This window comes from Streptomyces sp. IBSBF 3136, from assembly GCF_036815105.1.
Classification (GTDB): domain Bacteria; phylum Actinomycetota; class Actinomycetes; order Streptomycetales; family Streptomycetaceae; genus Streptomyces.
Map to the genome: position 1 here is coordinate 21,780 of NZ_JAJSZC010000004.1, position 55,580 is coordinate 77,359.

Sequence of the window (55,580 nt, forward strand, 5' to 3'; positions counted from 1 at the left end):
GCCGTGGCCGGCCACGGCCTCACCCGCGCCTGGCAGGAGGTGATGGTGCCCTCCCTGCACGCCGTGGGCCGCAAGTGGGCCTCGGCCGGCGACCGCTACGTGGAGGTGGAGCACCTGCTGTCCTGGCACGTGTCCACCCTCCTGCGCCGGCACACCCTGCCCCCCGTGGCACCACTGGACCCCGCTGCCCCGGGACCGGTGCTGCTGGCCTGCGTGCCGGGCGAACAGCACACCCTGCCGCTGGAGGCACTGAACGCGGGGCTCAGTCAACTCGGCATAGCCACACGGATGTTCGGTGGCGCCGTCCCCGCCGAGGCACTCGCGGTCGCGGTACGGCGCCTGGGCCCGGCCGCCGTGGTGCTGTGGGCCCAGGCCCGCTCCACCGCGAACCTGGCGCTGGCCCAGCACGTGGCCGCCACCGAGTGGGGGGTGAGGGGGGCCAGGTCACAGCCGCTGGTCCTGCTCGGCGGCCCCGGCTGGGCGGGCCGCCCCGGCCGCGGGATGCTGCGCCCGACCGGCCTCGCGGAAGCCCTCGACGCCCTCACGGTGGCCCATCGGCACCGGTCCTAGACCGGGGGCCGCTCACTCCTTGCCGCGCGCCTGGCGGAAGCGGGCCAGGCCGTCGGCCAGGGTGATGAGCGGGTCGGGGTAGTCGCCGGCGGTCGCCCGCTCCAGTCCCTCGAGCTTCCACGGCTCGTGGATCGCGCCGCCCGGGACGTCCCGGAGTTCGGGCACCCAACGCCGCACGTAGGCGCCGTCGGGGTCGTACCGCTTGGCCTGGGTGACCGGATTGAGCACGCGGTTGGGGCGGGTGTCCGTGCCCGTCCCCGCCACCCACTGCCAGTTGAGCTGGTTGTTGGCCACGTCCCCGTCGACCAGCAGGTCCAGGAAATGCCGGGCGCCCACCCGCCAGTCCACGTACAGCGTCTTGGTCAGGAAGCTCGCCGTCAGCAGGCGGCCGCGGTTGTGCATCCAGCCCTCGTGCCGCAGCTGGCGCATCGCCGCGTCCACCACCGGATAGCCGGTACGGCCCTCCCGCCACGCCTCGATGTCCGCGCGGGCCGTCCGCTCCGAGCGCCAGCGGTCGCGTTTGGTGCGGTAGTCGGCGGTGGACGCCCCGGGCCGCGCCGCCAGCAACTGGCGGTGGAAGTCCCGCCAGGCCAGTTGCCGTACGAACGCCCGCGCTCCGGGGTTGTCGGCCGCGCCCGCCCGCTGGACCACCTCGACGGGGGAGAGCGTGCCGAAGTGAAGGTGCGGGGAGAGCCGGGAGGTCGCGTCGTCGCCCAGGTCGTCGCGCCCCTCGTCGTAGGCCTCCGCGCCCGAGCGCAGCCAGGCGGTGAGCCGCCGCCTCGCCTCCCGCTCGCCGCCCTCCGCCAGCCCCGGGGACACCCCCGGCACGGCCGCGCGGGACGGCAGTTCCTCGGAGCCGATGCCCTCGGGCACGCGGATCGTCCGGGGCACGCCGAGTGCGTCCCGCAGCCGCTGCGTGGACCAGTGCCGGAAGTACGGCGTGAACACGGCGAAGTGGTCCGAGGACGTCGGGGTGACCGCGCCGGGCGCCACCGCCGTGGTCACCGTGTCGTGGAAGTGCACCCGCCGCCCCTCCGCCTCCAGGGCGCGCCGCAGCCGCCGTTCGCGCCGCTGCGCGAAGGCGCTGACGTCCGCCGCCAGGTGCACCTCGTCGGCGTCGGCCTCCGCGGCCACCTTGCACACCTCCTCGACCACGTCGCCGGAGCGCACCACGAGCCGCCCGCCGCGCTCGCGCAGCCCGTCGTCCAGGTCACGCAGGCAGTCGGCGAGGAACGCCCGCCGGTTCGGCACCGCGAACCCCGCGTCCGTCACCCCCCGGTCGCGTACGAAGAGCGGGACCACCTGCCGGCCGCCCTGCAGTGCGGCCCGCAGCGGGGGATGGTCGTGCAGGCGCAGATCGGCGGTGAACAGGACGACCGAGACGTACATGGTGCGGCTCCGTGGGGAGGGGTGCGGACGCAGACCTCTTCCGGCCCGCGGGACCGGGCGGATGCGCGCGGGGCCACCCGGCCCGCGGCAGCAGCCGCCCGAGGCGCGTCACCGGGCGGGCGAGCGGAGGCCGGCCGGGGCGGTCCGGGCCGCCGCCCGTGCGATGTTGCGGGCCATGCCGCCGAACACGAGGGCGTGGAAGGGCGAGATGCCCCACCAGTAGGCCTGGCCCAGCAGCCCGCGCGGATGGAACAGCGCGCGCTGGCGGTAGCGGCTGCGACCCGGCCCGGCCGGCTCGGCACGCATCTCCAGCCAGGCGAGGCCCGGCAGCCGCATCTCGGCCCGCAGCCGCAGCAGGTGCCCGGGCTCGATCTCCTCCACCCGCCAGAAGTCCAGCGAGTCGCCGACCCGCAGCCGCTGCGCGTCCCGGCGGCCCCGGCGCAGCCCGACCCCGCCGGCCAGCCGGTCCAGCAGACCGCGCAGGCTCCAGGCGAGCGGGAAGGAGTACCAGCCGTTCTCGCCGCCCACGCCCTCGATCACCCGCCACAGCTCCCGCAGCGACGCGTCCACCATCGCCTCGCGGTGGTCGGTGCACAGGCTGCCGCCCGCCCAGTCGGGGTCGGTCGGCAGCGGATCGCTCGGGGCGCCGGGCACCGAGGCGGACGACCAGCGCGTGTCCACCTTCGCGTCCCGGACCCGGCGCAGGGCCAGCCGGACCGCGGCGTCGAAGCCCAGCGGATGCCCCGGCGGATCGGGGACGTAGCGGGTGATGTCGTGCTCCCGGCAGACGACCTCGTGCCGCAGCGACTCGGTCAGCGGCCGGGCGATGGACCCGGGCACGGGCGTGACGAGGCCGACCCAGAGACTGGAGAGCCTGGGGGTCAGGACCGGCACGGGCACGATGACGCGCCGGGGCAGTTCCGCCACGCGCGCGTACCGCATCATCATGTCCCGGTACGTCAGCACGTCCGGACCGCCGATGTCGAAGGCCCGGTCGACGTCGTCCGGCAGGCGGGCGCAGCCGGTCAGCAGGCGCAGGACGTCCCGGACGGCGATGGGCTGGATCCGGGTCCGCACCCAGCTCGGGGTGATCATCACCGGCAGCCGTTCGGTGAGGTAACGCAGCATCTCGAAGGAGGCCGAGCCCGAGCCGATGATGACGGCGGCGCGCAGCACGGCGGTGGGCACCCCGGACGCCAGCAGGATCCGGCCCACCTCCGACCGGGACCTCAGGTGCGGGGAGAGGGCCTGGTCGGGCACGCCGGCGGGGGTGAGACCGCCCAGGTAGACGATGCGGCGCACCCCGGCCGCCTTCGCCCGCTCCCCGAAGACCCGGGCCGCGCGGCGGTCGGTCTCCTCGAAGTCGCCCCCGCTGCCGAGCGCGTGCACCAGGTAGTAGGCCACGTCGACGTCCCGCATCGCCTCGCCCACCGACGCGGCGTCGGTGACGTCGCCCCGCGCCACCTCGACCTCGCCCGACCAGGGCACGTCGCGCAGCTTGCCGGGGGAACGGGCCAGACAGCGCACGCGGTACCCGGCGGCGAGCAGCTCGGGCACGAGCCGCCCGCCGATGTAGCCCGTGGCGCCCGTCACCAGGCAGCGCGGCCCCGCCGCCCGCTCGTCGTCGTCCATGACTGAGGTCCTCCGCGTCGCCGGTCCCCCTCCCCGGTCACTTCCCGGGCCGGGCGGCCGGCGGATGCGGCTCGCCCCGTCCGTACCCGGTCGGGTGACATGTCCGCAGCGATACGGGGCAGCCGCTCCGGTACAGGACGTACATTCCGTGCGACCGTCCGCGTTGGAGGTGACCGGCCGTCATGAGTGCGAAGGTGTTGGAGCGGTTCCCCGCCGGGGCCCCGCGAGGCTCGTGGCCCGCTGAGGAGTTCGCGGCCGCGCGCCGCGCCGAGGGGGAGGCGGCGACCGTGGTGATGGATCTGCAGTCGGACGCGTTCCTCGTCGTGGTCGAGGGCCCGGAGGACGGCAGTCGCGCCTGACCTGCCCGCGCGTCGCTCAACTTTGCTTGGCAGACTGCGGGTTCATGAAGAGAGAAGCAGCGGTGGACGCGTCGGTCACCTTCGGTCTGTTGGCCGCCTGGGCCGTGCACGACACCGAGGAACTGGCCACGGTGCCCGGCTGGGTACGCACGCGGCTCCCGGAGCTGCGCGAGAGGTTCCCCCGGGTGCCGGAGGCCGTGTGGCGCCAGGTGGGGTCGGTGGACGCCCGCGAGTTCACGACGGCCGTAGCCGCGATGGCCGTCGTGGTCGCGGCGGCCGCGGCCGAAGGGCACCGCACCGGCGGACGCTCCGCCGTCTACCAGACCGCGCTCGACGCCTTCGGCCTGCACGGTGTGGTCCATCTGGCGCAGGCGGCCGTGCTCCGCGGCTACACACCCGGCTCGGTGACCAGCCCGCTCGTGGTCATCCCCTTCACCTTGTGGGCCCGCACCCGCCTGCGCCGCGCCGGCGTACTGCGCCCCACCCGCCCGCGCGACGTGGCCCTGGCCCTGGTCTTCGCGACAGCCGCGACGACAGGCACCCACGCGTTGGCCCGCGGCCTCACCCGGCCCCGCTGACCCCGGCGGCCGCTTCACGTCGGCCGGGCCCGTGCCCTGGACTCCGTGTCCGGGCCCGTCCGTGGTGTCGGGCCGACCGCCTCCACCGGGCGGCGGCACCGCCCGGCGCCGCGACTCGGCCGGTTCGGCAGTCCCGCTGCCTCTGGCGGCCGCACTCGGCGCGCCCGCCTCACGGCTCCGCCGCGTCCGGGCTCGGGGCCGGTCCGTGACTCACGGCCCCTTCGTGGTCCTGGTCACGGCCCACCGCGGTCCTGGGCCCGTCCGCCGTCCTCGTCCCCTCCGCCGTCCCTGTTTCCTCCTCGCCCGCGGAGCGGTTCCGCCCGGGGCCGGTCAGGGCCCGCAGGTGGGCCCGCCGGGTTTCCGCCGTCTGGCCCTGCACCAGCAGGAACAGGCCCTCGCGGGCCAGGCGCTGGGCGCGGCTGGTCAGGGACATCGCGCGCCCGCCGCCCGCCGTCACCGCCGCCGTGGTGGCGGCGCCCAGCACCTCGTAAGCCTCCGCACGCACCGCCAACCGCTCCCCGGCCCGCTCGAGCGGCGCCGGGTGGTCGGCCAGGGCGTAGGCCCGCCGCCGGACATCGGTGAGGCGGGCGTCCAGCGGCCCGGCGAACTCCTCGTCCAGCAGGGAGAGCGCCGCGCGCGCCACACCGAAGACCGCCGGGTTGACGTTGAGGGTGCGGGCCCGGTCCCCTGGCGCCCATCGCTCGTACGGCGTCCGCAGGGCCACCGCCTCCTCCGGCACCCGCAGACCGTCCAGTTCGAGCGACACCGTGGAAGCGGCGGTGAGCGCCGCGAGGCGCATGGGCCGGGACGCCCGCAGCCCCGGCTGCTCGCGTGCCTCGACGAAGGCGAACACCGCCTCTCCCGCCTCGCTCATCCCCGCGAGCAGCATCACGTCGTTGAGCCCCCATCCGGTGTACCAGGGGACGGTTCCGTCGAACCGCAGGCCGTCGGCCTCGCGCCGGACCCGCACCGGGACGCGGGGATACGCCCGCAGGTGCGCGTAGGCCACCCCGGACAGCAGCTCGCCCCGCGACAACGGCCCCAGCAGGCGTTCGCGCACCGGCCCTTCGCTCAGCGCCAGGGTCTGCACGGGTGTGTGGTGCTGGGTCTGCACGAACCAGGTCGAGCAGCAGGCCCCGGCCAGGATCTCCGCGGTCTCCCGCAGTACGGCGGGCGGCGCGCCCGAGCCGCCGTACGCGACCGGCGCGACCACCCCGAGCAGCCCCGACCGCTTCACCGCCTCGATGTGGCTCACGGGAACGCCCTCCTGGTCCACCCGCTCGGCCTCGGGCAGCAGCAGACCGGTGGCGAGCCGGCGGGCGGTGCGGACGAGCGGGTGCGCGGTGTCGGTCATGAAGGGGATTCTTCCGAAGAACCCCGCCGGGGACTTTTTCGCGCGTCCGCGCGGCCCGGTGTCGATCCGGGCCCCCGCCGTTCGTGTAGGAGGTGAGAGTCACCGCCGGAACGACGCCCGGCAGGACGCCAAGGAGGACGTCATGAAGCACTACCTGCTCAGCGTGGTCCAGGCCGCCGACGGCCGGCCGCCGGCCCCCGACGTGCTCGCCGGGATCATGCGGGACGTCGAGGCCTTCAACGACGAGCTGCGCGCGGCCGGGGCCTGGGTCTTCGCCGGCGGACTGCACGGCCCGGAGACCGCCACGATGCTCCGGCCCGAGGACGGCGATGTCCTGATCACCGACGGCCCCTACGCCGAGGGCAAGGAGTACCTGGGCGGACTTTGCCTGATCCGGGCCGCGGACCTGGACGAGGCCCTGGAGTGGGGCCGCAAGGCCGCCCTCGCGACCACCCTGCCCATCGAGGTACGGCCGTTCGTGGACCAGCACTGATGGGCGGGGTGCAGCCGTTCGTGGGCCGGCACTGATGGCCGGGGCGCAGCCGTTCGTGGGCCGGCACTGATGGCCGGGACGCCCGGCGTCGAGGCCGTCTTCCGGACCGAGTACGGGCGCGCCGTGTCCGTCCTCGTCCGCTTCCTCGGCGACATCGACCTCGCCGAGGAGGCGGTGCAGGACGCCTTCGCCATCGCCGTGCGCACCTGGCCGGAGGCGGGCGTGCCGCCGAGCCCGGCCGGCTGGATCATCACCACCGCCCGCAACCGGGCCGTCGACCGGCTGCGCCGCGAGTCCTCCCGTCCGGCCCGGCACGCCGAGGCCGCCCTGCTGTACGCGCCCGACGCACCGGCCGAGGAGGGCCCCGTGCGCGACGACCGGCTCCGGCTGATCTTCACCTGCTGCCACCCGGCACTCGCGCCGGCGGCCCGGGTCGCCCTCACCCTGCGCCTGGTCGGCGGTCTGAGCACCGCCGACATCGCCCGCGCCTTCCTGGTGCCCGAACCGACCCTGGCCCAGCGGCTGGTGCGGGCCAAGGCGAAGATCCGTGACGCGGGCATCCCGTACCGCGTGCCGCGCGACGCCGACCTGCCCGACCGGCTCGGCGGCGTCCTCGCCGTCGTCTACCTCGTCTTCAACGAGGGCTACACCGGCGATCCCGCGCTGTGCGCCGAGGCGCTACGGCTCGGCCGGCTGCTGGCCGAGCTGATGCCGGACGAACCCGAGGTCACCGGTCTGCTGGCCCTGATGCTGCTGGTCGACGCGCGCCGCCCGGCCCGGCGGGACGCGGACGGCGCCCTGGTGCCGCTGCCCGAGCAGGACCGCGGCCTGTGGGACCGGGAGCTGATCGCCGAGGGCCAGGACCTGGTCCGCCGCTGCCTGCGTCGCGGCCGCCCGGGGCCGTACCAGATCCAGGCCGCCGTCAACGCGGTGCACAGCGACGCGGGAACCGCGGGCGTCACCGACTGGGGGCAGATCCTGTGCCTGTACGACCAGCTGACGGCCGTGGCGCCCTCACCGGTCGTCGCGCTCAACCGGGCGGTCGCCGTGGCCGAGGTCGAGGGCCCGGCCGAGGCGCTGGAACTGGTCGACTCCCTGACCCCCGGCACCCTCGGCCGCTACCACGTCCTGCACGCCGTCCGGGCCGATCTGCTGCGCCGGCTCGACCGGCCCGCCGAGGCTGCGCGGGAGTACGCGGCGGCGATCGAACTCGCCGGGAGCGAGGCGGAGCGGGCGTACCTGCGCCGCCGGCTCGGGGAACTCGACATCGAGGAGACGTGACCCCGTCCGGTCGCCGCACGGTGGACCCCGGCGGCGGGAGGAACCGAACTCCTCTGCCCCGCAAGGAATATGCCAGACTCCGCCGATGACCACTGAGACGATCGACGCGGCCGCCTCCGGCACCTTCGTACTCGGCGACCTGCCCGTCCACCGCATCGGCTTCGGCGCCATGCGGCTGACCGGCGACGCCGCCTTCCATCTGGGCACCCCCAGCGATCGTGAGCGCTCGATCGCCGTCCTGCGCAGGGCCGTGGAACTCGGCGTGAACCACATCGACACCGCCGCCTTCTACTTCTCCTCCCTGCGCTCCGCCAACGAACTGATCAACACCGCGCTCGCCCCGTACCCCGACGACCTGGTCATCGCCACCAAGGTCGGCCCCTTCCGGGACCACCACGGCGAGTGGGGCCCCTCCGCCCGCCCCGACCAGCTGCGCGGGCACGTCGAGGAGAACCTGCGCCAGCTGGGCCGGGACCACCTGGACGTGGTCAACTTCCGCCGCCAGCGGCAGGACTCCATCGCCGAGCACTTCGGCGCACTCGCGGAGCTGCGGGAGGCCGGACTGATCCGGCACCTCGGCGTCTCCGGCGTGCAGCCCCGCCACCTCGCCGAGGCGCTGGAGATAGCCCCGGTGGTGTGCGTGCAGAACCGGTACGCCATCGACCGTGCCGACCCGGTCGACGACGAGGTGCTGCGCGTCTGCGGGGAGCGGGGCATCGCGTTCGTGCCCTTCTACGCCGTCGCCGGCGAGGCCGGACCGCGCCGGGCGGCCACCGCCCACGACGACGAGGTGCTGTCCGTCGCCCGCGCGCACGGGGCGAGCCCCACCCAGGTCCGCGTCGCCTGGACCCTGCACCAGGGCCCGCACGTGCTTGCCATCCCCGGCACCGGCAACCCCGACCACCTCGCCGAGAACATCGCAGCCGGCGCCCTGCGGCTCACCCGGCAGGAACTGGACCGGCTCGACGCGCTGCACACCCCGGCCGGCTGACGGCCGCCCCGGGCCGCGCTCGGTCGCACCGGGCGGCACCGGGTCGCACGGTCGCACCCGGCCACACGGTTGCCCCGGGCCGCGCCCGGTCGCTCGGCCGTACCGGGCCGCACACCCGGCCGCACCCGGGCGCTCGGCTGCCGGGGCACCGCCCGCGTCCCGGACATGCGTTCCCTCCCATAATGGACGGGGGCGCACGCCGGTACGACGGGCGCTCGGTTGACTACACTCATGTAGACGGCCGACTGTGAGCACGCGGAGGGCCCTTCCGGGGCGCGCGCGAGGACGGGTGAGGAACGTTCCCATGACCGACGCCAAGGACGAACGCCGGCCGGCCGGCGAGCTCGAAGCGAGTGTCATGGCCGCGCTCTGGGCCGCCGGTGCCCCTCAGACGCCCGGCCAGGTGCAGCTCACCCTGGGCGCGGACCTCGCCCGGACGACGGTGACCACGATCCTCACCCGCCTGCACGACAAGGGCACGGTCGAGCGGCGCCGCCAGGGCCGCGGCTACGCCTACTTCCCGCTCCAGGACGCCCACGGCCTCACCGCCCGCCGCATGCACAGCGAACTGAACCGGGACAGCGACCGCGAGACGGTCCTCGCCCGCTTCGTCGCCCAGCTCAGCCCGGACGACGAGCGCATCCTGCGCGACCTGCTCGAATCCGACGACGACCGATGACCGCGCTGCTCCTGCTGCCCCTGCTGCTGCCGTTCGCCCTCCCGGCACTCGCCCGGCGGGCCATGGACCGGCTCGCCCCCGTCGCCGCGCTGTGGGCGGTCACCGGGTGCGCGGTCGTCCTCGCCGGCTGCTCGCTGGCCGCGCTCGGCGCCTTCGTGCTGACCGGCCTGCTCAAGCTGCCGGTGTTCGCCTCCCTCGGCGAACTGGTCCACCCGCTGCGCACCGCCTCGGACCTCGTCGTCCTCCCGGCCGCCGCCACCTCCGTGGGCGTCCTGGCCGTGTGCTGCTGGACCCTCGTCCGCTCGGTGCTGCGGCAGACCCGTGCCTTCCGGGCCGCCCGCTCGGAGGCCGGGCGCGGACCGCGCGCCGGTGACCTGTGCGTCGTCGACTCGTCCCGCCCGGACGCCTACGCGCTGCCCGGCCGTCCGCACCGCATCGTCGTCACCACCGCGATGCTGCGCAGCCTCGACGGCGCCGAGCGCGAGGCGCTGTTCGCGCACGAGCGGGCGCACAACGACGGCGGGCACCACTACTTCCTCGCCGCCGCCGAGGTCGCGGCGCATTGCCACCCCGCCCTGCGACCGGTCCGCGAGACCATCCGGCTCGCCGCCGAACGCGCCGCGGACGAGGCCGCGGCGGCCTCTGTCGGCGACCGCCGGCTGACCGCCCGCGCCATCGCCCGCGCCGCCCTGGCCGCCCAGGCCGTCCACTCCGAGCGCCCCGGCTTCGCCGCCGCCGCGACCACGGGCCCGGTCCCGCGCCGGGTCCAGGCCCTGCTGTCCGCCCCCCGGCCGCGGGGCCGCACCGGCCGCCGGGCCGCCGCCCTCCTGCTCGCCTGCGCCGCCGTCTCCTGCGTCGCCTCGGTGGCCGGCATGGCCGACTTCCACCACCGGGTCGAGGTCGCCCAGGGCGAGCGCCCCTGACCTCCCCGGCCGTGAGGAGAGCCCACCGCGACAGCGACTGGCGCCCCCCAGGTTTTACGTATAACCTCTCCGGCTAACCACCCCCACCGGAAGGTCCCGATGCGACGCGTTGCCCTGGTCACCCTCGTCGTGGACGACTACGACGAGGCCATCCGCTTCTACACCGACGCGCTCGGATTCCGGCTGGCCGAGGACGCGCCCCGCCCGGACGGCTCCCGCTGGGTCGTCGTCGAACCCGGGACGGAGGGGACCGGCACCGGCCTGCTGCTCGCCCGGGCGAAGAACGAGGAGCAGCGCGCCCGGGTCGGCGACCAGACCGGCGGCCGGGTCGGCTTCTTCCTGCACACCGACGACTTCGCCCGTGACCACGCCCGGATGACCGCCGCCGGTGTGACCTTCCTGGAGGAGCCGCGGCACGAGCCGTACGGCAGTGTCGCCGTCTTCCAGGACCTCTACGGCAACCGCTGGGACCTGCTCCAGCCCGCCGGCTGAGGCCCCGTACCACCCCCGTACCACCTGACGTACCACCGGCGCCCGCCGGCCCGCACCGCCCCCCGCGCCGCACGCTGCGCCCCCGGCCCGCGTGCACCCCGCACCGCTCGGACACACCCGCACCGCTCAGAACCGCTCGCCAAGGAAAGACGCACCATGACCGCTACGCGCGTAGACATCGATGTGATCCGCCGCCTGCCCAAGGCCGTCCTGCACGACCACCTCGACGGCGGCCTGCGCCCCGCCACCGTGGTGGAGCTGGCCGCTGCGGTCGGCCACACCCTGCCGACCACGGACCCCGACGAGCTGGCCGCCTGGTACTACGAGGCCGCCAACTCCGGCGACCTGGTCCGCTACATAGCCACCTTCGAGCACACCCTCGCCGTGATGCAGAACCGCGAGGGGCTGCTGCGGGTCGCCGAGGAGTACGTCCTCGACCTGGCCGCGGACGGCGTGGTCTACGCCGAGGTGCGCTACGCCCCCGAGCTGAACACCAAGGGTGGGCTGTCGCTGAGCGAGGTCGTGGAGACCGTCCAGGAGGGCCTCGCCGCCGGCATGGCCAAGGCGGCCGCCGCCGGGACCCCCGTCCGCGTGGGCACCCTGCTCTGCGGAATGCGGATGTTCGACCGGGTCCGCGAGGCCGCCGACCTGGCCGTCGCCTACCGTGACGCCGGGGTCGTCGGCTTCGACATCGCCGGTGCCGAGGACGGCTTCCCGCCCGCCGACCACCTGGCCGCCTTCGAGCACCTGCGCCGCGAGAACGTTCCCTTCACCATCCACGCCGGCGAGGCGCACGGCCTGCCCAGCATCCACCAGGCCCTCCAGGTGTGCGGGGCCCAGCGCATCGGCCACGGCGTGCGCATCACCGAGGACATCCCCGACCTCGCGGCCGGCAAGCTCGGCCGGCTGGCCGGGTGGGTGCGCGACCGCCGCATCGCCCTGGAGATGTGCCCGACGTCCAACCTCCAGACGGGCTGCGCCACCTCGATCGCCGAGCACCCCATCACCGCGCTGAAGGACCTCGGCTTCCGGGTCACCCTCAACACCGACAACCGTCTGGTCTCCGGCACGACGATGACCCGGGAGATGTCCCTGCTGGTCGAGGAGGCGGGCTGGGGGATCGAGGACCTGCGCACGGTCACGGTGAACGCCCTCAAGAGCGCGTTCATCCCGTTCGACGAGCGCAACGCCCTCATCGAGGACGTGGTCCTGCCGGCCTACGCGGCCGCGCTCTGAACCAGCCCCCGCAGGTAGGCGGCCTGTCCGACGTGCTGAAGGTCGTCGGACAGGACGCTCACCAGGCGCACGCCCAGGGTGACCGGCGGGTCCCAGCGCTCGTCGACGACCCGTTCGAGATCCTTGGCGGCGAGGGCGCGCAGGGCGCCCAGGGTCTGCTCGTGCACGGCGTCGTAGTAGCCGGTGAGCAGGTCGGCGGAGTCGACCCGCACCTTCGCGACCTCGGCGGGACCGTGCCCGTACCCGGTGTCGTGCCGCGGCAGGTCGAGGCCGAAACGCTTGTCCCAGCCCTGGTCGAGCCACACCTGGCCGAGGCCGAAGGCACCGGCGACGTGGTCGTCCTGCACCCGGGTGAGGTGCCAGACGAGCCAGGCCACGGAGTTGGCGTCGGGCGCCGGGCGGGAGTGCAGCTCGTCCGGTCCGAGGCCGTCGAGGGCGGCATGGACTTCTTCCTGGATGCGGCCGAAGCCGTCGATGAGGATGTCCTTCGCTTGCATGCGTCCACCATGGCGCATCGCACGCGTTCGTGCGTCCGCGATCAGCAGGCCCGGGACCCCTCGCAGGGCGTTTCCGCGTCGCCCGTCTCCAGGAGGGTGACCAGGGCGCGGGCCGCGGGGCTGGTGGCGCCGTCCGGCGGCAGCAGGGCCACCGTCTCGTACTCCGGCTCGCCCGCGCCCTTCAGCGGGAGCGCGGTGAGCGAGGGCCTCTTGTGCCGGAAGTGCCGGGGCACGACGGCGATGCCGAGGTTCTCGTCGACCAGGTCCAGCAGGCTGTGCACGTCGTTGACCTCCAGCGCGACCGTGCGCCGGACGCCCGCCGCGGCGAAGGCGGCGTCGGTGGCGCGGCGCGGTCCCCAGTCCGGGTGGAAGTCCACGAAGACCTCACCGGCCAGGTCGTCCGGCGTGAGCACCGCGCCCGACGCGGCGAGCCGGTGGCTGGGGTGGCACAGGATCGTCGGCGGCTCGCTGGCCAGCGACACCGAGCGCAGCTGGTCGGTGTCCGCCTGGGTGCGGTAGGCGAAGGCCAGGTCGAGCCGCCCGGCCGCGACCTCCTCGGCCAGCGCTCCCGAACCCGCCTGCCGCAGCCGGATCTCCACGTCCGGGTGACGCCGCCGGAAGCCGGCGAGCAGCCGCGCCACGTGCACCCCGGCGATGCACTGCTCGGTGCCCAGCGCCAGCGTGCCGCGCAGCACGCCTTGCACCGCGGCCACCGCCTCGTGGGCCGAGCGCACCTGTGCCAGGATCCGCTCGGCCTCCGCCAGCAGCGCGCGCCCCGCCTCGGTGAGCGTCACCCGCCGGGTGGTCCGTACGAACAGCGGAGCCCGCAGCTCCCGCTCCAGGGCCCGGATGGAGGCGGACAGGCCGGACTGGGACACCATGAGGCGCTCGGCGGCCCGGGTGAAGTGCTGGTCCTCGGCGACCGCGACGAAGTGCTGGAGATGGCGCAGTTCCATGATTGAGAAGCCTAGCCGCACAATTCCATCGGATTCTCCTGTTGGACCGCTGTACGTGCGCCGGGGAACAGTGGACCCGGTAGATCGTGTGCCAACCCCTCTGGAGTCGCGTTGTACACCGCACACCCCGACCGCTACGCCGACATGCCCTACCGGCGCACCGGACGCAGCGGCCTGAAGCTCCCCGCGCTGTCGCTCGGCCTGTGGCACAACTTCGGGCCCGACCGGCCCGTGGCGACCCAGCGCGCCATCCTGCGCCGCGCCTTCGACCTCGGCGTCACCCACTTCGACCTCGCCAACAACTACGGCCCGCCGCCCGGTGCGGCCGAGGCCGCGCTCGGTGAGGCGCTGAAGGCGGACTTCGCGGCCCACCGCGACGAGCTGGTCGTCTCCACCAAGGCCGGCTACCTCATGTGGCCCGGACCGTACGGCGAGTGGGGCTCGCGCAAGTACCTGCTGTCCTCGCTCGACCAGAGCCTCACCCGGCTGGGCCTGGAGTACGTGGACGTCTTCTACTCGCACCGCCCCGACCCGGACACTCCGCTGGAGGAGACGATGGGCGCGCTGCACTCGGCGGTGCAGCAGGGCAAGGCGCTCTACGTCGGCGTCTCCAACTACTCGGCGGAGCAGACCCGGGAGGCCGCCCGCATCCTCGGCGAACTAGGCACCCCGCTCCTCATCCACCAGCCGCGCTACTCGATGCTCGACCGGCGCCCCGAGGACGAGGGCCTGCTCGACGCCCTGGACGAGCTCCAGGTCGGCTCCATCGTCTACTCCCCGCTGGAGCAGGGCCTGCTCACCGGCCGCTACCTCGACGGCATCCCCGAGGACTCCCGCGCAGCGAGCGACAGCCCCTTCCTGAACTCGGACGCGGTGACCGAGGACCTGGTCGGCCGGCTGCGCGCCCTGGACGAGATCGCCGGCTCCCGCGGTCAGACGCTGGCCCAGCTCGCCCTGGCCTGGGTGCTGCGCGGCGGCCGGGTGACCTCCGCCCTCGTCGGCGCGAGCAGCCCGCGGCAGCTGGAGGACAGCGTCGGCGCGATCCGCAACCTGGACTTCGACGCCGAGGAACTGGCGCGGATCGACGCGATCCTCAAGGGCTGAGCGCCTCGGCCGCGGTCGCCGGGCAATTCGGTGACCGCGGCCGGAAACACATTGTGCAGCCGCTTTTCCGGGGTCGGGTTTTCCGGGGGCTCCGACGGGGCGCCGTGAATTCCCGGCGCCCTTTCCTGCCGTGCGTCGCGCGCCCTCGCGGTGATCCATTGTCCGGCTCTCGCCGGGGAGTGCCGCAGAGATACGGGGGAGCGCGCTCCCGGGCCTTTCCCGTTCCCGATCACCGCGAGCGGCGGAAAACGCCACGACCCCGCCCTCAGGCCTCCGCGGGCACCCGGTCCAGGAAACCGAGGACCTGCCGGATGCGGCCCTCACCGTCCAGGGTGATCACGTCGAACCCGGCCACCGGCGCCGACCCGTCCGCGTCGTTCACCAGCTCCCAGCCGAACCGCGCGGTGTCGTGATGCCCGTCCACCGCGCCGTAGGGGCGGAAGGAGAATCCCGGGAACTGCTGGTGGGCCCCCGCGATCACGGCCGCGATCTGCTCGTGGCCGCGCACGTCGACCAGCGGGTCGGTGTAGCTGCCGTCCGGGGTCCAGGCCGCCGCCACCGCCTTCGCCAGGGCCTCCGGCTCTCCGGTGTTCCAGGCCTCCAGGTAACGGGCGACGGCGCTGTCGTAGTCGTAGATGTTCCCGGTCATGGCGAATCAGCCTCCATCGAGGTCGTCACTGCTGGTCAGGAGCCGGATCCGGGGTTCCGTCGATCCGGTGTGACCACCATGCCGGAGCTGCGCGCCGCGGGTCGATTACCTCCCGGGTAATGACGGGGGCGTCCTATGCCCTGTGCATTTCGGCCAGAACGGGCGGTGAATATGCCAAGAGACTGGCCGGAAAGTCATGGTGACAGTGTTTCGGGAGAGACGATACTCGAACGTCAGAGGCACTTTACCGCGCAACAAACGCACGGAAAGCGAGGCCGGGCCGGCACACCAGCGAGGCTGCGGGGGAGTGATCGTGCACGACGAATTCCTGTGCCATGTCACGGCGTACGGCATGTGCGACGGACGGCGCATCGGCGTACCGCTCGGCACCTACCGCGCGCCGACCCTGGCACTGGCCCTGTGGTGGTTACGGGACCGCGCGTCCTGGATCGCCGAGCGGCTCGACCCGAGCCCGCAGGACCCCGCCTTCCCGGCGGGCGCGCTCGTCCCGGTCGCGGACACGGTGGCCGACGTCCCCGCGCTGCTGCGCGCCTGGTGTGCCGACGACGCCGGGCAGGAACTGGTCGGGGAGCAGCTGGCGGCCGGGCGGCTCGTGCGGGTCGCCGCCTGCGACGACACGACCGAGTACGAGCTGCTCGCCGAGTCCGTCGACGCGCTGCGCATGCAGCGCACCCTGCCGGCCCTCGTCGTGCCCGTCGCCTGACGCGTGCCACGACGGGACCGGGTGCCGGTGGCACCCGAAGCGTGCGGGCGAACAAAAGGGTGAATAGGTAGAATTCGGGCATGGCGGAGCGACCGGTCGCCCCGACGGCGCTCGCGCTCGTCCTGGAGACGGACACGGGCTCGACGGTGCTGAGCCCGGGCCACGACTACCAGGTGGGGCGCGACCCGTTGAGCGACATCGTGTTCGACGATGCCCGCGTCTCGTGGCACCACGCGGTCCTGCACTGCGACCACGACCGCTGGACGCTCGAGGACGCCCGCAGCACCAACGGCACCTTCGCCGACGGCCTGCGCGTCACCGCGTGGGAGGTCCGCCCCGGCAGCGTCATCCGCTTCGGCAACCCCGACGACGGCCCCCGGCTCGTCCCGGTCGCACCCCAGGAGAGCACCGACCGGCCCTCGGCGGTCTCCCACCCCGAACTGACCGGGACCTTCCGCAGCCCGAGCAGCGTACGGCCGCTGCCCCCGCACACCGTCCGCATCGGCCGCGCCGACACCAACGACCTCGTCGTGGACGACCTGACCGTCTCCCGCCACCACGCCGAACTGCGCGCCGACGCCGACGGCGACCGCGAGATCGTCGACCTCGGCAGCCACAACGGCACCTACCTCAACGGCCGGCCGGTCGACCGAGCCCCGGTCCGCCCCGGCGACATCATCGGCATCGGACACGTCACGTACTGCCTCGTCGGCGACGAACTGCGCGCCTACGTCGACACCGGCGAGGTCTCCCTCGACGTGCAGGACCTCACGGTCACCGCCGACCGCGGCAGCAAGACCCTGCTCGACCACGTCTCCTTCCCGGTGGGGGAGAAGTGCCTGCTCGCGGTGGTCGGCCCCAGCGGTTCCGGCAAGTCCACCCTGCTGAACGCCCTGACCGGGCAACGGCCCGCCGACCACGGCACCGTCCTGTACGACGGCCGGGACCTGTACCACGACTACGCCGAGCTGCGCGGACGCATCGGCCTCGTCCCGCAGGACGACATCCTGCACCCCCAGCTCACGGTGCGCGCCGCCCTGACCTACGCGGCCGAGCTGCGCTTCCCCGAGGACACGGCGAAGGCCGAACGGCGCGACCGGGTGGACGAGGTGATCCGGGAACTCGGCCTCCAGCAGCGCGCCGGCCAATCCGTGCACAGCCTTTCGGGCGGACAGCGCAAGCGGGTCAGCGTGGCCCTGGAACTGCTCACCAAGCCCTCGCTGCTGTTCCTCGACGAGCCGACCTCCGGCCTCGACCCCGGCATGGACCGCTCGGTGATGCACATGCTGCGCGGACTGGCGGACGACGGCCGCACCGTCGTCGTCGTCACGCACAGCGTGCTCAGCCTCGGCGTCTGCGACCGCCTCCTGGTCCTCGCCCCCGGCGGCCGGATCGCCTACTACGGCCACCCGGACGACGCCCTCGCCTTCTTCGGCTTCGAACAGTGGCCGGAGGCCTTCGAGGCGTTCGATCGCGACCAGGACCGGGACTGGGCCGGGGACTACCTCGACTCGCCGTTCCACCGGCACTACGTCACCGATGCCACCAGCCAGCCCCGCCACCCGGACTCGGCGCCGGTCGCCCCCGCGCCGCCGCCCCGCCCCCGGAGCCGGCACGCGCAGCTCGCCACCCTCGTCCGCCGCTACGCCACCGTCCTCGCCGCCGACCGCACCTTCCTCGCCGTCATGATCGCCCTGCCCTTCCTCATGGGCGCCATGGACCGGGCGCTCGCCGGCGGGAAGCTCACCCAGGACACCGCCATGAACGCGCTGCTGATCCTGTGCGTCGGCGGCGTGCTCACCGGGGCCGCCAACGCGGTGCGCGAACTCGTCAAGGAACGCGCCGTCTACCGGCGCGAACGCGCCGTCGGCCTGCCCAGAGGGGCGTACCTGATGTCCAAGATCGTGGTGCTCGGCACGGTCACGGTGGTCCAGGCCGTCGTCCTCACCCAGGTCGCCCTGCTCGGCGTCGACCTCGCCGCCCCCGGCGGCCAGGGCGTCTTCCTGCCGCCGCTGGCCGAGATCACCCTGGCCGTCGCCCTGCTGTCCTTCACCGCCATGATGCTCGGCCTGCTGGTCTCCGCGCTGGTGCGCAAGGAAGAGGTGACGATGCCGCTGCTGGTGCTGCTCGCCATCGTCCAGGTCGTGTTCTGCGGCGCCCTGCTCCCGCTGCACGGCGTCCCCGTACTCGAACAGCTGTCCTGGCTGGTGCCCTCGCGGTGGGCCTTCGGCGCCATGGCGAGCACGGTCGGACTCGCCCACCTCGTGCCGGGCGAGCTCACCGCCGACCCCCTGTTCCGGCACGCGGCCGGGGTCTGGCTGCTCGACCTCGTCATGCTGCCGGTGCTCTGCGTGGTCTACGGCCTGCTGGTCGCCCGGCTGCTGCGCCGGCACGAACCCGCTGTGATGCGGAAGTAGGCGGCGCCATGTCGAGAGCGAAGCAGCCGGGCACCGGGTTCCGGCCCACCCACGTCGTCCCGCCGGACGGCATGGCCGCGTGGGAGGCGCCGGACCCCGGCCGGCCCACGGTGCCCCTCGACGCGCTGCTGCCGGTCGAACTCGTGGAACGGCTCGGGGACTGGGGACACATCCGCTGCGCCAACGGCTGGGCCGCCTGGGTCGACGGCCGCCGCCTGGTCGCCGTGCCCCAGGACCCGCCGGTCGGCGACGGACCGGCGGCCGGCACGGACGACCCGCGCCCCCTGCTGGCCCGCGCCGGACAGGACCTGGCCGACTACCGGTCGGCGCTGGAGGACCTGGCCGACGGCGCCCTGGACGGCCAGTCCTTCGAGGACCGGACGAACGGACTGCGGATCGGGGTCGTGGTCGACGGGGAGTCCGTGTGGGTGTACGACCACGAGGAGGGTCGCTGGATGTACGGCGAGGGGCGGCGGCTGGCCCCCTACGCCACCGACCGGCCGCCCTCGCACGAGGAGCCCGGTCACGAGGACACGGGGCACGCCGCCACCCGGATGGCGGCCCGTAAGGGTGAGCTGTGACGGCGCGCCAGGCGGGTCTGTCCTTCGGCCGGCCCTCGGAGCTGATCGGCTGCCAGGTGGCGAGCTACCTGGTCGAGAGCGAGGTCGGGCGCGGCGGCATGGCCGTCGTCTACCGCGCCCGCGACCTGCGCCTGGACCGCACGGTCGCGCTCAAGCTCCTGGCCCCCGAACTCGCCCGCAACGACACCTTCCGGCAGCGCTTCACCCACGAGTCCCGGGTGGCCGCCGCGATCGACCACCCGCACATCGTGCCCGTCTTCGAGGCCGGGGAGACGGACGGCGTGCTCTACATCGCCATGCGGTACGTGCCCGGCAGGGACCTGCGCCACCTCCTGGACGAGCGCGGGCCGCTGCCCTTCGACGTGGCCGTGCGCATCGCCGCCCAGGTGGCCTCGGCGCTCGACGCGGCCCACGAGCACGGCCTGGTCCACCGGGACGTGAAGCCGGGCAACGTGCTGGTCGCCCGGGGCACCGACAGCGACCACCCCGAGCACGTCTACCTCACCGACTTCGGACTGACCAAGAAGTCCCTGTCCCTGACCGGGTTCACCAGCGTCGGCCAGTTCGTCGGCACCCTCGACTACGTGGCACCGGAACAGATCTCCGGCCGTCCCGTCGACGGCCGCTGCGACGTCTACGGCCTCGCCTGCGTGGTCTACGAGACCTTGGCCGGCCGCCCGCCCTTCCAGCGCGAGGACGACATGGCCCTGCTGTGGGCCCACCAGTACGACGAACCGCCCCCGCTCACCGACGCCCGCCCCGATGTCGCCCGGACCGTCGACGCCGTCTTCGCGAGGGCCCTGGCCAAGAGCCCGGACGCCCGCTACGACACCTGCCTGGACTTCATCGCCGCCCTGCGCGCGGCCCCGGCCGGCGAACCGGCCGCCGAGCCGGCCGAGGCCCACCCGGTCACGGAGGCCGGCCGCAGGGCGCCGCTCGAACCGCGGGAGCCGCCCCTGTGGGCCCGGCCGGTCTTCCGTCAGGGCTCCCGCTAGGCCCCGGCGGGGCGTGCGCCGGATCCAGGGCCTGTTGCGAAGGTGCTTCTCTGCCGTGCGACGCCCGGCACGCACTCGCGCCGCACCGGACGCCGCGCGGCCACCCTTCGGGCGACGAGGCCACTTTCGCCACAGGCCGTAGGCCCCGGCGGGGGGCGTGCGCCGGATCTATCCTGTGCCGGTCCCGCGTCAGGGCCCCGGCTCCGGTGTCCCCACCCGGCCCCGTCGGTGCAGCGGCCGGGCCGGCAGCGCGCCCAGGAAGCCGGCCGCCAGCCCCCACAGCGCGCCGAGCCCCACCGCCTGCCACAGCCGGGGCCTGAGGAAGACCTCCCCGGACAAGCCGCCGTCCAGGTCGCCGATGCCGAGCAGGGACAGGCCGTAGTGCGCCGACATCCGGCAGAGCAGGCAGACCATGAGCACCGTCAGGGCCAGCGCGACGCCCAGCCGCACGGCGTGCCGCCAGGCCGGCAGGCGGGCCGGGACCCGCACCGCCATCAGGAACGCGACCGCCAGGAGCAGCACCCCGTCCGTGACCAGCAGCCACCACATGCGGCTGTCGTACCCGGTGAGTGTGCGCAGGTTCAGTGTCGCGACGCCGGGGGTGCGCAGGATCTCGTCCAGCACATGGGGCACCGGGAGGCCGAACGGGCCGTCCACCCGGCCGTGCCAGGTGACGCCCTGCCCCAGGGTGAGGGCCAGCCAGGCCAGGTTCGGCAGGCCGAGCAGGATCACCGCGAAGGTGTCGCGGGCGTGCCCCCGGGCCGCCGCCGACACCAGCGCCACGATCAGCCCCAGGACGACGTAGGCGAGCAGCAGGACGACCATGGCGTGCGCGGCAGGCCGTACCGACGTGTGCCAGCGCAGCAGCCGCCCCGGCAGCGGGGCGCCGGACGCGACCAGCAGGGCCAGGACCAGCACCCCGGCGAGCCACAGCAGCCCGAACAGGACGGTCAGCGGCACATTCGTGGTGAAGCCGACCGTCGGTGCCGCGCCGAACAGGCCGGTCAGGTCGTTGAGCGTGCCGTTTCCCAGGTCCACGGCGAAGGTCTGCCGGGCGGCGAACGCGAGACCGATCAGCGCGAGCAGCCACAGCACCCCGAGCCGGGCCGCCCAGCCCGCCAGTTCCCCGGCCGAGGCGACCGCGCGGTGCCGCAGCGGCCGCAGGAAGCCGGTGCCGATCACCAGGGCACCCACCAGGGTCACCGACAGCGGCATCACCGTCAGACCTGCCCGGGTGCGCGCCAGCGCGCCCGCGTCGCCGGAGAGTTCGAGGGTGCCGCCGACCGCGCTCACCACCGTGGCCGTCACCACCCGGGCGAACGCCCCGTCCGGCAGGTCCGCCGCTCCGGCCGCCCACAGCCCCAGCGCGGCGGTCACCAGCATGACGACCAGCCCGGTCAGCACCGTGGCCACGGCCCGCACCCAGCCCTGACGGGCGGCGGGCCGTGCGGGGACGGGGGGAGCGCTCACCTTTGCCACGCTAAGCAGCACCCGGCCGCACCGCCCGCCGGGTGGCCCGTCCGCGTCGGCTTGCGGGGCCCCTGGGACCGGAGCACACAATGGGCTCGAAGCGCTAAAAACACACAAAACGGGACTTTTCTTGATATAAGCCGCGCATTGCGACGGGAAGAAGGCCTCGTGAGCGTCGACCCTCCGTCCTCCGGCCGCCCGACCGGGCCTCCCTCAGGCCCTCTGTCGGGGCCCTCCCGGCCGCCCGCCGGACCTCCCGCGCCACCGCCCGGCGGCGGTTCGGGGGCCGGTTCGGGCGCCGGGTCAGGAGCCGGTTCAGGACCCGGGGAGCCGCACCCGCCGTGGTGGCGGTCCACCCCCCGGATAGCCGCCGTCACCGCCCTCGTGGTGGCCGCGGCCGTCGTCGCGGTGGTCCTCACCCGCCCCGGCGGCGGCTCCTCGGCCAAGGGCGGCGAGGTCTTCCTGCAGGCCGCGAACCAGGCCGGTCCTGATCCCTTCACGGACTCGACCGCCACCGGCGGCACCGCACCGCCGAAGCACTCGTCCGGCGGCCCCACCGTTCCGGGCACCTCCGCCCCCCGCGGGCGGGCCACCGCCTCGGGCACGGCGTCCGCGCCGACCAACGAGGTGCGCGCGGTCCAGGGCAGCGCCCCGGGCCTCTACAGCGGCACCCAGAACCGTCCGAGCTGCGACGTGGAGAAGCAGATCAAGGCGCTCCAGGCGGACCCGGCCAAGAACCGCGCGTACGCCTCCCAGGTCGGCGTCCAGCCGTCCGCCGTCCCCGCCTACCTGCGCTCGATGACACCCGTGACGCTCCGCGCCGACACCCGGGTCACCAACCACGGCTACCGGGGCGGCGGCGCCACCAGCTACCAGGCCGTCCTCCAGGCCGGCACCGCCGTCCTGGTCGACGCGCACGGTGTGCCCCGGTCGCGCTGCGTCTGCGGGAACCCGCTGACGCCGCCGGTGGCCCAGCGCGCACCGCGGCCGACGGGCGACCGCTGGGCGTCGTACCGGCCCTCGAACGTCATCGTGGTGACCCCGGCGCCGGCGGTCGTCAACGTCTTCGTGATCTACGACCCCCACCGCGACGACTGGTTCCACCGCCGCCGCGGCGACGACACGGCCCGCCACGACCGGCGAACCGAGCCGCCGAAGGAGTCCCGCCCCTGGAACCGGCGGCCGGTCTCCTGTCTGTCCAGCCCAGGCACGACGGGCACACCGGGCGCCTCCGTGGGGCCCTGCCCGCCGACCCCCACGCCGACGAAGTCGTCCACGTCGCCGAACTCGTCGTCCTCGCCGTCGTCGCCGGCCTCCTCCGGCTCGACCTCGCCCGGTTCGAGCGGCAAGCCGCCGTCCGGATCCTCGTCGAAGTCGCCCTCGGGGTCCTCCTCGAAGCCGTCGTCCGAATCTTCGAAGCCGTCGTCCGAGTCCCCCTCGAAGTCGCCGTCCGAGTCGCCCTCGAAGTCGCCGTCGTCCGAGTCGCCGTCCCCGTCCTCCGAGGCACCGTCGAAGACCGGGTCCGGGTCGTCCGAGGCGCCGTCGTCCCCGACGCAGGCCCCCACCACCGCCCAGGCCCCGACCTCGCAGGGCACCACATCGGGCTCCTCGGCCGCGACGTCCTCCGCGCCGCAGAACTCCTACGGCTCGGCAGCGTCCACGCGGGGCGGCCGGCCGGACACCGCGAGCGCCCCCGGGCAGCCCTCCGCCGGCACCCCCACGACCTGAGAACGGGCCCGGCGATCCCCGTGCGCGGTGGGCGAACACACTGGGGGGACTGCCGGGCCCTGCTGTGGGTACGAGGATGGGTGCACAACGATCGGCCGGGCCGGCATACCGGAGAGAGACAGGCATGACCGAACACCTGGGCGGGGCAGTGATACCGACTGGTTTCGACGTACCCGTGGAGCCGCTGAGACGCGCGGCGCATTACACCGGCGAACCCGGATGCATCGCCGAGGCGCGCGGTTTCGCCGCCCAGTTCCTCGAGCAGCTGCGGACCGAGTGGTGCGCGGACATCGGCAGCCGGACCGACGGTGAACTGCTCCTCGTCGTGAGCGAGCTCGTCACCAACGCCGACCAGCACAGCAACGGCCCCTACATCCTGGAGCTGGAGGGCACCGACAGCGCTGTCGAGGTGGCCGTCTACGACAGCAACGCGGCCCTGCCCCGCCGCTTCCCCAAGAACCCGGAACGGGTCGGCCGGCACGGTCTGGAGATCGTGCACGCCGTGGCCTCCCAGGTGACCGTGCAGCGCGTCCCGGTCGGCAAACGCGTGTGCGCGCGGGTCGACCTCAAGTGAGGAACTGAGGAACAGAGGACCCGACGAACCGGACCGCTGAACCGACGAACCACCGACCCGGGCGCGCGCCGCGCCCGGGTCGGTGGTTCTGTACGGTCAGGCGCAGCCGAGCTCGCCCAGCATCCCCTGGCGCAGCCGCGCGATGATCCGCTTGATCAGGCGGGACACGTGCATCTGGGAGCAGCCGAGCCGCTCGCCGATCTCCGCCTGGGTCGCCTCCTCGACGAACCGCATGTGGATGATCTGCCGGTCGCGGTCGCTGAGTTCGGCCATGAGCGGGGCCAGCGCGTGGAAATCTTCGACGAGCCTGAGGCCCTCTTCCTCCACCCCGATGAAGTCCGCGAGCACGGCCTCGCCGTCCTCGGGGCCGTCACCGGTGAGCGCGGCGTCCAGGGAGGAGGAGTTGTACCCGTTCGAGGCGAGCTGGCCCTCGACCACCTCGGCCTCCGAGAGGTTCATGAGCGTGGCCAGCTCCGCGACGGTCGGGTCCCGGTCGAGCCTGCTGGACAGCTCCTCGCGGGCCTTGGCCAGCTCCACGCGCAGCTCCTGCAGCCGCCGCGGCACGTGCACGGCCCAGGTGGTGTCCCGGAAGAACCGCTTGATCTCGCCCACGATGTACGGCAGCGCGAAGGAGGTGAACTCGACCTCGCGCGCCAGCTCGAACCGGTCGATCGCCTTGATCAGGCCGATCATGCCGGTCTGGACGATGTCCTCCATGTCGTCGCCGCGACCCCGGAACCGGCCGGCCGCGAAGCGGACGAGCGACATGTTCATCTCGATGAGGGTGTTGCGCGCGTACTGGTACTCGAGCGTGCCCTCTTCCAGCTCGGTCAGGCGGCGGAAGAACTGGCGGGACAGCTCCCGTGCGTCACGCGGCGCGACGGAGGCCGGGTCCTGGATGCCGGGCAGTGATCCCTCGCCCGTCCCGTCCTGCGCGGTCTCCTCGACGAACCCTGCTTCCGACCGGGTACCGGCGCTTTTCATTACCTCTCCCACGAAAGTCACGGTGCGACGGCCGCATCCGCGGCCCCCTGTATGTCCGAGTCCCTGCCCAGATTACTGCTCCCCGGGTACCCGGGATCCGGGCTGTCATGCATACCCCGCTGCTTCGTTCACGTCACGCGTACCCGCGGTGACGCTCCGCATGCTCTCGGGTGCGGGGACTGGCCGGAAACCGTCGTTTCCGGGTGGAGCGGCGCGTCCGGGACCTAGGGTGAGGGGATGACCGACCCGGTGAGAGACGAAGCCCCGGTAATTGCGCTGCGCCCCGAGCCCGCCCGTCCGCAGCCGCCGGAACCCGCGCCCCGGGAGCCGTTGTGGCGCGATCTGGTCGGTGAGGTGCTGCGCCGGGAGCGGCTGGCGCAGGAGCGCAGCCTGCGGGACGTGGCCGAGGCGGCCCGGATCTCGCTGCCCTACCTCTCCGAGATCGAGCGCGGCCGCAAGGAGGCGTCCTCCGAGGTGCTCGCCGCCGCGGCCCACGCGCTCGGCCTGGGACTCGGCGACCTGCTGTCCCGCACGCACGGCGAGCTGAACCGGCACACCGGGGTGCTCCGCCGTCCGGCCGGGGCGCGCGGCCACCAGGGCCGGCGGTACGACGGGCTGTGCCTGGCGGCCTGAGGAGCCGCCCGCCGCGACCGGTCCGTGCCACGGCTCACGCCCGGGTCCGCGCCTCAGTCCACGCTCTTGTCCCGCACCTGCCGGAAGAAGGCCCGGACGTCGGCGACGAGCAGGTCGGGTTCCTCCAGGGCGGCGAAGTGGCCGCCCCGGTCGAACTCGGTCCAACGCACGATGTGCTCGGTCCGCTCCGCCCGGTGCCGCAAGGGGATCTGGGGCTCGGCCGGGAACAGGGCCAGGGCCGTGGGCACCGTGGACGGCTCGGCGGGCCGGGCGGTCCGGCCCCGGGCGTGCGCCCGCTCGTAGTAGAGGCGCGCGGACGAACCGGCCGTGCCGGTCAGCCAGTACAGTATGACGTTCGTCAGCAGCCGGTCGCGGTCGACGGCCTCTTCCGGCAGCTCGGCGCAGTCGCTCCACTCCCGGAACTTCTCGACGATCCACGCGAGCTGGCCGACGGGGGAGTCCGTCAACGCGTACGCCAGCGTGTGCGGCCTGGTCGACTGCAGCACCGCGTAGCCGGTGCCCTCTCGCGACCACTCGTCCCACCGCCGCCACGAGGCGAGCGTGTTCTCCCGCTCCCGTGGTGCCAGCCGGTCCAGCTCCTCGGCGCCCGGCTCGGCCGCCGCCTGGGCGCCGGGCAGCAGCGTGAGGTGCACGCCGGTCACCCGGCCGGGGTGGGCGCGGCCCAGCTCGCGGGAGACGGCCGCGCCCCAGTCGCCGCCGTGCGCCCCGAACCGCTCGTAGCCGAGTCGGCGCATCAGCTCCGCCCACGCGTCGGCGACCCGGCCCGCCTCCCAGCCGGACTCCTCCGTCGGTCCGGACAGCCCGAAGCCGGGGATGCCGGGGACGACCACGTGGAAGGCGTCCGCCGCCTCACCGCCGTGCGCCACCGGGTCGGTGAGCGGCCCCACCACGTCCAGGAACTCGACGATCGAGCCGGGCCAGCCGTGGGTGAGGAGGAGCGGGGTCGCGTCCGGCTCGGGGGAACGCACATGCGCGAAGTGGACGTGCGCCCCGTCGATCGTGGTGGTGAACTGCGGCCACTCGTTGAGCCGCGCCTCGGCCGCCCGCCAGTCGTAGCCGTGCCGCCAGTACCGGGCCAGTTCCCGCAGGTAGCCGCCGGGAACCCCGTACTCCCAGCCGGCCCCTGGCAGCTCGGCCGGCCAGCGGGTGCGGTCGAGGCGGTCGTGCAGGTCGTCCAGGTCGCTCTGCGGGATCGACAGGCGGAACGGCCGGATGGTCTCGGTGGACGCAGACGTCATGGCGCGGATGCTAGTGGGCGGGGCGCCCGGTGCCCGGGAGGCCGGTCGGGGCCCGGCCGATGAGTTCGGCGGCGCCGCCGAGTCGATACCGATGACCGTGTCCCACCGCCCAGGAGGTGCTCATGACCACCGACGCATTCACCACGTGTCTCTGGTTCGACGGCCAGGCCGAGGAGGCCGCCGAGTTCTACGTGTCCGTCTTCAAGAACGCCAGTCTCGGCCGGGTCAGCCACTACACCGAGTCCGGGTACGGCGAGACCGGTGCCGTGCTCACCGTCGAGTTCACCGCGGGCGGCCAGCGGTTCATCGCGCTGAACGGCGGCCCCCAGTTCAAGTTCACCGAAGCCGTCTCCTTCCAGATCCCGTGTTCCGACCAGGAGGAGATCGACCACTACTGGACCAGGCTCACCGAGAACGGCGGCGAGCCCGGCCCCTGCGGCTGGCTCAAGGACCGGTACGGCGTCTCCTGGCAGGTCGTCTACGACCGGCTGGGCGACATGATCCACGACCCCGATCCGGCGAAGGTCGAGCGTGTCACGAAGGCCATGATGGCCATGGGCAAGCTCGACGTCGCCGCGCTCGACAAGGCGTACGCGGGGGAGTAGCGGACCACCACGGCCGTCGCCCGGCCCCGGCGGGACCCCGGTGCTCACGCGCCGGGAGGTGCCCGCCAGGGCCGGGCCGGTGTGCCGTGGCCCGGGTGCGGCCGGGGCCGGCGGGCTAGACCCGGTCGGCCACGATGAGGAGGTACTGGAAGCTGCCGTTGCGGTACGCGGACAGGAAGGTGTCCTCGATGCCCGTGACCAGGTGGTCGGCCTCCCTGCGCAGCTCCCAGTACGGGATCGTCGCCTCCGTCAGGTCCTCGACGTGCACCGGCACCAGCCGGTTGCGGGCCATCGCCCGGAAGTACTCCGAGCGCGGGTGGATGTCGCAGATGTAGTGCGCGTTGATCAGCGAGACCTCCCGCGACGCCTGCCCGTAGGTGTCGTTGTAGCAGCCGGTGACGGTCACGTACCGCCCGCCCCGGCGCAGCAGCCGGGCGTGCTCCGCGAAGAGCAGGTCCAGCTCGACGTACATGGTGGACTCGTTGTTCCAGGACGCCGCGTACGCCCCCGAGGTGAAGCCGGTGTCGAGCATGTTGCGGTGGTGGTAGCGGACCTTGTCGCCGATGCCCCGTCGGCGCGCCTGCTCGTTGGCGAAGTCGGCCTGCTTGGTGGAGAGGGTCACGCCGTCCGCGTGGCAGCCGTACCGCAGATGGGCCACGACGCTGCCGCCGCCGCGGCCGCAGCCGGCGTCGAAGACCCGGTCGGCGGGGGAGAGCGGGCCGAGGTGGCGGGCGAGCAGCTCGGCCTGGGCGTGCTCCAGGCGGTGCAGCTCGGTGGTGATCAGCTCCCGGCGCCGGGCGGCGTCGGGTTCGTCGAGCACGGAGCGGTCGGCGGCGCCGATGCCGTAGTGGTGGTGGTACAGGTCGTCGATCTTCCCGAGGTCGAGGTTGACCGGGTTCTCCTCGGCGTTCCAGTAGTCCGCGACACGGCTCTGGTACGTGGACTGGGCCGGCACCGGGGCGGGCGCGGTCCGGGCGACGGGGACGGTCGTCAACGGTGACTCCTCGTTGCTCATGTGACGGTTCTCGTTCGGTGGAGCGGTGTGGTTACCAGTAGTCGGGCAGGTGGTAGCGGTGGGTGTTGGTGGCGTGCCACTCGTGGTTGCCGGACACCCAGGCGGCGAGCCCCTGGGCGTAGCGCTCCACCAGCGGCGAACCGGCGGACAGGAGGGCCGACTCCTCCTCGAAGGCGTCCATGATCCGGTTGTGGATCTCGACGGACCGCAGATAGGCGGCCTTCAGGCCGCACCGCTCGTCGGCGGCGACGACCTGCGGAAGGTTGAGATGGGTGGGATCGCTCGCCAGCTCCTTGGTGAAGGAGTACAGGTCGTTGACGATGGTGGTCGCGTTGCAGGCCAGAGCGGTGATCCGCTGGATCTCGGGGCGGGCGTAGAGCTGCTCGGGCAGTTCGTAGCCGTCCACCGCGTCGACGATCGACAGGCAGGGGCGGAAGTTGTTGAACTGCCGCATGACCAGGTACTCCCACACCCGTGGCACGTACCGGGTCTCCGCCCAGGCGGCCTCGGCCAGGTAGCCCAGGTGGAGCCGGGCGATGTCGTGCACGAACCGGGTGGTCTGGCTGGGCGTGGCGAACGCGGCGTAGTCGGTGAGGGCGAAGTGGTACGAGCGCAGCGGGCCGTCGGCCCGCACGCCCTGGCGCCACTCCTCCTCCAGCTCCGGGATGCCGTGGTAGGGGTCGATCGCCGCCTGGGCCATGATCAGCCTGCCGCCGAGGCCCCGGCGGGCTCCGCCACGGCCCTCGTCCTCCTCGCAGTAGCAGGAGTCGACCACGTTCTCGGCGAGCAGCAGCTGCCCGGCGACCGTCAGGCGGTCCAGGTCGAGCGCGCCCGGATGCTGCAGCACGACGGCCCGGCCGAACTGGAAGCCGGAGAAGTCCCCTTTCCATGCCTCGGGGAACAGGTCGAGGCCCCGGGCCCAGGTCTCCAGCCGGCGGTCGATCTCGGCGGCCTTTCGCGGGTCGGCGGGAGCGGCCGGCCGGTAACGCAGCCCGGGGATCGCCCCGGTGCGCCGCTCGCGGCGCATGCTCCCGGCGATGTCCGGCGGCCCGGGCAGGGTGTAGGACGCAGGCGGTGTGCTCATGTCGTGCTCCCGGCCGTCACTCGGCCGTCCGGCCGATCTGGACGTTCTCCAGGATTCCCGCCGCGTCGGGGACCAGGATGGCCAGCGAGTAGTAGGCGGTGACCAGGTAGTTGACGATCGCGGCGGTGTCGATGCCCATGAAGCGGACGTTCAGGCCCGGCTGGTACTCCTCCGGGATGCCGGTCTGGTGGAGACCGACGACTCCCTGGTCGGCCTCGCCGGTGCGCAGCGCGATGATGCTGGTGGTGTGGTCCTCGGTGACCGGGATCTTGCCGCACGGGAAGATGGGCACCCCGCGCCAGGCAGGCACCTCGTGACCGTCGACGCTCGCCGTGCCGGGCACCAGGCCGCGCTTGTTGCACTGCCGGAAGAAGGCCGCGATGGCCTTCGGGTGGGCGAGGAACACCTTGGTCTTGCGCCGCATGGACAGCAGCTCGTCCATGTCGTCCGGGGTCGGCGGTCCGGTCCAGGTGCTGATGCGCTGGCCGTAGTCGACGTTGTGCAGCAGCCCGAACTCCCGGTTGTTGACCAGTTCCCACTCCTGCCGCTCGCGGATCTCCTCGACCGTGAGCCGGAGTTGCTGGGCGGTCTGGTCCATCGGGTCGTTGTAGAGGTCGGCGACCCGGGTGTGCACCCGCAACACGGTCTGGGTGAGTGACAACTCGTATTCACGCGGGGTGAGTTCGTAGTCGACGAAGCCGCCCGGCAGCGTCGGCTCGCCCAGGTGGCCCGCCTGTACCGGGACCTCCGCCTCGCCCTTGCGGTTCATCGGCCTGCGCTGCCGCTCGACGTAGGCCTGGAGGTGGGCGGCGAGGGACGGCGCCCGCTCGGTGACCTCCCGCACCACGGCCCAGGGCAGCGCCAGCACCACACCGGCGGTCTCGGCCCGCACCGAGGTCGTCCACAGCGGGTCGGCCTGGCCGACCGCCTCGTCGCCCATCTGGTCGCCGTCGGTGACGACGCCGATGATCTCCTCGTCGCCGTACTTGCCCCGGGTGTAGCGGGTGAACCGGCCGTGCACCACGAGGTAGGTCTCGGTCACCGGCTGCCCGGCCTCGAACAGCACCTGGCCGGCGCGCACCTCTCGGGGCTGGAACCGGCCGGCGATCTCCCGCAGCACGTCGGTGTCCGGATAGCCGCGCAGGATCGGCAGCTCGGTCAGCGTCCGCGGGATCACCCGGATGTCGTCCGCGCCGTTCTGCTCGAAGTGGACGCGGCCGCGGCCGGTGCGCAGTTGCAGACGCCGGTTGACCCGGTAGGCGCCGCCCTTGACGTCCACCCACGGCAGTGACTTCAGCAGCCACCTGGAGGTGATGGCCTGCATCTGCGGTTCGGTCTTGGTGGTCGTGGTGAGCTGGCGGGCCCCCTGGGTGCTCAGGCTGGTGAGCTGCCCGTCGGCCGCGGGCCCTGGGGCGGGTTCGTCGACTGCGGTGCCGGTGGCGATGTCCGGAGTGGACACATTCCCTCCTGCGGAGAGGCGAACACGGGTGGTGCGGATCGGTCGGTGGTGCGCGGGGTGCTGGTGCGCTGCGACCAGCCAAACAGGACGCGTGATCTCCCGGTACAGCGTGAAAGGGGCGGTTTTGATCATTGCGGGGTGCAAACCCGCCGGCGAGAGCGCGCCGCGGTGGCGGGGAAGATCGCGCGCCGGTGGATCACCTCCGCGCCCCCGGTGGCCCCGGGTTTCGGTACAGGACGCCTCGGCGCGCGGGCCGGGCGCGGGGTGGCTAGCGTGATGTACCGGGACGCACCACTCGACCGGGAGGGCCCGACCATGGCCGTGCAACCTGAAGGAACGCCCTGCTGGGCCGACGCGATGTTCGGCGACCTCGACGGCGCCAAGGAGTTCTACGGCGACGTCCTCGGCTGGACCTTCGGCGAGTCGACGTCGGAGTACGGCAACTACACGCAGGCCTACGCGGACGGGAAGGCGGTGGCCGCGGTCGTCCCGCCCATGTCCGGCCAGGAGGGGCACTCGCAGTGGTGCCTGTACTTGGCGTCGCCGGACGCGGCCGCGACGGCGGCGAAGATCCGGGAGAACGGCGGCGAGGTCCTGATGGAGCCGATGCGGGTCGGCGACTTCGGCACCATGTGCCTGGCGCGGGAGCCCAGCGGAGCCGTGTTCGGGGTCTGGCAGGGCGGTGTCCACGAGGGCTTCGAGGCCACGGGGGTGCCGGGCGCCTACTGCTGGGCCGAGGTCTTCACCCGGGAGCCGGAGCGGACCGACGCCTTCCTGACGGCCGTCTTCCCCTACCGGGCGAAGCGGATCGAGGACGACGCGGTCGACTTCGCCATGTTCGACGTGGGGGAGGAGACCGTCCTCGGCCGGATGCGGATGACCGACGACTTCCCGCCCGAGGTGCCGTCGTACGTCAACGTGTACTTCACCGTCGAGAACTGCGACGAGGCCGTGGCGCGGGCGGTCAAGCTCGGCGCCGTTCTCCGCTTCGGGCCCATGACCAGCCCCTTCGGCCGGTTCGCGGCGCTCAGCGACCCGCAGGGAGCGAACTTCTCGGTGATCGACGTCACCACCACCGAGGGGGAGATGCCGAGGACCGCGGACGCCTGAGCCGTCCCGGGGTCCCGCCGCGGCCGCGGCCACCGGTCGGCCGCCCCCGGCGGCTCCGGCCACCGGCGCGGCCATGGCATGATCGGGCCCATGCGTGAACGTGTGGTGGCCGCGTGCGACGGGGCTTCGAAGGGGAACCCCGGCCCGGCCGGATGGGCGTGGGTGGTCTCGGACGACGAGCGGACGCCCGCCCGCTGGGAGTCGGGCCCGCTCGGCCGGGCCACGAACAACGTCGCCGAACTCACCGCGCTGGAGCGGCTGCTGACCGCGGTCGAGCCGGACGTGCCGCTGGAGATCCGCATGGACTCCCAGTACGCCATGAAGGCCGTCACCACCTGGCTGCCGGGCTGGAAGCGCAACGGCTGGAAGACGTCCGCGGGCAAGCCGGTCGCCAACCAGGACCTGGTGGTCCGCATCGACGCGCTGCTCGACGGCCGCTCCGTCGATTTCCGCTACGTCCCCGCCCACCAGGTCGACGGCGATCCGCTGAACGACTTCGCCGACCGCGCGGCCAGCCAGGCGGCCTCGGCGCAGGAGGCGGCGGGCAGTGCGCTCGGTTCGCCGGAGCCGCCGGCGTCGCCCGACACCCCCAAGGCGGCCCCCGCGCGCAAGAAGACGCCCCGCCGCGGCGGTGGCGGAGCGTCCTCGCGCACCATCAAGGCGAAGTTCCCCGGCCGCTGCCTGTGCGGCCGCTCCTACGCCGCCGGCGAGTCCATCGCCAAGAACGCCGAGGGCTGGGGCCACCCGGAGTGCCGTACGGCCGACGCCTGATCAGGAGTCGAACGTGTAGAACTTCGTGTGGTCCAGCAGGTCGGCCGGGCGCACGTCGTTCCACGGCTTCATCGTCTCGTTCAGGTCGACGACGTCCGGCGTCCCGCCGCCCGGCACGTAGCCGGAGTCCGGGTGCCGGCGCTGCCATTCGGCCCACAGCTTGTCGACGTAGGCGTGGTGCAGCCAGAACACCGGGTCGTTGGGGGAGACCCCGGTGCCCATCTGCCCGCCGACCCACACGTGGACCCGGTTGTGCAGGTTGACCCCGCGCCAGCCTTCCAGGTTGTTGCGGAACCCGTCGGAGGCGCTGTTGTACGGCGCCGAGTCGTACGTGGCCATCGCCAGCACCGACTCCACCTCCGCCTGCGTCGGCAGCTCGCGCACGCCCACGCCGAGGGCGCGGCGCAGGAACGAACGGCCGTCCACGCGCACGCTCATCGGCCAGTTGCCGGTGGAGGCGGCGAACGGACCGTCCATCACCCGGCCGTCGGAGCCGCGTCCGGTGCCGCCGAGGAAGTCCGGCGCCCACAGCGATGCGCGTACCGTGCGGTCGTTGCTCCAGTCCCAGTAGGGCAGCGCCACCGAGGAGTCCACCGACTGCAGCGCCTGCTCGAAGTCGAGCAGGAACCTGCGGTGCCAGGGCAGGAAGGACGGGGAGCGGTGGCCGGTCCGCTCGCCGGTGTCGGTGTCGGCCATGATGAAGCCGTTGTGCGTGCGGACGAACTCGTCGTAACGTCCGCTGCGCTTCAGTTCGAGGACGGCGTTCACGAACCGGCGCTTCTCGTCGGCGGTCAGGGCGGCCTGGTTCTTGCGTACGGTCATCTGCGTGGTGCTCCGGAAGTCCTTGGCTGGGGCGGTCAGTTGGCGGGGAAGGGCAGCAGCGGGGCGCCCTGCAGCTCGTCCACCGCGGCACGGGCGGCGGCCCGCGGGGTGGGCACCGGGTCGTAGTGGCTGACCACGCTGATCCAGCTGCCGTCGGCGTTGCGCATCACGTGCAGTTCCACCCCGTCCACGAACACGGACCAGCCGCCGCCGTGTTCGTGGTGGTGACCGCCCATGCCGGAGGGGCGGCCCTGTATCCGGCGGCCCTTGTAGACCTCGTCGAAGGACTCAGGTGAACCGTGCCGGTGTCCGGCGGCCGGGGTGGCGGAGGCGGTGGGCGCGGCGAGGCCGGCGGCGCCCGCCGTGGCGGCGAGCGCGGCCGCCGTGGTCAGCGCGCGGCGCCGGGTGAGTTCAGGCATGCGGGTCCTCCGGGAAAGGTGTTCGAGGGGTGACCCCGCATGCCTATCGGGCCGCCCGCGAGGGGAGGAAATCATCCGGAACCGGTTGGCTACGATCCGGACAATTACCTACATGTCGTGCAAGGTTGAACCAGGATGATCTTGCTCACGCAGGGGTGCCGCCCGTCGCGGAACAGGGAATTCCTTGCCGGCGCGCATCCCGTTCCGGTGATCCTTCTCCCATGCAGCCCGCCCGAGTGGCGCGGGTCACCGCCTGAGACTGACGCGATCCCGGAGCCCACGCCGCCTCCCCGCCCCCTGCTACCCTGCGGTGCCGTTCGGGCACGTTCGGTGACCAGGAGGGGTGTGCGCGTGAAGGTCGTCTGTGTCGGGGGAGGGCCCGCGGGCCTGTACCTCGCCATCCTGCTCAAGCGGCAGAACCCCGCCCACGACGTCACCGTCCACGAACGCGACCCCGAGGGCTCGACCTACGGCTGGGGCGTGACCTACTGGCGCGCCCTGCTCGACCGGCTGTACGCCCACGACCCGGACTCCGCCCGCGCCGTCGCGGAGCACTCATTGCGCTGGAACCAGGGCGTGGCCCATGTGCGCGGCCAGGTCACCCGGCAGCCCGGCGACGAGGGTCACGGCATCGGCCGCCACCGCCTCCTCGCGATCCTCGCCGACCGTGCCCGCTCCCTCGGTGTCCGGCTGGAGTTCGGGTCCGAGATCACGGCCGACGATCCGCCGGAGGCCGACCTCGTCGTGGCGGCCGACGGCGTCCACAGCGCGCTGCGCACCCGGCACGCCGACCACTTCGGCGCCCGGTTCCAGGAGGGCCGCAACCACTACGCCTGGCTCGGCACCAGCAAGGTCTTCGACGCCTTCACCTTCGCCTTCGCCGAGACCGCGCACGGCTGGATCTGGGCCTACGGCTACGGCTGCGGCGACGAGCGGAGCACCTGCGTGGTGGAGTGCTCCCCACGGACCCTGACCGGCCTCGGTCTGGACCGCGCGGACGAGGGCGAGGCGCTCGCGCTGCTGGAGGGGCTCTTCGCCCAGGTCCTCGACGGCCACCCGCTCGTCACCCGCACCCCGGCCGTCGGCCCGCTGCCCTGGCCCAGGTTCCGTACCCTCACCAACCGCACCTGGCATCGCGGCAACCTCGTCCTGCTCGGGGACGCGGCCCACACCACCCACTACTCCATCGGCGCCGGCACCACCCTCGCCCTGGAGGACGCCATGGGCCTCGCCGCCGCCCTGCGCGAACACACCGCCCTGCCCGACGCCCTGGCCGCCTACGAGCGCCGGCGCCGGTCCGAACTGCTCGGCGCGCAGAGCGCCGCCCGCCACAGCGCCCGCTGGTACGAGGACCTGCCCCGCTACATCGACCTGCCGCCGCACCGCATGTTCGCGCTGCTCGGCCAGCGCCACTCGCCGCTGCTGCCGTACGTCCCGCCGCAGCTCTACTACGGCCTCGACAAGGCCGCCGGCCGGGTCGGGGCCCTGCGCGTGCTCAAGCGCCGGCTCGGCCCCCGGGTGGCCCGTGCCCTGCAGTCCCGGTCGGCGGGCGACCGCGCCCGGTCCGCGGGTGCGCGGCGGCCCCGGCCGCCTTGGTGAATGGTCATTCACCGGATAGGGTGAATTGTTATTCACCTCGAATCCGTGCTGCCCGCAGGAGCGCCGATGGAGCAGGACCCCGCCCCGATATCCCCGCCGCCCGGCACCACCCCGGAGGCACCCCCGCTGCGGGACCGTCTCACCATTCCGGTGCTGGCGTCGGGCGGCATCCTCATGGCGGTCATGCAGACCGTGGTCGTACCGCTCCTGCCGGACCTGCCCCGGCTCACCGGCTCCTCGGCGGCGACGGTCTCCTGGATGGTCACGGCGACCCTGCTCTCCGGAGCGGTGCTCACCCCGGTACTCGGCCGGGCCGGCGACATGTACGGCAAACGCCGGGTCCTCACGGCGGCCCTCGTGCTCATGACCGCCGGCTCGGTGATGTGCGCGCTCTCCTCCGACATCGCCGTGCTCATCGCGGCCCGCGCGCTGCAGGGCGCCGCCGCCTCCGTCGTCCCGCTGTCCATCAGCATCCTGCGCGACGAACTCCCGCCGGAGCGGCGCGGCTCGGCGGTGGCGCTGATGAGCTCCACGGTCGGCATCGGCGCCGCCCTCGGCCTGCCGCTCGCCGCGCTCGTCGTCCAGTACGCCGACTGGCACACCATGTTCTGGCTGACCAGCGCCCTCGGCGCGCTCGGTGTGACGGCCACCTGGTGGGCGGTCAAGGAGTCGCCCGTACGAGAGCCGGGCCGCTTCGACGCGCTCGGCGCGCTCGGCATCGCCGTCGGCCTCACCTGCCTGCTGCTCGCCGTCTCGCAGGGCGGCACCTGGGGCTGGGGCAGCCCGCGGGTCCTCGGGCTGTTCCTCGCGGCCGTCACGGTCCTCGCCCTGTGGTGGTGGCAGCAACTGCGCGCCTCGCGCCCGCTCGTCGACCTGCGCCTGGTCACCCGGCCCCGGGTGGGCCTGTCCCATGTGGCGGCCCTGCTCACCGGGTTCGCCTTCTACGCCAACTCGCTCGTGACCGCCCAGCTGGTGCAGGCGCCGAAGGCGACCGGCTACGGCCTCGGGCTCTCGATCGTCGCCACCGGCCTGTGCCTGCTGCCCGGCGGCGTCACCATGCTGCTCTTCTCGCCGCTGTCCGCCCGCATCTCGGCGGCGCGCGGCCCCCGCATCACCCTCGCGCTCGGCGCCGCCGTCATCGCCTGCGGCTACGCGCTGCGCATCGCCGACAGCCGCGACCTGTGGATGATCATCCTGGGCGCCACCGTGGTCGCCACCGGCACCACCCTCGCCTACTCGGCGCTGCCGACCCTGATCCTGCGCGCCGTCCCGGCCGGTCAGACGGCCTCCGCCAACGGCGTCAACGTCCTGATGCGCACCATCGGCCAGGCGACCTCCAGTGCCGCCGTGGCCGCCGTCCTCGTGCACCACAGCAGCCCGCTCGGCGGCCTCGCGGTGCCCACGCTGCACGGCTACCTGCTGGCGTTCGCGATGGCCGGCGCGGTCGCCCTGGTCGCCTGCGCCGCGGCCCTGTCGATCCCGGGCGACCGGCCCTCCGACGACTCCCGGCGGGCCCCCGCCACCCGGGGGGCGCGCGACGGGGCGATGGAGGGAGCATGAGTGCCGTGAGCACTCCTTCCGGACCCGCGCCGACCGCCACGGGCCGCCGTGACGCGGGGGCCACCAAGGACGCCATCCTGAAGGCGGCCCGGTACCTGCTGGCCCGGCACGCGCACGCCGACATCACCCTGCGGGCCGTAGCCGAACGAGCCGGTGTCAGCCCGCCGTTGATCCTGAAGTACTTCGGCAACAAGGACACCCTCTTCGCCCGCGTGATGTCCTTCGACACCGACGCCGACGACCTGCTCGACGCGCCCCTGGAGGCGCTGGGCCGGCACATGGTCCGCCATGTGCTGGCCAGCCAGCGCGAGCGCGGGGCCGACCCGCTGCTGCGCATCGCCTTCGCCCCCCTGCACGGCGAGCACGGCGACGTCCTGCGGGCCAACTTCCGCGCCCAGGTGACCGAACGCCTCGCCGGCCGGCTCCCCGGCCCCGAGGCGGGGCTGCGCGCCGAACTCGCCGTCGCGGCGCTCCTCGGCCTCGGCGTCATGTACGGCATCGCGCGCGGGCCGCACCTGCGCGGGACCGGCATCGACGCGATCGTGGACCACTACGGGCCCCTCGTGCAGGCGCACTTGACGCCCGGACCGGGCCCGCACCGCCCGTCCCGCACGGCCTGAACCACCGGGCACCACCCCTGCCGCCGGGCCCGTCACCGTCCCGCGGGCCGGCGGGGCAGAACGCCGCCCCGCGCGGACGATGCACCGGCGGCCTTGCGGAGCGCCCCGTTCCGCGGGACGCGCGCCCTGATGACACACTGGCGCCATGGACGAACGCGTAATCGGCAGGTCGGGTCAGTGGGCATCGGTCGTCGGCCTCGGCACATGGCAGCTGGGCGCCGACTGGGGCGACGTGGACGACAAGGAGGCCCTGTCCGTCCTGGAGGCGGCGGCCGAGGCGGGCGTCACCTTCTTCGACACGGCCGACGTGTACGGCGACGGGCGCAGCGAGTCGACCATCTCCACCTTCCTGAGCAGCCGTCCCGATCTGCACGTCCTGGTGGCCACCAAGATGGGCCGCCGGGTGGAGCAGATCCCCGCCAACTACGTCCTGGACAACTTCCGCGCCTGGAACGACCGCTCCCGCCGCAACCTCGGCGTCGACCGCATCGACCTCGTGCAACTGCACTGCCCGCCGACGCCCGTCTACTCCTCCGACGAGGTGTTCGACGCCCTCGACACCCTGGTCGAGGAACAGCGCGTCGTCGCGTACGGCGTGAGCGTGGAGACCTGCGCCGAGGCGCTCGCCGCGATCGCCCGCCCGAACGTGGCGAGCGTGCAGATCATCCTCAACCCGTTCCGCATGAAGCCCCTGTACGAGGTGCTCCCGGCGGCCCGGGAGGCGGGCGTCGGCGTCATCGCGCGCGTGCCGCTCGCGTCCGGCCTGCTGTCGGGCAAGTACACCAAGGACACCGTCTTCGCCGCCGACGACCACCGCACCTACAACCGGCACGGCGAGGCGTTCGACCAGGGCGAGACCTTCTCCGGGGTGGACTACGCCACCGGCGTCGAGGCCGCGGCCGAGTTCGCCGCGCTCGCGCCCGAGGGCTTCACCCCGGCCCAGCTCGCCCTGCGCTGGATCATCGAGCAGCCCGGCGTCACCACGGTCATCCCCGGTGCCCGCAATCAGGAGCAGGCCCGGGCCAACGCGGCCGCCGCCAAGCTGCCGCCGCTGTCCGAGGAGACCTCCACCGCGATCCGCGACCTGTACGACCGGCGGATCAAGGACCAGGTCGAGCACCGCTGGTGACACCGGCAGAGCACCGCTGGTGACACCGGTCGAGCACCGCCGGTGACGCCCGGCGCACCATCCGTTTGAACGAACGTCGCGGCGGTTAAACGCACCGCATGACGCAGGAGGGACGGCGCACGGGGCGCGACGAGACCGAGGAGGAGCGGGCCGACCGTATGTGGGTCGAGCTGATCCAGGAAGTGCGGGTGGCCCAGACGGGCGTCCAGATCCTCTTCGGCTTCCTGCTCACCGTCGTCTTCCAGTCGAAGTACGCCACCCTCGCCCATCTCGACCAGGTCATCTACATCGTGACCGTCGTGCTGGGCGCCTGCGCGACCGGTGCCCTCATCGGTCCGGTCTCGCTGCACCGGCTGGTCGCCGGCCGCCGGGTCAAACCGCAGGCGGTGCGGCTGGCCTCCCGGATGACGTTCGTCGGTCTGCTCCTGCTGCTCGCCACCATGACCTCGTCCCTGTTGCTCGTCCTGCGGGTGGCCACGCACGACGCGTACGTTCCCTGGCTGGTCGCGGCGGTCGTCGTCTGGTACCTGGGGTGCTGGTACGGCCTTCCGCTGTGGGCCCGCCGGCATCACAGCAGCCGGCCGCACGACGTGACCGCCCGACCGGACCGGCCGACCGGACGGCGCGACTAGACGGCAGTCGACATGCGGCCAGGCCCCTGGGCGGCGGTGCGGGCCTCGAGGGCCGCGAGCCCGCGGTCGTGCACCCTGCTGAGCAGCAGCACCGACAGCACCGCGCCGATCAGGGCGCAGAACATGTCCCACTGCGTGTCCCACACGTCCCCCTGGGTGGCGAGGAAGGCGTCCGCGCCGTGCCCGCCGATCTCGGCGGCCGCCCACTCCAGCAGCTCGAAGAAGGCGCTGAAGGCGAGGCAGGCGCACACGGTCAGGGGGGCCAGCCAGCGGCTGCCGCGCAGCGGCGAGGTACGGGTCAGCAGTTCGCGCACGAGGACGGCCGGGACGAAGCCCTGCATGAGGTGTCCGAAGCGGTCGTAGGGGTTGCGGGACAGGCCGAGGGCGTCCCGCACCCAGTCGCCCGCCGGCACCTGCGCGTACGTGTAGTGGCCACCGACCGCGAGGACCAGGGTGTGCGCGGCCAGCAGCCCGCACAGCAGGCCGGTGAGCGGGAAGCGCCGCCACATCAGCACCACCAGGGGCAGTCCGGCCAGTGCCCAGAACGTCTCGAGGAACCAGGTCGCGCGGTCGCGCACGTCCCACGCGGACACGGCGAGGCCCGCGGCGGCCACGACCGCGAACACGACGGGCGGCACGCGACGCGGCACGGACGGGGCGAGGCGGTGCACTGCGGTCATGGCGGGGCTCCTTGGCCTGGGCGTCGAAGGAACCCCATCGTGGTTCCGGCCGCCGGGCGCGGGCATGAGTACCGCTACTCAGCCCCGCTGAGGATGTCCGCCAGCAGTTCGTCGACCGGGACCTCCTCCTGCCCGGGCGCCACCACCCGGTGCGTCTCGCGCAGGAACGCGGCGATGGCGGGCGCCCAGACGTACACCACCGCGTGGTGCCGGCCGCCGTCCGGGCGGGCGTCTCCGAGGAACTCCATGCGCAGCTCGCGCGACATGCCGGTGTCGACCGGCCGCAGCCGTACGTCCCCGACGCCGACCGGCCTGGCCAGGCCGTCGCCGAGCATCTCCCGGTCCAGCCGCCACCGGGCCAGCACATGACCGTCGTGACCGAACACGGCGGTGACGGCGAACGGGTCGTCGGCGTCGTAACTCAGGTGGGCGAGCACCGGACACCGGCCGGTACCGCTCGCCTGGAGCTGTACCACCAGCGTCCTGTGCACGAATGGGTTCACGCGAAGGCCTCCGAGACGTTCGGCATAGAGCCCTCTAGTACCCCTTTCACGCAGGCAATGCTCACCCGGCCGACTGAATTCCGTGCGGGCCTTGTCACACTGCGGCCCGGCAGGTCAGCCGAGCGCCTCCCGCAGGGCGGGCAGCAGGGTCTTCGCCGACCAGTCGAGGAACTCCGGCTGCGAGTCGCCCCCGATCTGCACCAGGGCGATCTCCTCGAACCCGGCCTCGGCGTAGGGGCGCACGGCCTCCACGAAGGCGTCCGGGTCGTCGCCGCAGGGGATCGAGGAGGCGACGTCGTCGGTGGTCACGAACTGGGTGGCGGACTCGAAGGAGTCGGGGTGCGGCAGCTCGGCGTTGACCTTCCAGCCGAGGCCGAACCAGCGGAACTGGGCGTGCGCCCGCTTCACCGCCGCCTCCCGGTCGGGGTCGTAGCACACCGGGAGCTGCCCCACCCGCCCCTTGCCGGTCCCGCCGTGCCGGTCGAAGGCGTCCAGCAGCCCCTTCTTCGGCTCGGTGGCGATGACCAGGTCGGCCAGCTCGCCGGCGAGCTTGCAGGAGCGCTCGCCGGAGACCGCGAGGCCGATCGGGGTCGGTTCGTCGGGCAGGTCCCACAGCCGGGCCGACTCCACGTCGTAGTGCGTGCCGTGGTGGGTCACGTGGCCGCCCTCGAACAGGGAGCGGATGATGTGCACGGCCTCCTCGAGCATCTCGTGGCGGACGTCCACCGGGGGCCAGCCGCCGCCCACCACGTGCTCGTTGAGGTTCTCGCCCGCGCCCAGCCCCAGCCGGAACCTGCCCCCGGAGAGCAGCTGCATGGTCGCCGCCTTCTGCGCCACCACCGCCGGGTGGTAGCGGATCAGCGGGCAGGTCACGTACGTCATCAGCGGGATCCGCGACGTGGCCTGCGCGGCGGCGCCCAGCACGCTCCAGGCGTAGGGGGCGTGGCCCTGCGCACGCAGCCACGGGAAGTAGTGGTCGGAGGTCACCGAGAAGTCGAAGCCCGCCTCCTCGGCCCGCACCACGTGGTCCACCAGGTCACGGGGACCGGCCTGCTCGGTCATCATCGTGTATCCGATTCGCACCATGGGAGGCGAGTCCCCGGGCTGCGGAACCGAAAACGGCCGGCCGCGCTTCATCCCCCGGCCGGGCGGAAGGTCCCCAGGAAAGCCCGCAGCGCCAGGCGGTTCGCCGCGCCGCCCCAGTCCGCCGCCGGTGTGGTGAAGCGCAGGGAGAAGCCCTGCCCGCCGCCCAGCAGGAAGCCGCGGCCGAAGGTGTGCACCCGCGCGTCTCCGGTGCCGGACAGCCATTCCAGGTCCGCGGCCCGGTGGCCCTGGTAGGTGGTGGGTACCGCGCCCGCCACCCGCCGGTAGCCGGGGAGCCGCTTGAGCTGCGGCTCGACGTCGTCGCGCCACACGGCGGCCGGGTCCGGGCCGACCCGGTCGCTGTGGGTGACGGCGAGGGTCGGGGAGCCGTCGCCCGTGCCGAAGGTGACGCGGTAGACGAGGCCGGAGGCGCGCACGGTGCTCAGCCGCCTCCAGCCGTCCGGCAGCGCCACGGAGAAGCCCTCGGGGGCGGTGTAGCGGCGGTAGCCGGCCGGGAGGGCGGCGGAGCCGCCGGGGGTGGTGCTCGGGCCGGGGCTGCCGACCTGGCCCGGCGTGTGCTGCGCGGTGCGCTCGGCGGGTGGGGCGGCGGAGGTGCCGGGCCGTGCGGGTGCCCGCCCGGCGGAGAGGCCGGGCAGGTGCTGGGTGGCGGCGAGCACGGCGGCCGCGACGGTGACGACCGCCAGCGCGGTGCCGACCGCCATCAGCCGTCGTCGGCGGCCCGCGCCGCCCCGCCGCCGGGCCGTGTACCCGCCGTGCGGCCCGGGGGCGTCGTCGTCGGGCCCGGCCGTGGCAGCGGGCGCGGGTGGGGTTTCGGGCCAAGGCGTGGGGTGCGGTGTGGGCGCGGCTTCGGACCAAGGCGTGGGGTGCGGTGTGGGCGCGGCTTCGGACCAAGGCGTCGGTGGCTGTGCAGGTGCAGGTGCAGGTGCAGGTGCAGGTGCAGGCGCGGGCTCCGGTGCGGGCGCGGGGGAGTGGGCGGGGTCCGTGGCGGTGTCGTCGTCGAGGGCGCGGGTCAGGGCCGCGCGGACCACCGGCCGGGTCAGCCGCTCGCGGGAGTTCTTGCGCAGCAGCCCCTGGACGGCCTGGGTGAGCTCGCCGGTGCGCAGCGGGGCGCGCAGCGGCAGCCGGTCCACGGCCCGCAGGGTGGCGTCGGGCCGGCCGCGGTCGCGGAACGGCGGGCGCCCCTCGACCGAGGTGTAGAGGACGGCGCCCAGGGCCCACAGGTCGGCGGCCGGCCCGATGCGCTCGTCGCGGGCCTGCTCCGGCGAGGCGTACGACGGCGCGGTGAGCCGAGGGACCAGGGTGGTGCCCGCGAGACCGAACCCGGCGACGACGGCCGGGCCCGAGTCCCGGACGAAGATCTGGCCGGGGCTCAGTTCGCCGTGGGTGATGCCCTCGTCGTGGGCGGCCTGGAGCACGTCGAGCACGTCGAGGCCGATCCGCGCGGCCCGGGCCGGGACGAAGGGGCCGGTCCGGTCGAGGAGTTCGCCGAGCGGGGCGCCGTCGATGCGCTCCGCGACCGTCCACAGGTCGCCCGCCTCCACGACGGCGTCCACCACGGTGGCGACCCGGCCCGGGCACAGCAGCCGCATGATCTCCGAGGTGCGCACGACCCGGGCCGTGGCGCGGCGCAGGGTGTCGGCGTCGCAGTTCTCCGGGAGGGCGACCTGCGAGGCCAGCAGGGGACGGCGCGCCGTCACGTCCTCGGCGTGCCACCACAGACGGTTCGTCTCCCGCGCGACGACCTCGACCAGCCGGTACCGGCCGGCCACCGGCCCGGGTGCGTGGACGTGCGGCTCGACCATGGTCATACCTCGCTGAAACCCCCGACTCGTCCTTTCCCAGAGGTACGCGCGGCCCGTGGGGGTGCGTTCAAAGAATCTTCAACTCCCGCTCCCTTCTTGCCTTTTATTCATAACCCGCGGGGGCCGGGGAGTTTGGGGAACGGATGTGCGGACTGCGATCCACCTGCGGGTAACCGACGGTAAACGTCCGGTTGTCGACGCGTTCAGAGCAGCCCGAAGCGGTCCGCCCAGCCGAACATCTCGGCGGGGGTGGTGTTCCCGCCGCACACCACGAGCCCCAGCCGGGCCCCTTCGCCGACCCGCGCCACGACCTGCCGGGCCGCCGGCAGCAGACAGCCGGCGGCCGGCTCCGCCCACAGCTTGGCCCGGTCGGCGAGGTCGAGGCAGCCCCGCACGGCCGCCTCGTCCGGCACCACCAGGACCTCCTCGACCAGCGCCGACACATGGTCGTAGGTCAGCCGGGACACCGAGGGCGCGCTCAGCGTCGTGACGAGCGAGGACACCGGGACCTGCACCGGACCGCCCGCCCGCAGCGCCGCGGCCATGGCCTCGGCGCCCTCCGTCTCCACACCCCACACCCGCACGTCCGGGTACCGGGCGCGCAGCGCGGCCGCCACACCGGCGATCAGACCCCCGCCGCCGACGCTCACCAGCACGTCCGTCGGCTCGTCGCCGGCCGGCACGTCCTCGGCGAGTTCGAGGCCCACCGTGCCCTGCGCGGCGATCACGACCGGGTCGTCGAAGGGGTGGACGAGGGTGAGCCCCTCGTCCCGCAGCCGGAGCACCAGCTCGAAGGCGCTGCCCATGCCGTCGGTCAGCCGCACCGACGCCCCGGCCTCCTCGACCAGCTCGATGGAGCGGGCCGGCGCGGTGCGCGGCATGACCACGGTCGCCTTCACGTCGAGGGCCGCCGCCATCACCGCGAGGGCGATGCCGTGGTTGCCGCCGCTGACCGCGACGACCCCGGCCGCCCGCTCTGCCTCGCTCAGCGACAGCAGCTTGGCCGTCGCCCCGCGCGCCTTGAACGAGCCGGTGCGCTGGAGCAGTTCCAGCTTGGCGGTGACCGGGACGCCCAGCAGCGCCGTGAGCCCGTGGCTCGGTACCGTCGGCGTCCGTACGACGTGTCCGGCGATCCGTCGGGCGGCGGCTTCGATGTCCGAGATGCCGATCAAGGTGGTTCACCTTCCCGGCGCGGGACTGGTGACCGCGCCGCTGGCACCCTGACCCGGCTGACCGCCCCAGGTCAACACCGTTTCACCAGGGGCGGTCCGCCAGCAGGTCGAGCAGTTGCAGCAGCTCGTCGACGGGACCGGCGGCCAGCGCCGGACGCGCGAGCAGGGACCGTGCGGCGGCGGTGTGCGCGTGGGCCTCGGCCAGCGTCGCGGCACGGCCGCCGGCCTCCTCGACCAGTGCGGCCGCCTCCTCGGCCCGGCCCGGCTCGGCCAGGAGCGCGGGCAGGTGACGGGCCGTGGGCGAACCCAGGGCGGCCAGGACCGGGAAGGTCTTCTTGCGCTCCCGCAGATCGCCGCCCACCGGCTTGCCGGTGACCGCCGGGTCGCCCCAGAGCCCGAGCACGTCGTCCACCAGCTGGAAGGCGACCCCCAGATGGCGCCCGGCTTGGTCCAGCGCGGCCACGTCCGGCCCGGACGCCCCGCCGAGTGCCGCGCCCAGCGCCAGCGCGCAGCCGAGCAGCGCGCCCGTCTTGTGCTCGGCCATCACCCGGTACTCCTCGGGCGTCACCCGGCGCGGACCGTGCCAGGGCCGCGCGGCGAACAGCAGGTCGTCGGCCTGCCCGCGGACCAGGTCGGCGAGGGCGGCGGAGAGCAGCCGCACCGCACCGGGGCCGCCCGGCGCCGTCGCGAGTACCTCCACGGCCAGGGCGAACAGCGCGTCCCCGGCGAGCACCGCGGGACCGGTGCCGTACGCCCGCCAGAGGGCCGGGCGGCCCCGCCGGGTCGCGTCGCCGTCCATGATGTCGTCGTGCAGCAGCGAGAAGGCGTGCACCAGCTCCACCGCGACCGCCGCCGGGACCCCGGCCCGCGGTTCGGCCCCGGCCGCCCGGGCGCCCAGCACCGCCAGCGCCTGCCGCACGCCCTTGCCGCCGGACGCGACGGCCGGCGCGCCGCCGACCTCGCACCAGCCGAGCGCGTACCCGGCCATCTCGGCCACCCACGGGTGCAGCCGGCCCACCGCCTCGGCGAGGGCGGGCCGCACCAGCTCCCGGCAGCCGTCGAGGAGTCCGGCCGCGGGGGGCGGTGCCTGCACCGCCGAGGGGAGGGCGGTCACCGAACGGCCTCCGTCACCACGCCGAACTCCTCCTGGGCGCGGGCCACCATCTCCCGGGCGTGCCGCAGCCCGCAGCGCTCCAGGATGCCCGCCAGGTCGGCGAGTTCGGCCGCGGTCTCGGCGCGGTCGCGGCCGAGGCGGGCCAGCGACTTGGCGAGGCCGAGGCGGGCCAGCGCCTCACCGCGCGGTTCGCTCATCGCGCGGAACTCCTCCAGCGCCAGCCGGTACAGGTCCCGGGCCTCGGGGTAACGGCCGGCGCGGTACAGCACGTTGCCGCGCATCTTGTGGTTGTAGGCGAGCGCGCTGGACAGGTTCATCGCCCGGCACGACTCCTCGGCCCGGGCCAGCAGCTCCAGCGCCCGCTCGGTGTCGCCGTCGCGGACCGAGAGGACGTCGGCGAGCCCGCGCAGCGCCCAGGCGTGCCCGCGCCGGTCCTCGGCCCGCTCGGCTATCTCCGCGGCCTCCGCGAAGAGGGCGTACGCCCGGTCGTGGTCGCCGGTGTTGCGGTGGATCTGGGCGATGCCCTCCAGCGCCCACACCGTGTGCCGGGCCTCCCCGCGCCTGCGGGCCTCGGCCAGCAGCTGCTCGTGGAGACGGGCCACGGCGGCGTAGTCGCCCTGGATGCGGCCTGTCTCCGCGAGGCCCGCGAGCGAGTAGCCGCGCACCACCACGTCCCCGCCCCGCTCGCCGAGTTCGGCCGCGAGCCCGAGCAGCCGCCAGGCCAGCGGGAAGGCCCCGCGCTGGCGGGCGAGGGTGCCGCCGCTCCACAACGCCCAGGCCATCGCGGCCGTGTCCCCGGCCTCGCGGGCCGCCCGGTAACTCGCCTTCCAGGCCCGGTCGGCGTCCCGCACCTGGCCGAGCCGCCGGTGCGCCTCGGCGACGGCCAGCCCGCACCGGGCCGCTTCGCCGGGGCTGCCCGACCGTTCGGCCTCGCGCAGCCGTTCGGTGCCCTCGGCCAGCACGTCGACCAGCGAGGAGTTCACGGACAGGGTGGTCAGGGCGCCCTGGTACTCGGGGGCGAAAGCCTTGCCGTACATGCATGCCCTTCTATACATGACGTGTATACACAGGGTGTATAGCACGCCGAAAACATGCCCTGACCCGGGGGGTCAGGGCGCGGTCTGCTGTCGGACAAGACGCGGGAACGGCCGGCGGGGTTGCCTCACGCGCGGATCACCGTGCCGGGCGGACCACCGTGCCGGCGGATCGGTGTGCCGGGCGGGTCAGTGCTGCTGGACCTTCTGGGGCGTCACCTCGCTCGGCCGCACCACGACGAACCCCTCGCCCTGGAGCATCAGCTGCATCACCTCTCCGGAACCGCCGCGCAGCATCGAGCCGATCGACTGCGAGCGGTGCAGGGAGGTCTGCAGGTGCGCGGTCCAGCCGACCACCGCGTCCGTGTCGACGTACACCGGCTGCTGCGCCGAGACCGGTATGACCAGCGGGTTGCCCTCGCAGACCAGCCCGAGTCGGCCCTGCCCGCTGAACACGCTGTTGAACACGCCGCCGCCGGCGATGCCCGAGCCCTTGACGGTCCTGATCTCGTACGACAACGAGGAGTCGAAGCACAGGACGTTGCGGCCGTTGACGGTGAACTGGTCGCCCTGCTCCACCTCGACGATGAAGCAGTTCTGCGCCTCGTGCGCGAACCAGACCTCGCCCTGACCGCGGACCACCATCAGGGGCAGGCCCTCGCCGGTGACCGCGCGCTTGAGCATGCCGCCCACGCCCTGGCCCTTGCGCTCGAACTGGAGACCGCCGCGGTGCGCGATCATCGCGCCCTGGCGGGCGTACATCTCGCCGTTCACCGCGTACTTGATGCACTTCGCGTTCTCGACGGACATCCCCGGCTCCACGGCGGGCGCCACCATGTGCTGACTGGAAAAGAGATCACCCTTCATGCGGGGCATGGTGTCCCGGACGGTGTCGTTCCGCCAAGATCACGCACCGCCCCGGTTCCGTCACCGTCCCCCGGGGTGGCGCCGGACCCCCCGCCGTCACTGTGTCAGGTCCCCTGCCCCGGCCGCGGGGAGGCGCCGGGTCTTGGCCTGCTTGCCGCAGAAGGCCGACTCCAGCACTCCCGCCAGGGTGGTGAGCACCTTCCCGTTGTTGGAGGTGGTGGCCGCGGCCGTGACGCTGCGCCTGCCGTCCTTGGTGGCGAACGCGTACGTGTAGTAGCCCTGCACCGCGCCCGTGTGGCCGTAGACCGACACACCGCAGGACAGGTCGCGGCGGCGCAGCCCGAGGCCGTACGACGTCTTGGCGTCGACCCGGGTGAAGCGCTCCATCTCGGCGAGCCGTGCCGGGGAGACCAGCTTGCCGCCGAGCAGGGCGGAGTAGAAGGTGTTCAGGTCCCGGGCGCTGGAGATGAGGGCGCCCGCGCTCTGCGCCCAGGAGGCGGTCTGGGCGGTGGCGTCGACCAGCGGAGCGCCGGCCGTGTCGGGGGTGAGGTAGCCGCGGGCGTGACGGCCGGGGATCCGGGTGTCGGGGTGGACGTAGAAGGTGTCGGTCAGCTTCAGCGGCTTCAGGATGCGGTTGTCGTACTCGGTCTTCACCGGGTGTCCGGTGAGCTTCTCGATGAGCATGCCCGCCACGACGAAGTTGGTGTTGGAGTACGCGTAGGCGGCGCCGGGCTCGTTGGTGCGGGGCTTGGCGAGCGAGAGCCGGACCAGCTGCCCGTAGGTGAAGACCTTGTCGCGTACCGCCTCGAAGCCGGCGACGCTCCGGGCGAACATGTCGTTGGTGTAGTCGTACAGGCCGCTGCGGTGGCTCAGCAGGTGCCGGACCGTGATCCGGTCGTCCGGCAGCAGCCCGGGCAGGTAGCGGTTGACCGGGGCGTCCAGGTCCAGCCGGTGCTCGTCGGCCAGTTGCAGCAGGACGACGGTCGAGAACGTCTTGGTGACGCTGCCGATGCGGAAACGGTCGTCGGTGCTGATGAGTTGCCGGGTGCCGCGGTCGGCCACGCCGCGGGCCAGCCGGTAGCTGCTGCCGTTGTCGTCGACCTCGGCCAGCGCTCCGGGCGCGCCCTGCGTCACCGCCGTGCGCAGGACCTCGATCAGGCCGGTGGCGTCGGGTGCCGGGAGCGCCGCCGACGACTCCGGGTCCGTGTGCGGGCCGGCCGCCCGGGCCGGGACCGCGAGCAGGGAGAGCGCGATTGTCCCGAGTACCGCACCCCTGGCCACCGTTGATGAGATCATCAGCTTTTCACGTCCGTTCTCGCGGCCCTTGATGCGACATCGGTCACATCCCGGCCTGGGAACCTAGGGGATGACGGGGGCGTCTCCACAGCCGACACACAGTGGGTCGGCGCGTGATCACCCTGCGGCAGTCATTTGTAAAGGATTGCCATAGAAACCCGCGAAATGGATCATTCCGGCTTTACGTGCGCATGACTGATCCGTAAGGGTTACCCCCCGGGGGCCAGACCAGCCCCCCGTGGCCCCAACGGGGCCATGTCTCAAGGCGGTTGGTGCTTCCGGCTGCCTCGAACGAAGGAACCCTGATCAGATTGCGTAGACCGCACATACGTACCGTGGCGGTCGCCGTCGCGGTGACGACGGCTGCCACGGGCCTGGCCGGTACGGCCTTCGCGGGTCCCTCCACGGGGGTGGAGCGGTCCGCCGCGTCCGCCACCTCGACCGCCACGGTGGTGGTGGAGGCGGCGCGCACCGCGGCCTTCGCCCACGCTTCGGCGACGGGTGTCTCGCACGGTGACGAACTCCACGCCCAGGACGTGCTCCTCGACCCCGAGGGCGCGCGCCACGTCCGCTTCGTCCGCACGCACAACGGACTCCCGGTGCTCGGCGGCGACCTCGTCGTCCACCTGAACCGGCAGCTGGCCTACACGGGTGTCACCCGCGCGGCCGACCACGCCGTCAAGGCGGCCACCACCAGCGCCAAGCTGACCGCCGGTCAGGCCGCGGCGAAGGCCGCCCAGGCCGCCAAGGGCGACGCGAGCAGCGCCCAGCTCGTCCTGGACGCCCGTGACGGCGCCGCCACCCTGGCCTACCAGGTGACGGTGACCGACAAGGGCAGCGCCAGCACCGTCGTCGTCGACGCCGTCACCGGCAAGGTGCGCAGCAACACCCCCGTCGCCGACGAGTTCCTGTCGCCGAAGCTGATCGACACGCTGCGCGAGCGCGGCGAGACGATCGACCCGGCCACCGGTACCGCCGCCGCCTCCGCCGGCCTGCTCGGCTCGGGCGCCTCCGGCGCGACGAGCTACCCGGCCACCGCCCACGGCACCGGCAAGACCCTCTTCGTGGGCAACGTCGGTCTCACCACCACGGCGACCTCGCGCGGCCACTACCAGCTCAAGGACCCGAGCCGGTACGGCACCGAGACCCGGGACGCCAAGGGCAAGTACACGGAGAGCTTCGGCGCCGGCACGAAGTTCACCAACACCACCAACGTGTGGGGCAACGGCAAGACCTCCAGTCGTGCCAGCGCCGCCGCCGACGCCCAGTACGGCGTCACCAAGACCCTGGACTTCTACAAGAAGACCTTCAACCGCAAGGGCATCGCCAACAACTCCAAGGCCGCCCACGCGATGGTCCACTGGGGCAGCAAGGTCGCCAACGCGTTCTGGGACCCGACCTGCAACTGCATGCTGTACGGCGACGGCGACGGCCAGATGTTCAAGAAGCCGCTCGTCGTCCTCGACGTCACCGGTCACGAGCTGACCCACGGCGTGGTCGAGGCGACCGCCAAGCTGGAGCCGACCTACGTCGACTCCGACGGCAACCAGTACGGCGAGCCCGGCTCGCTGAACGAGTCGCTCGCCGACATCTTCGGGTCCAACGTGGAGTTCTACGCCAAGAACACCAAGGACACGCCGGACTACCTGATCGGTGAGAAGCTGGGCCTGCAGCAGAAGTTCCTGCGGCGCCTGGACCACCCCTCGCTCGACAAGCTCGAGGGCACGATCGACTACTGGTCGCCGGACACGTACTACACCGAGGTGCACGCCGGTTCCGGTGTCTCCTCGCACGCCTACTACCTCCTCGCCGAGGGCAGTGGCAAGAAGACGATCAACGGCGTGAACTACAACTCGCCGACGTACAACGGCTCCACGGTCAAGGGCATCGGCCGCACCAAGGCCACCGCCATCTTCTACCGTGCGCTGACCCGCTACATGGTCTCCACCACCGACTTCCACGGCGCGCGCGTCGCGACGCTGAAGGCGGCCAAGGACCTGTACGGGGCCACCAGCACCGAGTACAAGACGGTGGACAAGGCGTGGGCCGCGGTCAACGTGACCGCCGCCAACACGCCGGCCGCCCGTCACTGACGGACGCCCGCACCACCCGTTCGACCGGATGCCCCGCCTCGTGCGGGGCATCCGCGCGTCCGGATCGATCCGGCCCCGTCCAGCCCGACTCGGCCGAGGACGGGCGACCGCTACCCGGAGGTGCGCCCGCGCGGCATCGGCGGGACGATGACCTCCGTGGAACACGCAGGCACGTCCCGGACGGTCCGCCTGGAGCCCGGCGGGTCCGTCACCATCGGGGACCACCGGTGAACGGCCGGTTCCGCTGCGCCTGCCGCGTCGCCGCCGTCCTGTTGTTCTCCCTCGCCTGCGAGTCCGTACCCGCCCGGGCCACCGCCCCGTCCGTCCGGCCCGTCCCGGCCGGGCCCGCCCCCGCCGGCTCCGGGGTGGTCACCTGGGCGGCGAGCGCGGACCGCCTGGGCGACGGCGGCGCCGACCGCGGCTACCGGCTCGTCGTGCGCACCAGCGTCGGCGGCACGGACCTGCGGGTCCGCCTGTCCAACGCCTTCGGCGACCGCCCGCTCACCTTCGACAGCGTCCACGCCGGGCTACGTGGCCGGGGTGCCGCACTGCGTCCGGGCAGCAACCGCCCGCTGACCTTCTCCGGGGCCCGGACGGTGACCGTCCCGGCCGGCGCGCTCGTGTGGAGCGACCCGCTGCCGGGGAACGTCCCCGCCGCCGTCGACCTGGTGGTCAGCCTGCACACCCCGGACGCGGCGGGACCGGCCACCGGTCACGGGATGGCCCTGCAGACGTCCTATCTCGCGACGGGGGACCACACCGCCGGGGACGGCGCGGCCGGCTGGCGGCGCACGACCGGCTCCTGGTGGTACCTCGACGCCGTCTCCGTGCGCCCGGCGGACCCCGCCACCGGCGCCGTGGCGGCGCTCGGCGACTCCCTCACCGACGGCTGGCAGTCCAGCACCGACCTGGACCGGCGCTGGCCCGACTACCTCGCCGGACGCCTGAGCAGGGCCGCCGGCACGACGGTCAGGGGCGTCGCCGACGAGGGGATCTCCGGCAACAGGGTGCTCGCCGACGGCTCAGGGCCGAGCGCCCTGCACCGGCTGGACCGGGACGTCCTCTCGCTGCCCGGCGTGCGCACCGTCCTGCTCTTCGAGGGCGTGAACGACCTCAAGGCCCACACCGGCGTCAGCGCGGCCGACCTGGTCGCCGGCTACCGGCGCATCGCCCGGCGGGTGCACGCGGCCGGCAAGTGCCTGGTCGTCGCGACCGTGAGCCCGTTCAAGGGCTGGCCCGAATGGGACCCGGCGGCCGAAGCCGTACGCCGGGACGTCAACCGGTTCCTGCGCACCAGCGGGGACTTCGACGCGGTCGCCGACTTCGACCGCGCCCTGCGCAGCCCCCACGACCCCGAACGGATCAGGCCCCACCTGGACAACGGCGACCACCTGCACCTCGACGACCAGGGCATGCGCACCCTGGCCGACGCCGTCCCCCTGCACAGCCTCGGCTGCCGACGCTGACCGGTGCCCTCAGCGCAGCGTCTCCGCCCAGTTCGCCGGCACCCGGCCCGCCGGTCCGGGGACGGGCTGGTCGGCGGGGTGGCACTCCGGTGGGGCGAGCTCGGGGCCCGAGGCGTACAGCTCGTCCGTGGCGAAGTTCCAGAACCAGGCCTCACCGGGTTCGAAGCTGCGGATCACCGGATGCCCCGTCTCCCGGTAGTGGGCGGTGGCGTGCTTGGCGGGGGAGTCGTCGCAGCAGCCGATGTGGCCGCAACTTGCGCACCGGCGCAGGTGGAACCACCAGCCGCCGGCCTCCTCGCACTCCACGCACCCGGTGCCGCTCGGCGGCACCCCGGGGTCGATCGCGGACTCGTCGCTCATGCTGCCTCCTCGGGGGTCGGGGCGGACATCTCGGCCGGCACCTCGGCGGTCAGCGGCAGCAGCACCTGGAACCGGGTGTCGCCGGGCACCGACTCGACCTGGAGCGTGCCGTGGTGCTTGTTGACGACGATCCGCCAGGAGATGTCCAGGCCGAGCCCGGTGCCCTGGCCGACCGGCTTGGTGGTGAAGAACGGGTCGAAGATACGGCTCCTGATCTCCGGCGGCACCCCGGGTCCGGTGTCCCGGAACTCGACCAGCACCCGCTCGTGGTCCAGCGCCGTACGCACGGTCAGCGTGCCCTCACCGCCCGCGCCGTTCATGGCGCACACCGCGTTGTCGATGAGGTTGGTCCACACCTGGTTCAGCTCCGCCGGGTAGCCGGGGACCTGCGGGAGCGTACGGTCGTACTCCTTGACCACCTGGATGCGCGAGCCGATCTTGCCGGACAGCATCAGCAGGGTGCTGTCGAGGAGTTCGTGCACGTCCACCACCCGGTAGGGCGCCCGGTCCAGCTGCGAGTACTGCTTGGCCGCGTCGACGAGGTGCGAGATCCGGGTGGTGGAGTCGTCGATCTCGTCCATCAGCAGCTCGGTCTCGACGGTGTAGTTGAGCCAGCCGACCGCACCCGGCAGGATCTCCGCGTCCACCGCGGCGGCGACCTGCTCCAGCCAGTCGACGTCGAGCCCCGCCTGCACGAACGTGGGCGCGAGCTGCCAGCCGTGGTCGATGCCGTGGTCCTCCAGCCAGTCCGTGAGCGCGTCCTCCCGGTCGGAGGCCTCCAGCGGACTGAGCACCGGCGCCTTGGCGACCCGCTCGGCGGTGCGCTCCTGGATCTCGATCAGACTCGCCAGCGCGTCCCGGGAGAACGGGCCCTCGGCGATGACGGCGAGCTTGTGCCGCATCTTGGCCACCCGCTCCCGCAGGGTGGCCGTGGCCCGGACGGCGGCCGCCGCCGGGTTGTTCAGCTCGTGGGTGAGCCCGGCGGACAACGAGCCGAGCGCCAGCAGCCGTTCCCGCTGCCCGATCGCCGCCTGGGTGCTCTTCGAACCGAAGAACAGCCCTTCCAGCAGGTGCACGGCCATCGGGAACCACTCGCTCATGACCCCGGCGAAGGTGTCCGAGGGCAGCACGAAGAACCGGGTCGGCTCCGTCACCCGCATCGAGTTGGTGTACACCTGGCGCACCCGGTCCCCGAGGTACGCCTGCATGGCACCCGCGTACACCCCGCGCTGCGAGGTCCGGCTCACCTCCACGTCGTCGCCGCCCACCCGCCGGGACAGCACGACCGTGCCCTCGACCATCACGAAGAAGCAGGTGGCGGGGTCACCCTCGGTGTACACCTGACCGGGCTGGAACAGCTCCACCCGGCCCTCGCTGCACAGCCGCCCCAACTGCTCGGGCGCCAGCTTCTCGAAGAGGAACAGGGAGCCGATCTCCTTGGGGTTGCACGGCATCACCTGCCCGCTCATGACTGCTCCAGGTACCGGTGGACGAGCATGACGGCCATGGCTCCCTCTCCGACGGCGGACGCGACACGCTTGGCGGACTCGGCGCGCGCGTCGCCCGCGACGAACACGCCGGGAATGCTGGTCTCCAGGTGGTACGGCGGCCGGTCCAGCTCCCAGCCCGCGGGCGGCCGTCCGTCGGCGGTCAGGTCGGGCCCGGCCAGGATGAAGCCGCGCCCGTCGCGCACCACCGTGTCGCCCAGCCAGTCGGTCAGCGGGGCGGCGCCGATGAACACGAACATCCACTGGGCCTCGACCTGTTCGGTCTCCCCGCCGGTCACATGACGCAGCGTCAGGCGTTCCAGGCGGTCGGTCCCGTGTGCCGCGTGGACCACCGTGTGGCTGCGCACCGCGATGTTGGGCGCCTCCTCGATCTGCTGGATCAGGTAGTGCGACATCGACGCCGACAGGTCGGCGCCGCGCACCAGCAGCGTCACCGACTTGGCGAACCTGGACAGGTACATCGCCGCCTGCCCGGCCGAGTTGGCGCCGCCGACGATGTACACGTCGTGCCCCTGGCAGGAGGACGCCTCGGTCAGCGCCGAGCCGTAGAACACCCCGCAGCCGGTCAGGTCGGTGCAGCCCTCGGCCTCCAGCTGCCGGTACTGCACGCCCGTCGCCAGGATGATGCTGTGCGCCGCGATCGCCGAGCCGTCCGCGAACCGCACGATCCGCGCCGCCCCGTTCACCTCCAGGGCCGTCACCTCGCGCGTGGTGAGGATCTCGGCGCCGAACTTGGCGGCCTGCCGCCGCGCCCGGTCGGTGAGCTGGGCACCGGAGACGCCGTCCGGGAAGCCCAGGTAGTTCTCGATCCGGGAGCTCTGCCCTGCCTGGCCGCCGGTCGCCGAGCGCTCCACGAGCACCGTCCGCAGCCCCTCGGAGGCACCGTAGACGGCGGCCCCGAGCCCGGCCGGCCCGCCGCCGATCACGACGAGGTCGTAGAAGTCGGCCGTCGGCATCGTCGCCAGGCCCACCCGCGCGGCCAGTTCGGGCGCCTCGGGCTCGACCAGCACGGTGCAGTCCGGGGTGATCACCAGCGGCAGCCGCTGCCCGTCCTGCCCGGCGGCGGCCAGCAGCCGCTGCCCCTCCGGTTCCTCGACCGAGTACCAGCGGTACGGCACCTGGTTTCGGGCCAGGAACTCGCGCACGTCCGAGGAGCGCGCCGACCACCGGTGCCCGACCACCTTGGTGCTGGGCACGGGCCGGTAGGC

General features: G+C 73.5%; 52 protein-coding genes and 2 pseudogenes (1 of these 54 only partly in view). 28 read left to right on the forward strand and 26 right to left on the reverse strand.

Features of this window, described 5'->3' with window-relative positions; all coding sequences use genetic code 11:
• A pseudogene (locus V7E45_RS01420) lies at positions 1–570 on the forward strand (transcriptional regulator); the annotation flags it as partial.
• Positions 571–582: 12 nt separating this feature from the next.
• On the opposite strand, the gene V7E45_RS01425 reads toward V7E45_RS01420, so the two are convergent.
• A complete protein-coding gene (locus V7E45_RS01425; RefSeq protein ID WP_333772183.1) occupies positions 583–1,959 on the reverse strand; it encodes a cryptochrome/photolyase family protein in 1,377 nt (458 codons plus the stop codon).
• 108 nt (positions 1,960–2,067) lie between these two features.
• On the reverse strand, positions 2,068–3,591 hold the full coding sequence (locus V7E45_RS01430; RefSeq protein WP_333772184.1) for an SDR family oxidoreductase: 1,524 nt from the start codon (positions 3,589–3,591) through the stop codon (positions 2,068–2,070).
• Positions 3,592–3,773: 182 nt separating this feature from the next.
• Between V7E45_RS01430 and V7E45_RS01435 the strand changes: the two genes are divergently transcribed.
• Together V7E45_RS01435 and V7E45_RS01440 are read left to right on the forward strand one after the other, a co-directional pair.
• A complete protein-coding gene (locus V7E45_RS01435) occupies positions 3,774–3,950 on the forward strand; it encodes a hypothetical protein (protein WP_333772185.1) in 177 nt (58 codons plus the stop codon).
• A gap of 44 nt (positions 3,951–3,994) precedes the next feature.
• Positions 3,995–4,528, forward strand: coding sequence for an HXXEE domain-containing protein (locus V7E45_RS01440; protein WP_333772186.1), 534 nt, complete (start codon positions 3,995–3,997; stop codon positions 4,526–4,528).
• 169 nt (positions 4,529–4,697) lie between these two features.
• On the opposite strand, the gene V7E45_RS01445 is transcribed toward V7E45_RS01440, so the two are convergent.
• Positions 4,698–5,882 carry an acyl-CoA dehydrogenase family protein gene (locus V7E45_RS01445; RefSeq protein WP_333772187.1) on the reverse strand — a complete coding sequence of 395 codons (1,185 nt, stop codon included), beginning with the start codon at positions 5,880–5,882 and terminating at the stop codon, positions 4,698–4,700.
• Between the two features lie 142 nt (positions 5,883–6,024).
• Here V7E45_RS01445 and V7E45_RS01450 point away from each other — a divergent pair, with 142 nt between their 5' ends.
• The 7 genes from V7E45_RS01450 (at position 6,025) to V7E45_RS01480 (ending at position 11,977) form a co-directional block, all read left to right on the forward strand.
• Positions 6,025–6,375, forward strand: a complete 351-nt coding sequence (locus tag V7E45_RS01450; RefSeq protein ID WP_333772188.1) for a YciI family protein — start codon at positions 6,025–6,027, stop codon at positions 6,373–6,375.
• Between the two features lie 69 nt (positions 6,376–6,444).
• Complete coding sequence (locus tag V7E45_RS01455; RefSeq protein ID WP_333772189.1) at positions 6,445–7,656, forward strand: RNA polymerase sigma factor; 1,212 nt, start codon at positions 6,445–6,447, stop codon at positions 7,654–7,656.
• 85 nt (positions 7,657–7,741) lie between these two features.
• Entirely contained in the window at positions 7,742–8,647 is a 906-nt protein-coding gene (locus V7E45_RS01460; RefSeq protein ID WP_333772190.1) for an aldo/keto reductase, read from the forward strand.
• Between the two features lie 304 nt (positions 8,648–8,951).
• Positions 8,952–9,326 carry a BlaI/MecI/CopY family transcriptional regulator gene (locus V7E45_RS01465; RefSeq protein ID WP_333772191.1) on the forward strand — a complete coding sequence of 125 codons (375 nt, stop codon included), beginning with the start codon at positions 8,952–8,954 and terminating at the stop codon, positions 9,324–9,326.
• A complete protein-coding gene (locus tag V7E45_RS01470) occupies positions 9,323–10,249 on the forward strand; it encodes a M48 family metalloprotease (protein ID WP_333772192.1) in 927 nt (308 codons plus the stop codon). The genes V7E45_RS01465 and V7E45_RS01470 overlap by 4 nt, the downstream gene beginning before the upstream one ends.
• Before the next feature lie 99 nt (positions 10,250–10,348).
• On the forward strand, positions 10,349–10,741 hold the full coding sequence (locus tag V7E45_RS01475; RefSeq protein WP_333772193.1) for a VOC family protein: 393 nt from the start codon (positions 10,349–10,351) through the stop codon (positions 10,739–10,741).
• Between the two features lie 156 nt (positions 10,742–10,897).
• Positions 10,898–11,977 carry an adenosine deaminase gene (locus tag V7E45_RS01480; protein WP_333772194.1) on the forward strand — a complete coding sequence of 360 codons (1,080 nt, stop codon included), beginning with the start codon at positions 10,898–10,900 and terminating at the stop codon, positions 11,975–11,977.
• Here the strand turns inward: V7E45_RS01480 and V7E45_RS01485 are convergent.
• Complete coding sequence (locus V7E45_RS01485; RefSeq protein WP_333772195.1) at positions 11,959–12,474, reverse strand: mycothiol transferase; 516 nt, start codon at positions 12,472–12,474, stop codon at positions 11,959–11,961. The two genes, V7E45_RS01480 and V7E45_RS01485, sit on opposite strands and share 19 nt — an antisense overlap.
• Positions 12,475–12,515: 41 nt before the next feature.
• The gene (locus V7E45_RS01490) at positions 12,516–13,430 is read right to left on the reverse strand and encodes a LysR family transcriptional regulator (protein WP_333772196.1); all 915 of its coding nucleotides are present in this window, start codon (positions 13,428–13,430) and stop codon (positions 12,516–12,518) included.
• A 111-nt stretch (positions 13,431–13,541) separates the two neighbouring features.
• Between V7E45_RS01490 and mgrA the strand changes: the two genes are divergently transcribed.
• Positions 13,542–14,534 carry an L-glyceraldehyde 3-phosphate reductase gene (mgrA, locus tag V7E45_RS01495; RefSeq protein WP_333772197.1) on the forward strand — a complete coding sequence of 331 codons (993 nt, stop codon included), beginning with the start codon at positions 13,542–13,544 and terminating at the stop codon, positions 14,532–14,534.
• Positions 14,535–14,799: 265 nt separating this feature from the next.
• Here mgrA and V7E45_RS01500 read toward each other — a convergent pair whose 3' ends face one another.
• Complete coding sequence (locus tag V7E45_RS01500; protein ID WP_333772198.1) at positions 14,800–15,183, reverse strand: nuclear transport factor 2 family protein; 384 nt, start codon at positions 15,181–15,183, stop codon at positions 14,800–14,802.
• A 313-nt stretch (positions 15,184–15,496) separates the two neighbouring features.
• On the opposite strand from V7E45_RS01500, the gene V7E45_RS01505 reads away from it, so the two are divergent.
• The 4 genes from V7E45_RS01505 (at position 15,497) to V7E45_RS01520 (ending at position 19,900) form a co-directional block, all read left to right on the forward strand.
• Entirely contained in the window at positions 15,497–15,907 is a 411-nt protein-coding gene (locus V7E45_RS01505; RefSeq protein ID WP_333772199.1) for a hypothetical protein, read from the forward strand.
• Positions 15,908–15,987: 80 nt separating this feature from the next.
• Positions 15,988–18,324 carry an ABC transporter ATP-binding protein/permease gene (locus tag V7E45_RS01510; RefSeq protein WP_333772200.1) on the forward strand — a complete coding sequence of 779 codons (2,337 nt, stop codon included), beginning with the start codon at positions 15,988–15,990 and terminating at the stop codon, positions 18,322–18,324.
• 8 nt (positions 18,325–18,332) lie between these two features.
• Positions 18,333–18,905 carry a hypothetical protein gene (locus V7E45_RS01515; RefSeq protein WP_333772201.1) on the forward strand — a complete coding sequence of 191 codons (573 nt, stop codon included), beginning with the start codon at positions 18,333–18,335 and terminating at the stop codon, positions 18,903–18,905.
• Entirely contained in the window at positions 18,902–19,900 is a 999-nt protein-coding gene (locus V7E45_RS01520; protein ID WP_333772202.1) for a serine/threonine-protein kinase, read from the forward strand. The genes V7E45_RS01515 and V7E45_RS01520 overlap by 4 nt, the downstream gene beginning before the upstream one ends.
• Before the next feature lie 189 nt (positions 19,901–20,089).
• On the opposite strand, the gene V7E45_RS01525 is transcribed toward V7E45_RS01520, so the two are convergent.
• Positions 20,090–21,283 (reverse strand): streptophobe family protein, encoded by a 1,194-nt coding sequence (locus V7E45_RS01525; RefSeq protein ID WP_443055897.1) that lies wholly within the window; start codon positions 21,281–21,283, stop codon positions 20,090–20,092.
• 255 nt (positions 21,284–21,538) lie between these two features.
• Here V7E45_RS01525 and V7E45_RS01530 point away from each other — a divergent pair.
• Together V7E45_RS01530 and V7E45_RS01535 are read left to right on the forward strand one after the other, a co-directional pair.
• Positions 21,539–22,918 (forward strand): annotated as a pseudogene (locus V7E45_RS01530) (DUF6777 domain-containing protein); the annotation flags it as partial.
• A 304-nt stretch (positions 22,919–23,222) separates the two neighbouring features.
• A complete protein-coding gene (locus V7E45_RS01535) occupies positions 23,223–23,672 on the forward strand; it encodes an ATP-binding protein (protein WP_333772204.1) in 450 nt (149 codons plus the stop codon).
• 96 nt (positions 23,673–23,768) lie between these two features.
• On the opposite strand, the gene V7E45_RS01540 is transcribed toward V7E45_RS01535, so the two are convergent.
• On the reverse strand, positions 23,769–24,656 hold the full coding sequence (locus V7E45_RS01540) for an RNA polymerase sigma factor SigF (protein ID WP_333772205.1): 888 nt from the start codon (positions 24,654–24,656) through the stop codon (positions 23,769–23,771).
• A 237-nt stretch (positions 24,657–24,893) separates the two neighbouring features.
• Here V7E45_RS01540 and V7E45_RS01545 point away from each other — a divergent pair, with 237 nt between their 5' ends.
• Positions 24,894–25,289, forward strand: coding sequence for a helix-turn-helix domain-containing protein (locus tag V7E45_RS01545; RefSeq protein ID WP_333772206.1), 396 nt, complete (start codon positions 24,894–24,896; stop codon positions 25,287–25,289).
• A gap of 53 nt (positions 25,290–25,342) precedes the next feature.
• Here V7E45_RS01545 and V7E45_RS01550 read toward each other — a convergent pair whose 3' ends face one another.
• Positions 25,343–26,548: an epoxide hydrolase family protein gene (locus tag V7E45_RS01550; protein WP_333772207.1), complete on the reverse strand. Its 1,206-nt coding sequence runs from the start codon at positions 26,546–26,548 to the stop codon at positions 25,343–25,345.
• Positions 26,549–26,670: 122 nt separating this feature from the next.
• Between V7E45_RS01550 and V7E45_RS01555 the strand changes: the two genes are divergently transcribed.
• Positions 26,671–27,153: a VOC family protein gene (locus V7E45_RS01555; RefSeq protein WP_333772208.1), complete on the forward strand. Its 483-nt coding sequence runs from the start codon at positions 26,671–26,673 to the stop codon at positions 27,151–27,153.
• A 115-nt stretch (positions 27,154–27,268) separates the two neighbouring features.
• Here the strand turns inward: V7E45_RS01555 and V7E45_RS01560 are convergent, their stop codons facing one another.
• From V7E45_RS01560 to V7E45_RS01570, 3 genes are read right to left on the reverse strand one after another with little or no spacing between them, the layout of a single operon-like run.
• Positions 27,269–28,168: a geranyl diphosphate 2-C-methyltransferase gene (locus tag V7E45_RS01560; RefSeq protein ID WP_333772209.1), complete on the reverse strand. Its 900-nt coding sequence runs from the start codon at positions 28,166–28,168 to the stop codon at positions 27,269–27,271.
• Between the two features lie 31 nt (positions 28,169–28,199).
• Positions 28,200–29,252: a family 2 encapsulin nanocompartment cargo protein terpene cyclase gene (locus V7E45_RS01565; protein ID WP_333772210.1), complete on the reverse strand. Its 1,053-nt coding sequence runs from the start codon at positions 29,250–29,252 to the stop codon at positions 28,200–28,202.
• 16 nt (positions 29,253–29,268) lie between these two features.
• Positions 29,269–30,711 (reverse strand): family 2B encapsulin nanocompartment shell protein, encoded by a 1,443-nt coding sequence (locus tag V7E45_RS01570; protein ID WP_333772211.1) that lies wholly within the window; start codon positions 30,709–30,711, stop codon positions 29,269–29,271.
• 315 nt (positions 30,712–31,026) lie between these two features.
• Here V7E45_RS01570 and V7E45_RS01575 point away from each other — a divergent pair, with 315 nt between their 5' ends.
• Both V7E45_RS01575 and V7E45_RS01580 read left to right on the forward strand, forming a co-directional pair.
• Positions 31,027–31,821, forward strand: coding sequence for a VOC family protein (locus V7E45_RS01575; protein ID WP_333772212.1), 795 nt, complete (start codon positions 31,027–31,029; stop codon positions 31,819–31,821).
• Positions 31,822–31,899: 78 nt separating this feature from the next.
• Positions 31,900–32,592 (forward strand): ribonuclease H family protein, encoded by a 693-nt coding sequence (locus V7E45_RS01580; protein WP_333772213.1) that lies wholly within the window; start codon positions 31,900–31,902, stop codon positions 32,590–32,592.
• On the opposite strand, the gene melC2 is transcribed toward V7E45_RS01580, so the two are convergent.
• Both melC2 and melC1 read right to left on the reverse strand, forming a co-directional pair.
• On the reverse strand, positions 32,593–33,414 hold the full coding sequence (gene melC2, locus V7E45_RS01585) for a tyrosinase MelC2 (protein WP_333772214.1): 822 nt from the start codon (positions 33,412–33,414) through the stop codon (positions 32,593–32,595).
• 35 nt (positions 33,415–33,449) lie between these two features.
• Positions 33,450–33,833, reverse strand: coding sequence for an apotyrosinase chaperone MelC1 (gene melC1, locus V7E45_RS01590; RefSeq protein WP_333772215.1), 384 nt, complete (start codon positions 33,831–33,833; stop codon positions 33,450–33,452).
• Positions 33,834–34,178: 345 nt separating this feature from the next.
• Between melC1 and V7E45_RS01595 the strand changes: the two genes are divergently transcribed.
• The 5 genes from V7E45_RS01595 (at position 34,179) to V7E45_RS01615 (ending at position 39,373) form a co-directional block, all read left to right on the forward strand.
• The gene (locus V7E45_RS01595; protein WP_333772216.1) at positions 34,179–35,432 is read left to right on the forward strand and encodes an FAD-dependent monooxygenase; all 1,254 of its coding nucleotides are present in this window, start codon (positions 34,179–34,181) and stop codon (positions 35,430–35,432) included.
• A gap of 66 nt (positions 35,433–35,498) precedes the next feature.
• The gene (locus V7E45_RS01600; RefSeq protein WP_333772217.1) at positions 35,499–36,992 is read left to right on the forward strand and encodes an MFS transporter; all 1,494 of its coding nucleotides are present in this window, start codon (positions 35,499–35,501) and stop codon (positions 36,990–36,992) included.
• Positions 36,989–37,612, forward strand: a complete 624-nt coding sequence (locus V7E45_RS01605) for a TetR/AcrR family transcriptional regulator (protein ID WP_333772218.1) — start codon at positions 36,989–36,991, stop codon at positions 37,610–37,612. The genes V7E45_RS01600 and V7E45_RS01605 overlap by 4 nt, the downstream gene beginning before the upstream one ends.
• A 145-nt stretch (positions 37,613–37,757) precedes the next feature.
• Positions 37,758–38,741, forward strand: coding sequence for an aldo/keto reductase (locus V7E45_RS01610; RefSeq protein ID WP_333772219.1), 984 nt, complete (start codon positions 37,758–37,760; stop codon positions 38,739–38,741).
• A gap of 98 nt (positions 38,742–38,839) precedes the next feature.
• The gene (locus V7E45_RS01615; RefSeq protein WP_333772220.1) at positions 38,840–39,373 is read left to right on the forward strand and encodes a DUF6328 family protein; all 534 of its coding nucleotides are present in this window, start codon (positions 38,840–38,842) and stop codon (positions 39,371–39,373) included.
• On the opposite strand, the gene V7E45_RS01620 is transcribed toward V7E45_RS01615, so the two are convergent.
• The 9 genes from V7E45_RS01620 to V7E45_RS01660 all read right to left on the reverse strand — a co-directional run bounded on the left by V7E45_RS01620 (position 39,370) and on the right by V7E45_RS01660 (position 48,945).
• Complete coding sequence (locus V7E45_RS01620; protein WP_333772221.1) at positions 39,370–40,053, reverse strand: DUF2238 domain-containing protein; 684 nt, start codon at positions 40,051–40,053, stop codon at positions 39,370–39,372. The genes V7E45_RS01615 and V7E45_RS01620 overlap by 4 nt on opposite strands.
• Before the next feature lie 74 nt (positions 40,054–40,127).
• Positions 40,128–40,556, reverse strand: a complete 429-nt coding sequence (locus V7E45_RS01625; protein ID WP_333772222.1) for an SsgA family sporulation/cell division regulator — start codon at positions 40,554–40,556, stop codon at positions 40,128–40,130.
• Positions 40,557–40,670: 114 nt separating this feature from the next.
• A complete protein-coding gene (locus V7E45_RS01630; protein ID WP_333772223.1) occupies positions 40,671–41,642 on the reverse strand; it encodes an LLM class F420-dependent oxidoreductase in 972 nt (323 codons plus the stop codon).
• 47 nt (positions 41,643–41,689) lie between these two features.
• Positions 41,690–43,468 (reverse strand): serine/threonine-protein kinase, encoded by a 1,779-nt coding sequence (locus tag V7E45_RS01635; protein ID WP_333772224.1) that lies wholly within the window; start codon positions 43,466–43,468, stop codon positions 41,690–41,692.
• Positions 43,469–43,665: 197 nt separating this feature from the next.
• A complete protein-coding gene (locus V7E45_RS01640) occupies positions 43,666–44,634 on the reverse strand; it encodes a threonine/serine dehydratase (protein ID WP_333772225.1) in 969 nt (322 codons plus the stop codon).
• 82 nt (positions 44,635–44,716) lie between these two features.
• Positions 44,717–45,748 carry a polyprenyl synthetase family protein gene (locus tag V7E45_RS01645; RefSeq protein ID WP_333772226.1) on the reverse strand — a complete coding sequence of 344 codons (1,032 nt, stop codon included), beginning with the start codon at positions 45,746–45,748 and terminating at the stop codon, positions 44,717–44,719.
• Positions 45,745–46,785 carry a tetratricopeptide repeat protein gene (locus V7E45_RS01650; protein ID WP_333772227.1) on the reverse strand — a complete coding sequence of 347 codons (1,041 nt, stop codon included), beginning with the start codon at positions 46,783–46,785 and terminating at the stop codon, positions 45,745–45,747. Before V7E45_RS01650 ends, V7E45_RS01645 begins: the two co-directional genes overlap by 4 nt.
• A 186-nt stretch (positions 46,786–46,971) precedes the next feature.
• Entirely contained in the window at positions 46,972–47,649 is a 678-nt protein-coding gene (locus V7E45_RS01655) for an AIM24 family protein (protein ID WP_333772228.1), read from the reverse strand.
• A 96-nt stretch (positions 47,650–47,745) separates the two neighbouring features.
• Positions 47,746–48,945 carry a serine hydrolase domain-containing protein gene (locus V7E45_RS01660; protein WP_333772229.1) on the reverse strand — a complete coding sequence of 400 codons (1,200 nt, stop codon included), beginning with the start codon at positions 48,943–48,945 and terminating at the stop codon, positions 47,746–47,748.
• A 335-nt stretch (positions 48,946–49,280) separates the two neighbouring features.
• Between V7E45_RS01660 and V7E45_RS01665 the strand changes: the two genes are divergently transcribed.
• Positions 49,281–51,038, forward strand: a complete 1,758-nt coding sequence (locus V7E45_RS01665; protein ID WP_333772230.1) for a M4 family metallopeptidase — start codon at positions 49,281–49,283, stop codon at positions 51,036–51,038.
• Between the two features lie 227 nt (positions 51,039–51,265).
• Positions 51,266–52,504, forward strand: a complete 1,239-nt coding sequence (locus V7E45_RS01670) for an SGNH/GDSL hydrolase family protein (protein ID WP_333772231.1) — start codon at positions 51,266–51,268, stop codon at positions 52,502–52,504.
• Positions 52,505–52,513: 9 nt separating this feature from the next.
• On the opposite strand, the gene V7E45_RS01675 is transcribed toward V7E45_RS01670, so the two are convergent.
• The 3 genes in view from V7E45_RS01675 to V7E45_RS01685 are tightly spaced (each overlapping or abutting the next) and all read right to left on the reverse strand, a layout consistent with a single transcriptional unit that may run on beyond the window.
• Complete coding sequence (locus tag V7E45_RS01675) at positions 52,514–52,864, reverse strand: UBP-type zinc finger domain-containing protein (RefSeq protein WP_333772232.1); 351 nt, start codon at positions 52,862–52,864, stop codon at positions 52,514–52,516.
• Positions 52,861–54,333, reverse strand: a complete 1,473-nt coding sequence (locus V7E45_RS01680) for an ATP-binding protein (RefSeq protein WP_333772233.1) — start codon at positions 54,331–54,333, stop codon at positions 52,861–52,863. Before V7E45_RS01680 ends, V7E45_RS01675 begins: the two co-directional genes overlap by 4 nt.
• Positions 54,330–55,580, reverse strand: the 3' portion of a protein-coding gene (locus tag V7E45_RS01685; protein ID WP_333772234.1) for an FAD-dependent oxidoreductase. Its footprint extends 426 nt past the window's final position; 1,251 of the gene's 1,677 nt are visible here — the last part of the coding sequence; its start codon lies beyond the right edge, outside the window; its stop codon occupies positions 54,330–54,332. The genes V7E45_RS01680 and V7E45_RS01685 overlap by 4 nt, the downstream gene beginning before the upstream one ends.

Bases quoted from the DNA above. Each gene is read 5' to 3' on its own strand.
- V7E45_RS01630 (WP_333772223.1), bottom strand. From the start codon at position 41,642: ATGGTGCGAATCGGATACACGATGATGACCGAGCAGGCCGGTCCCCGT.
- V7E45_RS01575 (WP_333772212.1), top strand. From the start codon at position 31,027: ATGGCCGTGCAACCTGAAGGAACGCCCTGCTGGGCCGACGCGATGTTC.
- V7E45_RS01550 (WP_333772207.1), bottom strand. From the start codon at position 26,548: ATGACGTCTGCGTCCACCGAGACCATCCGGCCGTTCCGCCTGTCGATC.
- V7E45_RS01535 (WP_333772204.1), top strand. From the start codon at position 23,223: ATGACCGAACACCTGGGCGGGGCAGTGATACCGACTGGTTTCGACGTA.
- V7E45_RS01525 (WP_443055897.1), bottom strand. From the start codon at position 21,283: ATGCTGGTGACCGCCGCGCTGGGGCTGTGGGCGGCCGGAGCGGCGGAC.
- V7E45_RS01540 (WP_333772205.1), bottom strand. From the start codon at position 24,656: ATGAAAAGCGCCGGTACCCGGTCGGAAGCAGGGTTCGTCGAGGAGACC.
- V7E45_RS01610 (WP_333772219.1), top strand. From the start codon at position 37,758: ATGGACGAACGCGTAATCGGCAGGTCGGGTCAGTGGGCATCGGTCGTC.
- V7E45_RS01440 (WP_333772186.1), top strand. From the start codon at position 3,995: ATGAAGAGAGAAGCAGCGGTGGACGCGTCGGTCACCTTCGGTCTGTTG.
- V7E45_RS01465 (WP_333772191.1), top strand. From the start codon at position 8,952: ATGACCGACGCCAAGGACGAACGCCGGCCGGCCGGCGAGCTCGAAGCG.
- melC2 (WP_333772214.1), bottom strand. From the start codon at position 33,414: ATGACCGTACGCAAGAACCAGGCCGCCCTGACCGCCGACGAGAAGCGC.
- V7E45_RS01450 (WP_333772188.1), top strand. From the start codon at position 6,025: ATGAAGCACTACCTGCTCAGCGTGGTCCAGGCCGCCGACGGCCGGCCG.
- V7E45_RS01475 (WP_333772193.1), top strand. From the start codon at position 10,349: ATGCGACGCGTTGCCCTGGTCACCCTCGTCGTGGACGACTACGACGAG.
- V7E45_RS01455 (WP_333772189.1), top strand. From the start codon at position 6,445: ATGGCCGGGACGCCCGGCGTCGAGGCCGTCTTCCGGACCGAGTACGGG.
- V7E45_RS01615 (WP_333772220.1), top strand. From the start codon at position 38,840: ATGACGCAGGAGGGACGGCGCACGGGGCGCGACGAGACCGAGGAGGAG.
- V7E45_RS01660 (WP_333772229.1), bottom strand. From the start codon at position 48,945: ATGATCTCATCAACGGTGGCCAGGGGTGCGGTACTCGGGACAATCGCG.
- V7E45_RS01680 (WP_333772233.1), bottom strand. From the start codon at position 54,333: ATGAGCGGGCAGGTGATGCCGTGCAACCCCAAGGAGATCGGCTCCCTG.
- V7E45_RS01635 (WP_333772224.1), bottom strand. From the start codon at position 43,468: ATGACCATGGTCGAGCCGCACGTCCACGCACCCGGGCCGGTGGCCGGC.
- V7E45_RS01460 (WP_333772190.1), top strand. From the start codon at position 7,742: ATGACCACTGAGACGATCGACGCGGCCGCCTCCGGCACCTTCGTACTC.
- V7E45_RS01580 (WP_333772213.1), top strand. From the start codon at position 31,900: ATGATCGGGCCCATGCGTGAACGTGTGGTGGCCGCGTGCGACGGGGCT.
- V7E45_RS01620 (WP_333772221.1), bottom strand. From the start codon at position 40,053: ATGACCGCAGTGCACCGCCTCGCCCCGTCCGTGCCGCGTCGCGTGCCG.
- V7E45_RS01470 (WP_333772192.1), top strand. From the start codon at position 9,323: ATGACCGCGCTGCTCCTGCTGCCCCTGCTGCTGCCGTTCGCCCTCCCG.
- V7E45_RS01560 (WP_333772209.1), bottom strand. From the start codon at position 28,168: ATGAGCAACGAGGAGTCACCGTTGACGACCGTCCCCGTCGCCCGGACC.
- V7E45_RS01650 (WP_333772227.1), bottom strand. From the start codon at position 46,785: ATGTACGGCAAGGCTTTCGCCCCCGAGTACCAGGGCGCCCTGACCACC.
- V7E45_RS01490 (WP_333772196.1), bottom strand. From the start codon at position 13,430: ATGGAACTGCGCCATCTCCAGCACTTCGTCGCGGTCGCCGAGGACCAG.
- V7E45_RS01675 (WP_333772232.1), bottom strand. From the start codon at position 52,864: ATGAGCGACGAGTCCGCGATCGACCCCGGGGTGCCGCCGAGCGGCACC.
- V7E45_RS01515 (WP_333772201.1), top strand. From the start codon at position 18,333: ATGTCGAGAGCGAAGCAGCCGGGCACCGGGTTCCGGCCCACCCACGTC.
- melC1 (WP_333772215.1), bottom strand. From the start codon at position 33,833: ATGCCTGAACTCACCCGGCGCCGCGCGCTGACCACGGCGGCCGCGCTC.
- V7E45_RS01555 (WP_333772208.1), top strand. From the start codon at position 26,671: ATGACCACCGACGCATTCACCACGTGTCTCTGGTTCGACGGCCAGGCC.
- V7E45_RS01545 (WP_333772206.1), top strand. From the start codon at position 24,894: ATGACCGACCCGGTGAGAGACGAAGCCCCGGTAATTGCGCTGCGCCCC.
- V7E45_RS01425 (WP_333772183.1), bottom strand. From the start codon at position 1,959: ATGTACGTCTCGGTCGTCCTGTTCACCGCCGATCTGCGCCTGCACGAC.
- V7E45_RS01605 (WP_333772218.1), top strand. From the start codon at position 36,989: ATGAGTGCCGTGAGCACTCCTTCCGGACCCGCGCCGACCGCCACGGGC.
- V7E45_RS01500 (WP_333772198.1), bottom strand. From the start codon at position 15,183: ATGACCGGGAACATCTACGACTACGACAGCGCCGTCGCCCGTTACCTG.
- V7E45_RS01510 (WP_333772200.1), top strand. From the start codon at position 15,988: ATGGCGGAGCGACCGGTCGCCCCGACGGCGCTCGCGCTCGTCCTGGAG.
- V7E45_RS01445 (WP_333772187.1), bottom strand. From the start codon at position 5,882: ATGACCGACACCGCGCACCCGCTCGTCCGCACCGCCCGCCGGCTCGCC.
- V7E45_RS01655 (WP_333772228.1), bottom strand. From the start codon at position 47,649: ATGAAGGGTGATCTCTTTTCCAGTCAGCACATGGTGGCGCCCGCCGTG.
- V7E45_RS01430 (WP_333772184.1), bottom strand. From the start codon at position 3,591: ATGGACGACGACGAGCGGGCGGCGGGGCCGCGCTGCCTGGTGACGGGC.
- V7E45_RS01485 (WP_333772195.1), bottom strand. From the start codon at position 12,474: ATGCAAGCGAAGGACATCCTCATCGACGGCTTCGGCCGCATCCAGGAA.
- V7E45_RS01480 (WP_333772194.1), top strand. From the start codon at position 10,898: ATGACCGCTACGCGCGTAGACATCGATGTGATCCGCCGCCTGCCCAAG.
- V7E45_RS01435 (WP_333772185.1), top strand. From the start codon at position 3,774: ATGAGTGCGAAGGTGTTGGAGCGGTTCCCCGCCGGGGCCCCGCGAGGC.
- V7E45_RS01600 (WP_333772217.1), top strand. From the start codon at position 35,499: ATGGAGCAGGACCCCGCCCCGATATCCCCGCCGCCCGGCACCACCCCG.
- V7E45_RS01565 (WP_333772210.1), bottom strand. From the start codon at position 29,252: ATGAGCACACCGCCTGCGTCCTACACCCTGCCCGGGCCGCCGGACATC.